We start from the raw sequence: 54,450 nt of genomic DNA, 5'->3' as shown, positions 1-54,450 counted from the left end.
CCGCTCACCTGAAACACGCGAAAGCCCGTCATCGGCGGTCATGGAGCCCTCCACCGTCGGCCCGGCTCTTGAAAAGCTCGCTCGCCCCGATCATACCCGAATGTCAGGCCCTTTCGGTTGAAATGACGCCAAAGCCTGCGGCCGGACCGGGGAATCGTTCTCGGCGAACCCGGGCCAAGGATGCGGGGCTTCTCCCGCCTCCGCATTGATCCACATCAAGGCGGTCGGGCGGGACCGAAGCCATCATGGGCCGACAAGGTCCGTCCAATATCCAATATGAGGACAGCGCCATGGACGCGAGACTTCGCGACGAGATCCTGTCCATCCTCGATCGTGCGAGCGACATGACGCTCGCGACGGTCCGCCAGGACGGATATCCGCAAGCCACGACGGTCAGCTTCGCCAACGACGGGTTGGACATCTACTTCGGATGTTCGGAGGCCTCCCAGAAGGCGCGGAACATCCGCCGCAACGGCAAGGTGTCCCTGACGATCAACCTGCCCTATGCGGATTGGGGCGAGATCCGCGGCATCTCGGCGGGCGGTCATGCGGACCGCCTCACGGACCCGCAGGAGATCGCGCGGGCGGGGCAGCTCCTGCTCCAGAAATTCCCGCAGGGGATCGCGGAGTACGCCTCGGGTGCGCTTGAGGGAGTGGCATTCTTCAAGGTCGTCCCGAACGTGATCTCGGTTCTCGACTACCGCAAGGGCTTCGGTCATACGGATCTGGTCGGCAACGAACCCGCGCCTTCGGCGGTTGGCCGGGCATGATGCCGACCGCCTAGCCACCGCGCTTGAGGCGGCCGAAGTTACACCAACCGGAGGCTGCCGTGGAAAACTTCACTCCTGTTTCCGCTCTCGCCGGCGGTGTTTTGATCGGCACGTCCTCGGCCCTGTTGCTGGTGCTCAACGGACGCATCGCGGGCATCAGCGGCATCCTGGGCGGCCTGCTGCACCCGAGCCACGGCGAGGTCGGCTGGCGCGGGGCCTTTCTCGTCGGCCTGCTGATCGCACCCCTGGTGTACCGAACCTTCGGAGGCGCCCTGCCGCCCGTCAGCCTCGACGCGCCGCTCGGTATCCTCGTCGCCGCAGGCCTGCTCGTGGGCTTCGGCAGCCGCCTTGGCGCAGGCTGTACCAGCGGCCACGGCGTCTGCGGCATCGGCCGCGGATCGCCGCGCTCGATCGCGGCCACCCTCGTCTTCATGGCCGTCGCCGTCGTCACGGTCCTTCTCACCCGTCACGTCATCGGGACATAGGCCATGCCGGCGATCCTGGCCGCCTTCGGCTCCGGCCTGCTCTTCGGCCTCGGTCTGATCGTCGCGCAGATGGTCAACCCGGCCAAGGTGCTGGGCTTCCTCGACATCTTCGGCCATTGGGATCCGAGCCTTGCCATCGTCATGGGCGGCGCGGTCGCGGTGTCGGCCTTCGGCACCGTCATGGCCAGACGGCGCGGCATTCCCATCCTGGTGCCGTGGCTCGAGATCCCATCCCGCCGCGACCTCGATCGGCGCCTGATCGGCGGCGCGGTCCTGTTCGGCATTGGCTGGGGTCTCGTTGGACTGTGTCCCGGCCCGGCCCTGACCGCGATCACCTTCGGTCCCTGGCAGGTCGTCGTGTTCGTCGGTGCCATGGTCGTGGGCATGGCCCTGTTCCGGGCCGCACCATCCGACTGGCCGCGGGTGACCTTCCCGCGCCGATCCGCGGGAGTGGCCGACGACGCCTGATCCGGCGGCAGGCGTGTTGCCCTTGCGGGACCCGTGGCAGTCATTTGCTCCGGCTCTCCGGTTGAATAGGGCGGAAGGCTTCCGATCCCGGTAGCGTGAGCCTCCCCCTAGACCGGGCTCATGCGCCGCAAGGTGCCATCCCGCAGGACGAACTGGTGCCAGCAGGCGATCAGGGCGTGCAGGCCGGCGAGCCACAGGATCACGGTCCCGCCGGTCTCATGCACCTCCGCGAGGAAGCCGGGCGCACCCTGCACCGGGCTGACGAGCGCGGGAAGGCTGAGGCCGAAGAACGAGATCGGAAGGCTCTGTCGCAAACCTTTTGTTTTAGAGTTTCAGTTACTGGGGTGGAGGTCTCAGTGGCGGAGGAATAGGTGTTCAAGGGCAGGCATTTTGATCGATCAGTGATCCTGCTCTGCATCCGGTGGTATCTGGCTTACAATCTGAGCCTAAGGAACCTCGAGGAGATGATGGCTGAGCGCGGCATCTCGGTCGACCACGCGACCATTCACAGATGGGTTGTCCGGTACTCGCCCGAACTTCTGAAGCGCTTCAACGCACGCAAGCGAGCGGTTACCGGAAAGTGGCACGTCGACGAGACCTACATCAAGGTGAGAGGTCGCTGGATGTACCTTTACCGGGCGATCGACAGCAACGGCGACACGGTTGAGTTCTGGTTCAGCGAACGACGGGACCTCAGCGCTGCCAGACAGTTCCTGCGCAAGGCGCTCAAGCGGCATGGCCGGCCCGAGCGGATCGTCATCGACGGCAGCCAGACCAACCGGGAGGCGATCCTGTCGTGTGATGCCGAGAGCCGGCTGCAGGAGCGTTCAAGACGCAGGCTCAAGCCGATCAGGATCCGGCAGAGTCAATACCTCAATAATCGCATTGAGCAGGATCACCGCGCCGTAAAACGACGCGTGCGGTCGATGCTCGGCTTCAAGTCCGCTGACAGTGCTCGGGTGGTCTTGGGTGGCATCGAGTTGGTTCATATGCTGCGCAAACAGCAGGCGAAATATGTCGGCAGCCAGCAGCTGTCGCTCGCGGAGCAGTTTCACCTGCTCGCCGCATAAGGGCAGTACGGTGCATCTGCTACTTTCTCGCCCCTGTTCCGGATTTGCGACACAACCGATTTATGTTGACGGAGGAGTAACCGCGAGCTTGTGAATGCCTTTGCAAGAAGCGCGGCCCTCGCAGGTTCAGCTAACCGTTAATTCGTCGAGCCATCTCGCGCGATTTCAAACTTTGGAAGATTACTGTCACATCAGGACACACACGAAATCAAGCTGTTCAAAAGAGACGGGTTGCCAACAATAATTAGGCGCACCCGTGACACAAATGCGGCCAAGCGTACTGAAGTCGCATCTGAAAGAGCGAGGCCTTGCCGCGCGTGAGCACAGACCCAAATCGGTCTCATCAGTCCGCTGTGTAGCTTTCCTGATGAATACATTAGACAGATGTCAGGCTGACAGTCCAGGTTGGGTGTGACGGTTCACGGTGCATCCCACATTATCACACGGGTGCTAGAGAATCCAAGGCTGGAGCATAGTTCCAATAAGCTGATTTCCGTTCTAGAATCCAAGCTATTCATCGCAGGCCAAAAGACGAAGGTGACAGAAATGACTATCATGAGGAGCTTCGCGTTCGCTGCGATCGCTGCCACTCTGGCATGTGGTGTGACCGCTGCACAGGACAGAGTCATCAAGATCGCGACGGAAGGCGCTTATGCCCCGTGGAATTTCACCGGCGCGGGCGGCAAGCTCGAAGGCTTCGACATTGATCTCGCCAACGAACTTTGCCGCCGCATCAAGGTAAAGTGCGAGATTGTGGCCCAGGACTGGGACGGGATCATTCCCGCTCTTCAAGCGAAGAAATATGATGCCATCATGGCCGGCATGAGCATCACCGACGAACGCAAGCAGGTCATTGACTTCGCAGGCCCCTATGCCGACTCGCCGAATGGTTATCTTGTAGCGAAGGATTCGCCACTCGCCAAGATGCCGGGAACGGGGCAAACCTATAATCTGGTAAGCCAGCGAGCGGAGGCCGAGAAGGCAATTGAGGCGACGAAGCCGCTGCTCAAGGGCAAGACGATCGGCGTCCAGGTCTCCACCACTCATCCCGTCTTCGCCGAGAAGTACCTGAAGGGCACGGCCGACATTCGGGAGTACAAGACCACCGAAGCCCATGACCTGGATCTTCTGGCCGGGCGGATTGATGCGGTGCTGGCAGACGCCACTGCGATTATCGGCACCCTCGGCAAGCCGGAATTCAAGGACTACGCCCTCGTCGGGCCTGCTGTCACCGGTGGCATTCAGGGCGACGGGGTCGGCATTGGTCTGCGCAAACAGGACGCCGAGTTAAAGCAGAAGCTCAATGAGGCAATCACCGCGGCCACTCAGGACGGCACCATCCAGAAACTCTCGATGAAGTGGTTCAAGATCGACATTGCTCCGAAAACCTGAGGATAGCAGCGCGATACACACTCATCGGCTCAATTAGAAACGCCAATGACGCGGCCTGAGCTTACACTGTGTTCAGCCATGGGGCTCAGGACATGAAACGATCAATGGAATAGGGCCTTCGGTCAGTGAACGTTTCCCGGCCAGTCATCATCTCGGCCAGTAAACGCCCTGTAACCGGTCCGAGGGTCAGGCCATGATGATTGTGGCCAAAGGCGCACCAGAGACCTTTGTGCTTTGGAGCAGCACCAATGACGGGACGCATATCAGGCAGACAGGGGCGGGCTCCCATCCACGGCTGCGGATCAATCCGATCCTTAAGAGGAAAAATTTCGCGTGCCAGGGGCTCAGTTCGTTCCAACTGCAGGGGAGTTTGTACGGAATCTCGGTGGGCAAACTCGACACCCGTGGTCAGGCGGATACCGCGCGTCATCGGCGCCAAAAGAAACCCGCCGTCCACGTCGACCACAGGATGGTGGAGGACAGCATCGGCCTGTGGCCGGAGATGCACGTGGTATCCGCGTTTGACGACCATCGGAACGCGATAGCCTAGTGGACGCAGGACTGTGTCGGACCACGGTCCGAGAGCAATTACGACGTCGTGGGCGCGGACTACGCGATTCCGGCTGCGGACTGTCCATTCGATGCCATCCTGCCGGAGCGTGCGGGCCTCCCCTTGAACGAAACGGCCGCCACGCTGCTGAAACAGGTCAGCGTATCCTTTTACGAGACCGCCGGGGTCAGGAACCGTCGCCGGATCCCGCCAATGAATTCCACCAATGAGGGTCTCGGATGTGTGAGGCTCGCGCTGACGAAGGGTTTTGCCGTCTAAGATATCGAAATGCAATCCAAAAGGCTCGAGAGCGGCTGCATGCTTCGCTGCTTGGTCGAGAGACTTCCGACTGCGGAATGCCTCGATCCAGCCCGTCCGGCGCAATTGCCCCAGAAGCCCGGCTTCTGCCATGAGGAGTTCATGCTCTGAAACTGACCGCTCGATGAGAGGCAGCATGTCGGCCGCTGCCTTTTTCAAGGATCCGGGGGCGGATTCGCGCCAGAATTGCCAGAGCCAAGGGAGGATCCGAGGCAGGAAGCGCCAGTCGGAACGTACATCTGTGGAGCGGTTTAGGGCATAGCGGAGGACGGTCCTGAGATCGCGGGGGAACCCGTAGGGGATGACGCTCGATCGTTCGATCAGCCCGGCGTTGCCATGGCTCGTTTCCTCACCCGCGCCGCGTCGGTCAATCAGGACGACATCGCGCCCCCGCATCTGAAGATGCAGGGCGGCGGAGACGCCTACGATGCCGGCTCCCAGCACGATGACATCGGCGCGGATTTCAGGATGGGGGTGTGTCATCGGCTCAGGATCCCTGCGAGCTCACGCGGTGGATCTCAAGCGCCATCTTCACGTCTTCGATGCCAAGGCCCATAGATCGGAAGAAGCTGGATCGATTAGGGGAGGGGGCCCGCACCCTGCCGCTAGCAAGTTCACCCAGATCACCGCGGATGTCGTCGCAGGACCACCCGTTCTCGGAGGCCAGCACCATCTCACCCGCGATGAGTGGAGTCGTCGACCGATCGTCGCAATAGACATTCATTCGGCTCAGGGCTTCTGGCGGAATTTCATGTGCCCGTGCGACGTTCGTGCTGATCGAGGTCACAAGCATTCCGGGCCTGATATGTTCCATCGATAGAACCGGGGTTCCCGAGGACGTACAAAGCAGCACCACATCGGCATCTGCCACCGCGAGAGAGCAGTCATCAACGATTTCAGGGGCCGGTCGGAGTTCACTAAGGCGCGCCTCAAGGGTCTCCTTCTTGGCTAAGATGTTGCGTGAATGGATGCGGATCCGCTTCCACGACCGAAGCGGCAGGACGTGACGCAGGTGAGCCAGGGCAATGGGGCCGCTGCCGATGATCGCCAGATTGGCGGCATCAGCTCGGGCGAGGAGGTCGACCGCCAAAGCGGTTGTTGCGGCGGTTCGCTCCGTCGTCAGCGCCAGCGAGTCGCAGAACAGCAAGGGTCGTCCCGTCTCAAGGCTCATCAGCATCGTCGTGGCCGTGACCTTGCCGCCGGACGGGGTGACCACATAAGGCGAAACCTTGACCCCGAACACCCCATCCTCCGGCAGAACACCCGAGTAGGTGATAAAGTCGCCCCGGTTGTCGGGCAGCAGGGTGATAACTTGCGGCGGCTGAGTCACGCGGCCTTGCCCGTGCGCCTCGAAGAGACTCCGCATCGCCGCGACGGCGTCAACACGCTTCATCCGGTCCTCGACGGCAGCGGCATTGAGCCAGGTAGGGGAGGGCTGTGTCATGCTCGGCTCTCCACCTTGACAGGCTCTTCAGAGGACCGGGAACAAATAAAGACTTCGGGGTTGTAGGGTGTGTTGGGTTCGAGCGGATACATCGGTCTCGGCACACGCGTGAAGGTGAACTTCGTCAGGTCCGGAGAGGCCAGCGCCCCGCTGTCGCACACCAGAACCCGGCTCGCGATCGGCTCGAATGCGGCCCGGAAATGCTGCATGGATTTGACGCCAATGATCCTTTTGGCGCGAGGGTCAATACCAAATGCGAGGAATTGCTGCAGGTCATGACACTGGTGGGGCTCGGTGACAATCACGACCTGAACGCGCCTAACCTCGATGACCGCCGTGGGGCCAAAGGACATGCGGACACCCGCATACATCGGTCCATCACAGGTGTAGCTGCCATCGGATACGCTCAGCAGCGTGCCAACGAGGTCAAGGGGCTCGCCGCCGAAGGCAGCGTTCACCTTGCCGCCGAGGCGGATCGATACCGTTTCTCCGGGCTTCCTGGTCTGCAGCTGCGAGGCAGTCTCAGGGTCCACGATCGGGCAGAAGCAGGCGTCTGCGTCTGCCGCTATCAAGGCCCGAAGCAGGTTCGTGCCGTCGCCGTACCCTCCAGCTCCGGGATTGTCGGCATAGTCCGCGATGACCACCGGCCGATCATCGCCCGCAAGCGCGGAAGCCACCGCATCCTCGGGTGACAGGAAGCGGTTGACGAGATCATAGCGCATGTCCCACATGGCCTTCGCCATCTCTTCGGCGAAGAGCCGGTGGGGCTCCGGATCTCCGGAATAGGTCACCGTGATGGTCGTGCCGATCTCATTGATATCGGCATAGGGAAAAGCGCCGTTGACGCTCACCGCGAGAACGTTGGGCTCGCTTTCATATGCACGTGCCCGTTCCATCACAGCGACAAGCGGCCCGGCATCCGTACGGCCGCCATTGGCGTCCTCCAGCATAGGCGGGCGCACGAAGAGAGTGTGGGGCTTGATTTCGCCAGCCATAGCCCGGTGCAGCAACTCGCTCGCATGCCGGCCGGCCACGCGCATGTCGATATGCGGATAGGTCTTATAGGACACGAGAATATCGGCCAGTTCGCACATGCGCCTGGTGACGTTGGCATGCAGATCCAAGGTCGCGGCGATCGGGATATCAGGACCGACAATCGCGCGGAGGCGTTCGAGAATCTCCCCTTCGCCATCGCATGAATGGGTTGTGACCATGGCGCCATGGAATGCGAGCAGAATCCCATCGAGCCGCTCCCGCTCCCGGCGGGCAGCGTCCTCGACGACTTTCACGATCTCCTCGAAAGCTTCCTCGGTGACGCAGCCTGCCGGATTAGCGTGGGCACTAAGGACATGAACCAACTCCCAACTCTTCTCGCGTGCAACATCCAGGAAGCCCGCGACCTCGGTATTCGTCCCATCGAGCGCCCGCAAGGCCTCGTCGCCGTGAAGCAGGATCACGTCGGCGAAGCGGTCCAGAGACGTCAGGCGCACGCTGAAGGAATTCGACTCGTGCATGATCTGTGCCGAGAGAACGCGAAAGGACATCGTCCGACTCCAGGTTTGAAGGAGGGTAGAGGACGAGTTCCGGTGGAGCGTCTGCTCCCTCATGTCTCGTCCTCATGCAAAGGGGCAGCGTGCCCCGTCGGCTCAGCCGAGCGGGGCGAGTTCAGCAATGGTGATACTTCATTACTTTGCGGTGAGGTCCCGCTTGAACCACTTCTGGGACAGCCGTGAGATCGTGCCGTCTGCCAAGGCCGATGCGATCGCCTCGTCGAACATGACTTTCAGGTCTTGGTCAGCCTTGCGTAAGCCTGCCGCAACACCCCGGCCCATGAAGCCACCGGTGAAGCCAGGACCGGCAATGACGAAGTTCTCGAAGCCCGGCTTGCTCAGGGTGGTGTCGAGGGTCGTCGTGGCCGCGGCCACGGCGTCGACACGTCCAGCGGCAAGATCGAGATCATGCTGCTCTGTGGTCTTATACTCGCGGATTTCCACGCCCTGGAACAGGCGCTCCATCAGGGTTGCGAGGGTGGTCGAGCCTTGGACGCCCACGACCTTGCCCTTGAGGAGCGGCTTGATCTCGTCAGCAGCCTTCTGGCCCGCCGCAGCATCCGCGCCGATATCGAAGACCTTGTCGCTTGGCACCTTTGCCAGGGGAGAATCCTTGGGAACGAGGAAGGCACCGGGGGTACGGGCATACGGCCGCGAGAAATTGATAGTTTCCAGCCGCTTATCGGTGATCTGCATCCCGGCCATGATGGCATCGTACTTGCCGGCGTTGAGCGCCGGGATAATACCATCCCAGTCCTGGGCCACGATCTCGCACTTCACCTTCATCCGCGGGCAGAGCTCGCCGATGAGATCGATCTCGAAGCCTTCGAGCTTGCCGCCAGGGCCGGTGAAGTTCCACGGGGCATATGCACCCTCCGTGGCGATCTTCACTGTTTCCCATTTCTTTGCCTGTGCGAAGGCGCCGCCTGTGGCCGCAAGAAGCCCGAGAGCCGCCATGCCGAGTAGTTGAAGACGCTTCACTGAGCCGCTCCCCTTTTGAGTATTTCTGAGATCCGTCCAGCGGCCGACCAAGGCCTCCGCCAGGAGCCCCAGACCTTGCTCTAGACAGATGGGCTCACGCAATCGAGAATGTCTCCGGCTCAACTGTGAGAAAATCTAACAATGGCAGCACGCCGGCTTCCTCCTCTCAATGCTCTGCGGGCCTTCGAGGCCGCGGCCCGCCGTCGCTCGATCTCCAGGGCCGCGGAGGAACTCGGGGTGACGCACGGGGCGGTCAGCCACCAGATCCGGACGCTGGAAGCTTTCGTTGGCACCGATCTCCTGGAGCGGGCGGGCAACCGCTTCAAGCTGACGGTGGCGGGAGAGCAGCTTCTGGCTCCCCTGAGCTCCGGGTTCGACCTTCTGGCGACAGCCGTCATCAGCTTGGATCGACCGAGCGTCCGGGGCGACGTCACGGTGAGCGCGCCTCCTGCCCTGACATGCCTGTGGCTGGTGAAGACAGTCGGCGATCTTTTGAAGCAGTACCCGGATCTGCGGTTGCACCTGCGTCCCTCAAACAGCCCGAAGGAGGTCATCGCCTCCGACGTTGATCTGTGCATTCGCTATGGCGATGGAATCTGGCCTGGCCGACGCAGCGAGCGGTTGACCGACACTGATCTATTTCCGGTCTGCTGCCCGGATCTTCTCGCAAGCGGTGACAACCGCGAGCTGGCCGACGCGCCCCTGCTATGTGCCGCGAACGGTCACGAATGGGACCTCTGGCTGGCGACAGTCCCGCAGGGAAGCATCCTCACAGGAGGACGCCATTACCTCGGAAATCACCTAGCGATGATAGAGGCAGCCGTCGGCGGCCTCGGGCTTGCTATGGGAGACAACGTAACCTGTCAACGCTACTTGGAATCTGGGGTGCTTGTTCGACCGTTCGCTGAGAGTGTCCGGGCGCCAGCCTCATTTTTCCTGATCGATGCCGGCGATCACGAGCGGCGTCCGGCTGTAACAGCGGTTCGGCAATGGATCCTCGAAAGCTTCAATCGGGAAACCGCTCTAGCCGCCTGAGTCCAGCACGAGAGACAATGGCGACGCAACAGACTTCTTGTCAAAATGTTTGTTACCAGTCTTTTTCGTGTAGGCGCAAAGCTAAAATGTCAGCACTGAGCAAAGTCAAAATGTCAGTCTCCTGCCCTCTGGGATTGAGACATGGAGGCGGCGGATCAGATGCGCAAATGAGAACTCAATTCCATTGATATTCTGATGCGCCTAGAGAGCGGCCTGACTCTAAGTCACGCCGCTTCCGGGATAACGCCCCTGCCAGGTTAGCTGCTCGCCAGCAAGGCAGGACCTCTAACAACTGGCCAGAGCATCGGACGTGAAACGCGCAGCCACTCGGTTTCTCTCTCCACAGCGGAGAGGGAGTCATCAATCCACCTTCTAGGCCTATGCTATACTATCCTATCGCAAATTGTTGAACGCAGACTTGCAGTGCAGGGTAAGGAGTCAGCATGCCTATTACCGAGGCAAATCATACGAAAGTTCGGCACGTCTGATAAACAAACAGGCTTGTTTGTTTGTAATTCTGGTGCCAGTCTCCAACGCCACGGGAGAACCGGAATGAAGCCCCGCAGCCGGAGGAAAACACAGCAGGAGCGTACTGCCGACACAACGCTCAAGCTGCTCAATGCGACGATCGATCTGCTGCATGACCGTGGGCTTTACCGCATGTCGACATCCGACATCGCCGAGGCTGCCGGAGTGTCGCGAGGTGCACTGACGCATCACTTCAGCTCGAAAGAGGAAATCATTGCGGCGGCAATCTCCCATCAACTGCGCGATGCGACGGCCGGCCTTCACAAAATGGCCGAGGGAATACGTCAATCTGGAGGGACGTCCGACAAGATCGTCGACTACCTGTGGCAGATGATGAACGACCGCCTGTTCTACGTCACAATGGAGTATTTGCCTGAGGCGCGGCACAACAAGACGTTCCGTTCGGCTATCATTCCGGTCGTCCAGGAATTTCACGCGGGCCTCAACTCCGTGTGGGCTGAACTCGCAGGGCAGGTTGGCGTCGAGGTCGAGCATGCGCTCGTGCTGATGAACGCGACGATGTGCCTGATCCGCGGGATGATCGCTCAATCCGCCACGAGAGACGATCCAGTCTACTTCGAAGCGCTGCTCAATTTCTGGAAAGAGAAGATGCGTCGTGAGTTCATGCTGAAGAATGATGAACACCCTGTAGGTTCAGCCGATTCGAAGCAGAGCCTAGCTGACGGTGAAATTTCCTCGGCCGCGCCACGGCATCAGGGAGCGATGAGAGGGCGATGAACGTGCATGCACACGCAAAGACATCCATGGTAGCAACCCATAATACATCGACATATCCCTTGGCCGTTGACGGGATCCGTATCGCCTTTGGAGGACTGAAGGCCTTGGACGGGGCGTCGTTTCACGTCGAACCTGGAGTCGTGACCGGACTGATCGGGCCGAACGGGGCCGGAAAGACGACGATGTTCAACGTCATCTCCGGCCTTTACAGGGCAAATTCCGGATCCATCAGATTCCTGGACCACTCCATCGAGCGCTTAAGCCCTCACAAAATCACCCGACTCGGGCTTGTTCGGACGTTTCAGATCGCACGCGGTTTTCCCAAGCTCTCGGTCTTCGAGCACCTGATGGTCTATGGCGCGCAACAGCCTGGTGAACGGATCGGTGCCGCCCTGGCTGGGTCGGTGAGTGCGCGACAGCGTGAGGCGGAACTAGCGGAGAAAGCCTTGTCCATCGCTGCGCGTCTGCGGCTGTCTCACGTTATCGACAACAAGGTGACGGCTCTCTCCGGGGGGCAGAAGAAGCTCCTGGAGATTGGGCGAGCCCTGATGGCCGAGCCTCGCATGATTCTGTTCGACGAGCCGGCAGCCGGCGTGAATCCCACGCTCGCGGAGGAAATCGGCGACCATCTGCTTGCGCTCGTGTCCGAGGGCATGACGGTGCTGCTCATCGAGCACGACATGGCGCTGATTGAGCGCATCTGCAAGCGCGTGATCGTCATGGCGCAGGGCCGGACACTTGCTGAAGGAACCTTCGACGACGTGCGAGAAAACCGCGACGTTCAGGATGCGTACCTTGGAGGACGCCGATGAGATTGTTGGATGTCGAAGGCATCGTCGGCGGCTATGCCTCGGCCGAGCATATCGTGAAGGGTGTAGCCCTGAGCGCGGACACAGGCGAGGTTGTCACCATTATCGGACCAAACGGCGCCGGTAAGTCGACTGCGCTGAAGCTGATCTCCGGATTGCTGTCCCCGTCGCAGGGTAAGGTTTTGATCGGGGGCGACGACATCACCGGTCAGTCGCCGCAGGCCATCGCGAAGGCAGGTCTCGGCTTCGTGCCGCAGGAGCGCAATATTTTTGGATTGCTCACGATCGCAGAGAATCTTGAGGTCAGCTGCCTGTTTGAGCGCAGCTCGGCAAAAAGGCGGATGGAAGAGGCTTACGCACGATTTCCGATGCTGTTCGACAAGCGCCGAATTTCGGCCAAGAGCCTGTCAGGCGGACAACGCCAGATCCTCGCCATGGCGATGGCTCTCATGGGCAAGCCCCGCGCACTTCTGCTCGACGAGCCTACGGCGGGTCTCAGTCCGAAGGCAGCGCACGAGCTCTTCGAGTACATCCGCAGCATCGCCAATGAGGGCATAGCGATTCTCATGGTCGAGCAGAACGCGCTTGAGTCTCTCGAGGTCTCCGACCGCGCCTATGTACTCGTTGATGGACGAAATCACCTTGATGGACCGGCCGAAACCGTCGCCAACGATCCCGATATCCGCCGGCTTTTCCTGGGCGGACGAGCCACCAAACCAACCGGGGTGAGCCAGCAGGCCAATCTCCCGCGTCACTGAAGAGGACAGTATCATGACAGAAATCTTGCGCAGACATATCCTCGGCGCTGGCGTCGCCTTCGCCGGAACGGTGGCAATGCCGGCGATCTTGCGGGCACAGACCGGTCCTATCAAGCTCGGAACGCTGACCCCGCTCACCGGCTCGGGAGGCTCCTACGGCCCGTCCATGGCGACTACTGTGAAGAAGGCTGCCGACGAGATCAACAAAGCAGGCGGCGTTCTCGGACGTCAACTGCTCATCATCTCGGAAGACGACCAGACCAGCCCCGAAGCGGGTCTGCGCGCCGCGCGCAAGCTCATCGACATCGACAAGGTCTCCGCCATCATCGGCACCTGGGCCTCTGCGGTCACTACGGCAGTTGTGCCGGTATGCTCACAGTCCGGCGTGTTCCTCTCGACTGTTTCCGGCGCGGAACCTATCACCCTACTCCCCCACCAGGGTTTTCTGATCCGAACGCAGCCAACCACGACCCTGCAAGGCACCAAGTTCGGAGAGTTTGCACTTGGCGCCAACGCCAAGACCGTGGCGTTTGTCTCGCCGCAGACGCCCTTCACCGACTCGCAGTTTGCGGCGCTGACCAAGACCGTCACGGCGGCTGGCGGAAAAACAACCTCGCTGATCTACGATGACAAGAAGACAACCCTGCGCACCGAGGTTGATCAGGTGCTGCGCGGCAAGCCCGATGCGATCGTGATGGGCGGCTATACCAACGATACCGCCGTGCTCGTCCGCGATCTCTACCGCGCCAACTATCGCGGCAGCCTGTTCGGCTTCGGTTATTCCGTGAACAAGCAGCTTGTGGACGCGCTTCCGCCGGATGTGAGCGAGGGCATCTACACCCTGTCTCCGTCTCCTGCCGAAGGCAGCAACGCCTACAAGAACGTGTCACGTCTCCTCGGCGTCGACTCACCCGACACGTATAGCTGCCAAGTCTACGACCATCTTAATCTGATCGCTATGGCCATGGCGGTCGGCAAGGGCGACACCGGCACCATTATCAAGGACAACGTGCGCAAGGTATCGCAGGGCGGCGGAGAGCGCGTCGAAACCGCTGTCGACGGACTGAAGCTGATCGCCGATGGCAAGAAGGTCGATTATGATGGCGCTTCCGGCCCCTGCGACTTCACCGACATCGGCGACATCACCGATGCCAAATTCCGCTATGAGCAGGTCAAGGGCGGTAAGATCACCTTGCTGAAGATTGCGTGATGGTCGACGCGGTCCTCCAAGCCCTTGTCAACGGCGTGATCGCTGGAGCGCTCCTGGCAATTCCGGCGCTCGGCTTCAGCGCCATCTTCGCGGTGTTGCGGTTCCCGAATTTTGCGATCGGTGCGCTGGCTACGGCCGGCGCATACATCGCCTGGGTCGCGAACGTCACTTTTGGACTTCCGATCGTCGCGGCGATCGTCGTAGCCTTCGTGAGCGCGGCGATCCTCGGGGCGGCGCTCGAGTACGGCGCGCTGGAACGACTTGGACGGGGCGGGGCGCTGATGAAAGCCATCGGATCGCTTGCCATGGCGATGGTGATCGAGAACGTTGTTCGCTTTTTCTTCGGCAACGATTTAAGGGCGTTCGACCTTCCATTGGCTCGCGACCTCGTCTTCGGCCCGATCCGGATCGGGCCGCAGCAGATCACCAACTTCATCTTCGCTCTTGCGATCATGGTTGCGGTCTGGACCTTTCTGTCATTCTCGTCACTCGGCCGCTCGATGCGAGCGGTGGCCGACAATGCCGACCTGGCGCGTTTGAAAGGGATCAACCCTCGCTTGATCGCGCTGGTCACGGTCGCGGTCGGCAGCGGCTTGTGTGGCGTCGGAGGCACGCTCATTGGCCTGGACACGTCCATCGACCCTCTTCTGGGCGGGCGCGTGCTCCTCTCGGTGTTCGCCGCCGCAGTTCTGGGTGGGCTCGGGAGCATTCCCGGGGCCGTCGCGGGAGCCTTCGTCATTGGCATCGTGGAAGAGTTCACGGTGCTTGCGCTGGCTCCCGCGTACCGCCTCGCTGTCGGCTTCATCGTGATCCTTGTGGTGCTCGTGATCCGGCCTTCAGGTCTCCTCGGTAGCAAGGCGGGCTGACACCATGCTGACCTATATCCTGTTTATGCTCGTCGTCGGCTCGATCTACGCGCTGTTGGCGCAGAGCCTCATGCTGTCTTGGGGATTGGCGGGGCTCGTCAATCTTGGCCTTGCTGGGTTCTTTGCGGTCGGTGCCTATGCCTCGGCGATGCTCACCACATGGGAGCACACGCCGATCGTGGTCGGGGTTTCCGCGGCCGTGCTGGCTGGAGGCTTCGCCGGCCTGCTGGTGTGCTTCTCGACGCTTCGCCTGCGTGATGACTACCTCGCGATCGTGACGCTCGGCTTTGCAGAGATCGTGCGCATCGTGGCTTCGAACGAGGTCTGGCTCACCGGCGGCACCGATGGCATTTCCGGCGTTCCGGTCATGATCGCCCGTGACACGGGGGTCTGGTTCCATCTCGGAACCCTATTGATCACCGTCGCGGCCGTTATCCTGGTCTATGGGCTTCAACGCAGGCTTCTCGCATCTCCTTGGGGGCGAGCGTTGCGCGCTGTCCGGGAGGACCAGACGGTTGCCTCGGTGGCAGGCAAAAGCATCGTGCGCTTCAAGGCTCAAGCCTTTTCCCTCGCAGCTGCCATTGCAGGTCTAGCGGGTGCGCTTTACGGCCACTACACGAGCTACGTCGCCCCGGATCAATTCCAGCCACTGATCACGATCTATATTTTTCTTGCGGTCACGGCCGGTGGAAACGCTCGCCCCGCGGGTGCGGTGCTCGGCGCATATCTTCTCGTCGCCTTCCTCGAGGCGACACGGTTCCTTGCCGAAATCGCTCCTGGGGTAACGGCCCTGCAAGCTGCCGCCCTTCGCGAGATAGCCGTCGGGATCGGGTTGGTCATCGTGTTAACGTTACGTCCTGACGGATTCCTCCCTGAACGCTCACAGAAAGCTCCAGTCGTATGAACAACCAACTGCTTCAAGCTTATCTCTCTGTTACTGACGCGATTGCGCAGAATGCCTCGCCTGAGGCAGCGTATCGTGCCGTCGAGAAGGCCATCAGCGACCTGATCGGGCATCGGCTCTTTACCATCCTCGTGCGCTGCGAGGGCGGCGAGGAGGTGGAGCGGGTCTACTCGTCCCAGCCGGAAGCCTACCCGGTGCAAGGCCGCAAGCGCATGGGACCGACCCCCTGGGGCGATCTCGTGCTGACGCGCAAGCAGACTTTCCTCGGTCGCGACAAAGAAGCGATCCGCTGGGCTTTTCCCGACCATGAGCTGATCGAAAGCCTCGGGCTCGGCTGCGTCATCAACGTTTCCGTGCAGGAGGGTGGGGAGATCCTTGGAACCCTGAATGTCCTGGACCAGGAAGGGGCCTATACCAGTGAGGATCAGGTCGCCGTCGTGCGCTCCTTCACGCCCCTGCTCATTTCCGCCCTAACGAAATCCCGCAAGTAAAAGCCATTGCTCATAGGAGATCTGCGTTGTCCGCTATCCTGTTCAAGAACGCCAGCATCCTCGACGGACGGAGAAACGAAGCTCTTGCCGACCACAACGTTCTCGTGGAGAACGGCGAGATCCGTGAGGTATCCGACGGACCTATCACGTCTTCTTCCGCCCGTGTGATCGACCTCGCCGGCAAGACCTTGATGCCCGGCCTGATCGATTGCCACGTTCACGTCATTGCCACCGTCGCCAATCTCGGTGCCAACGCCGAGTTGCCGAACACACTCGTGGCGCTCCGCTCCGCCAAGATCATGCGCGAGATGCTGATGCGTGGCTTCACCACCGTCCGCGATTTGGGTGGCGCCGATCATGGTCTCGTCATGGCGATCGAGGAGGGATTGATCGAGGCTCCGCGTCTCGTCATCTGCGGCAAGGCCCTCTCGCAAACCGGCGGTCACACCGATTACCGCGGTAGGTATCACGCCCGCAACGTCGACTACTACGCGGACAAGGCCGGCACCCTTGGCCGGGTCGTCGACGGAGTGGACGAGGTTCGCCGGGCTGCCCGCGAGGAGATCAAGGCCGGCGCTCAGTTCATCAAGATCATGGCCAATGGCGGTGTGTCATCGCCGACGGATCCGATCGCATTCCTCGGCTTGTCCGCAGACGAGATCCGCGCCGCGGTCGAGGAGGCACGCAACGCGCAAACCTATGTCGCCGCCCATCTTTACACAGATGAGGCTATCCGCAGAGCCGTAGAGCTCGGGGTCGAGTCCATCGAGCATGGCAACCTGATCTCAGCCGAAACGGCGCGGCTCGCGAAGGAAAAAGGCGCTTATGTGGTGCCAACCAATGTGACGTTTGATTATCTGGCCAAGGAAGGTGCCTCCTTCGGCCTGCCGCCCGAATCGGTTGCCAAGATCGAGGACGTGCGCAGCCAGGGCCTTGCTGCCCTTCAAACCCTGCACGACGCAGGCGTCATGATGGCATACGGCTCGGATCTTCTCGGCGAGATGCACCAGCATCAATCCGATGAGTTCATCCTGCGCGGTGAGGTTCTGCCTGCGATCGAGGTCATCCGCTCCGCCACGATCAACGCTGCTAAGGTTGTCAAGCAAGAGGGAAAGCTCGGTGTTGTCGAGGCCGGCGCCCATGCGGATCTCATCGTCGTCGACGGCGATCCCTTGAAGGACTTGTCGCTCCTCACTGGCCAAGGGCGGCGCATGCCGGCGATCATGAGGGCAGGACGCTTTGTGAAGGATGAACTGGCAGCCTGATCGATGGAGCCTGCCGATCGGGTTGGACGACTCGTCCGTCCGGGCGTGGACCGCCTCTGGCGCCCGCGCCCGGCCACGCCGGCAGTGCGCTTCCCAGGGCAATATCGCTCCGCAGTAGCGTAACATAGGAGAAAGCCAAGATGCGTCTCACCGATTTCAAGGTTCTGACCTTCGACTGCTACGGAACTCTGATTGACTGGGAAAGCGGGATGGTCGAGGCCCTGAAGCCCCTCACCAGCATGATGGATCGGCCTCTCACGCGGAACGAAATCCTGGAGGCTCATGCGCGCCATGAGTCGTCGCAACAGCGACAGACGCCGTCGATGCTCTACCGGAATCTCTTGAGCATTGTCTACAAACGCCTCGCCGAGCAATGGGGCGTCTCTGTCTCCCACGAGGATTGCGTGGTCTATGGTCGCTCCGTTCGCAACTGGCCGGCTTTTCCGGATTCGGCCGATGCGCTCCAGTATCTCAAAAAGCATTACAAGCTTGCAATCCTGTCGAATGTCGACAATGAGACATTCAGCTACAGCAACCGGCGGCTTCAGGTTGAATTCGATGCCATCTTCACCGCGGAGGACATCGGATCGTACAAGCCGAGCCTGCGGAATTTCGAGTACATGCTCGAAAAGCTCCAGGGTATGGGGCTTGCCAGGACCGATATCCTTCACACGGCGGAAAGTCTGTTCCACGATCACAAGCCGGCCAACGATATGGGGCTTGCATCATGTTGGATCTACCGGCGCAAGCAGGAGACGGGCTTCGGAGCCACTATGGATCCCGGCGAAACGCCGAGGTACGACTTTCAGTTCACGAGCCTGGCCGAACTGGCAAAGGCGCACCAGGAGCAGGTCCGCTGATGCCAAAGCTTGTAACGCAATGGGCTCCTGACAACCGAGACGGGAACGTTCGCTCCTGACACGTCCCGGGACTTCGCTGCCGGTATCGGCTGCACCTCTGGCTCAGTCCCGACCTTCAGACCAACGCTTGCGGATGCCGGCCACATCGGAACGCAGACACTCCAACAAGAACGAGCTCCACGCCTAGAGCACCAGAAAGGGAATCCACATGACCTACACCCGCCGGCAATTTATAGGTACACTTGGCGCCACTACGGCGCTGATCGGTGCCCCGTCCATCCTTCGTGCGCAGAGCCAGGGCACATTCCGCATCGGAGCCCTCTGCCCGGTCACAGGATCCGGCAGCCCGTTTGGTTCCGGCATGCAGAAGATGATCATTGCGGCAGCCGAGGCGGTGAACGCCGCCGGCGGCGCAGCCGGGCGCAAGATCGAGATTGTTTCCGAAGATACCCAGACGAACCCTCAGGCGGCAGTCCTAGCGGCCAAAAAGCTCATCGATGTCAACAAGGTTCAGGCAATTCTCGGAACCTGGTCGTCTGGGGTATCGCTCGCGGTGGTCCCATTGACCAATGACGCCAACATCATCCTCATGAACACGTCGGGCGCGCCGGCGCTGTCCGTGCCTCCTGCGAACGCCAAGGGACTGTCCTATCGGTTTCAAGCGACCAACGACCGCTTCGGTCGCGCATTCGCGGAGATCTGCGAAAAGGAAGGATTCAAGCGCCCCGCCACAATGGCCTTCAACAATGCTTCCGGGATCGGCAACACGGAAGGCTTCCGTAAAGCCTGGGAGGCCAAGGGCCACAAGGTCGTTGAAAATGTCGTGTACGAGCCAAACCAGCCGACCTATCGCTCAGAGCTGCAAAAAGTCCTGGCAGCGAACCCTGATGTGATCGTCACCGGCTCGTACCTGGCCGACACCACGATCATCATGCGCGAGTGGTATCAGAGCGGCCAGCCGGTCAAGTGGGTCATGCCGGGTTGGGCCGCTAGCCCCGACTTGGTGAAGGCGGTCGGTCCGGATGTCGTCGAGGGAGTTATCTCGGTCGACTCGGTCTCGAACGAGAATGCTCCGTCCTACAAGGCTTATGACGAGGCCTACCGGAAGGTGACGGGACAGCCGGGGCAGTCGAACGTGTATGCGGCCATGACTTGGGATATGGTTCATGCCCTGGCGTTGGCGATCGAGGCGGCCAATGGCACGGACACGGCTGCCATCAACGCCAAGATCCGTGAGGTGTCCAACCCCGCGGGGCAGCAGGTTTATACCTATGCGGAGGCCAAGGAGGCGCTGAAGAAGGGTAAGATCAACTTCGAAGGTGCTTCTTCGGTGCTCGATTTCGACCAGTACGGCGATGTGACGCCCGACTTCGGTGTCTTCTTCATCGAGGGCGGTCAGCTCAACCGCCGCTATGTCGTTAAGATCTAGCGGCCGCTCCCCCGCCCGGCTCGGGCCACCGAGCCGGGTGCTGCTATGGGTCCCTCGGCAGAGTGGCCCCCGTTTGTAGGTTATCCATGTTCTATGCCCAGCTCCTTGTAAACGGTCTTGTCCAGGGCCTCGTCATCGGCTTGGCGGCCCTGTCCATCACGCTTGTGTTCGGCATCGCCCGGTTTCCGAACGCCGCCACCGGCGACTTCATGACCTTCGGTGCCTACGCGGCGCTATCAGCCCATAAAGCGACCGGATCAATCGCGATGGGGGGCTTGGCCGCCATCATCGCGACCGGCGTGATCTCCCTCCTGGCCTACCTAGCCGTGTTCCGTCGCTTGGCCGAGCGATCCGTGGTCGCGTTGCTGGTGGCGTCGATCGGCATCGCGTTTTTCATTCGCGCTGTCCTGGGCGTTGCCTTCGGGCACAGCCAACAGGTCTTCCAGGTTCCGCTGTCACGTCCCTACGTATTCGGCAGCGTCAGGATTACGCCCCTTGACCTGCAATTGGCAGCCGTGGCTCTCGCAGCTCTCGCGCTCGTCTTTGCAATCCTGTACCTGACGCCCATCGGACGTCAGATGCGGGCCGTTGCGGATAACCGGGACCTTGCGCGAGTCTCGGGCATTCGGCCGGATCGTGTGATGATCGCACTCTGGCTGCTCGCGGGGAGCGTGGCGGGTGTCGCCGGCATGATGCTGGGGATCAAGACGATCGTCACTCCGGAATTCGGCTGGGAGATGCTGCTCCCGGCCTTCACGGCGGCCATCCTAGGCGGCATCGGGTCCCCGGTCGGGGCCGTAGTTGCCGGCCTGATCTTGGGCGTGGTGCAGGAGGTTTCGACCCCGCTCGTCGGCTTTACCTACAAGATCGCCTTGGCCTTCATCATCATGCTGGCCGTTCTTCTCGTACGGCCGCGGGGCCTGTTCGGCCGACTGGAAGGAGCACGCTGATGGAAGCCTACTTCATCGCGATTGGCATCATTGCCCTCATATATGTGATCCTGAGCCTGGGCCTGACACTTCAATATGGCCTAACAGGCCTGATCAACTTCGGGCACGTCGGCTTCTTTGCGATCGGGGCCTATACCAGTGCTCTGCTGGCCTTAAAGGGCGTGCCACTGGTTTTCAGTTTCGCGGCCGCTGCCGCCCTGGCCGGCCTCGCCGCCTGGCCCCTCGGCCTCGTGTCACTTCGGCTGCGGGACGATTATTTCGCGATCGTCACGCTCGGGTTCTCCGAAGTGGTCAGGATCGTCATCACGAGCGAGAGGTGGCTGACAAACGGCGTCCAGGGCATCCCCGGCATTCCGCGGCTCTACGAAGGCTTGGGGGGATCTGCGGCTCAGTTGGCCGTCTTGGTTACGGTCTTGGCCGTCACCCTCGTGGGGGCATGGATCATCCGTCGCATCGCGGGCTCGCCGTTCGGACGCCTCATCGAAGCCATCCGCGACAACGAGGAGGCCGTGCAGGCACTCGGAAAGGATCCGGCCCGGTTCAAGATCCAAGTGCTTGTGGTCGGTGCTGCCCTCGCCGGGATCGCGGGCGCATTCTACGCCCATTACATCACCTACATCGTCCCGGATCAGTTCATCCCTCTTGTGACGTTCTACGTCTGGATGGCGATCATCATGGGCGGCGTCGGGCGGGTTTCCGGTGCGATTGTGGGCACCGCCATCCTGATGCTTTTCTTGGAGGGATCGCGCTTCCTGCGCGACATCGTTCCCGGCGTGTCCGAAGTCGATATGGCCTCGGTGCGGATCGGGGCGGTCGGTCTCCTTTTGGTGTTGTTCATCATGTATCGCCCGCAGGGTCTCATGGGGGATTATACGAAGCGATGAGTCTTGAGATCCATGACATCAGCAAAGCCTTCGGCGGCTTCCGCGCCCTCGACGGCGTCCGCCTGAGCATCGAGTCCGGTAGCCTGTTCGGCATTATTGGTCCCAATGGGGCCGGGAAATCGACTCTGTTCTCGGTCGTGTCGGGTTTCGCTCCCGCCGATGAGGGACAGATCCGGTTGGATGGACAATCCCTCGACAACCTGTCACCTCCGGCGCGAGCCCGTGCCGGGATGATCCGAACATTCCAGGTGCCACGCGAGTTCCGACATCTGACGGTCCGCGAGAACTTGATGGCGGCGGCTCCGAAGCAGACAGGGGAAAGCCTGTTGGGCCTCTTCTTTCGTCCGGGTCGGGTGCGTGAGGAGGAGGGGGCGATCGCTGAGCGTGTCGATCAGACGATCCGCTTCCTTAAACTGAGTGCGGTGGCGGATCAGCCCTCCGGAAAGCTGTCGGGAGGCCAGAAGAAGCTGCTGGAACTTGGCCGGGCACTGATGGTCGAGCCGCGCCTGATTCTGCTTGACGAGCCCTTTGCCGGCGTGAACCCGGTGCTGATCGGCGAAATCATGGAGCGGATTACCGAACTCAACACGCGCGGCATCGGCTTTGTCATCATCGAGCACGACCTCGAGGCGCTGACCAGGCTCGTGCCACAGCTCGCGGTCATGGATCGGGGCAAAGTCCTTGCGCAGGGTGCGCCGCAGACAGTGCTCGACAATCCGCTCGTCCGGGAAGCGTATCTGGGAGGTGTCTCGTGACGCTACTGGAAATCGATGAGGTTCGTGGCGGGTACGCCGATGTGGATATCCTCAACGGTATTTCGCTCTCGCTGCAGAAGGGAGAGATCCTGACGGTTGCCGGGACGAACGGCGCCGGGAAATCGACGCTCGCAAAGGCTATTGTCGGCCTTTTGCCTCGCGTACAGGGCCGTATCGTTTTTGAGGGCGCGGACTTGGCGCCGCATCCAACCGAGACTCGCATCGCTCGCGGCATTGGATACGTGCCCCAGGTGGCTAACGTGTTCGGATCCCTGAGCATCCTTGAGAACCTGCAGGTGGTCGTCGGGGTAAAGGATCAAGGCAAGCGGATTGCTGAATTGTTCGAGGTGTTCCCACTCCTAGGCGAGCGCAAGCGGACACGGGCGGGCAGTCTCTCAGGCGGCGAACGTCAGCAGCTGGCGTTTGCACGCGCGCTGATGACGCGCCCGCGTCTGATGATCCTTGATGAACCCACGGCGGCTCTTGCGCCGGCGAAGGTCGCGGACGCCTTCGAGCTGATCCGCCGGCTTCCGAACCTCGGTGTTTCGGTGCTCGTGGTCGAGCAGCGGGCCCGCCAGTCGCTTGCGATCTCAGACCGAGGCTGCATCTTGGATGGAGGACAGGTTGCTCTTGCCGGTGAGGCGGCGAGTTTGCTGGCTGATGACAGAGCAGCCGAACTCTATCTCGGGCGAGCTGCACATGGGTGAAGAAGAGGACTGGCTAGACCGTTGCATCTCCTGATCGCAGGAACGCAACGGCCCATACGCCGTATCTGTCGTATCCTAGCGGTCAGGCCAGGAAGTTCATTACCGTCGAGGCGAAGAGTTCTGGCTGCTCAATATTCGAGATATGAGCCGCGTCGACAGTTACTGACTTGGCATTCCTGATCGATGATACGATCAACTCACCATCAGCCGGTTTTGTTGCTGGATCACGCGAGCCAATGATCACCAGAACGGAGTTGGTGACGCCGCGGATTGCCGTCCGTTGATCCATGTCGCGGATGGCTGCGCAACATCCTGTATAGCCCTCAACCGAAGTCCGCAGGATCATAGCGCGCATACGATCCATGGTGCCAGGCGCAGCCTGTCGGAAGTGCTCAGGAAACCAGCGTTCGATCGTCGGCTCGACGAGCGCCTTCATTCCACCTCGCCGTGCTGTTTCAATACGCCCGTTCCATAGTTCGACCGGCCCCATGTGGGCGGCCGTGTTGGCGAGCACCGCTTTGTCGATGCGTTCTGGAGCATGCGTGAGCATCCACATTCCAACCATACCGCCGAGCGATAGCCCACACCAGTGCGCCCGCTTGATCCCGAGCGCATCCATGACGCCGATGGCATCGCGGCCGAGTTGATCCATGGAATATGGTTCTGCCGAGACGACAGTGCCGCCGTGCCCGCGCTGATCATAGCGAACCACCCGAAACCGTTGGGCCCATGCCGACACCTGATCGTCCCACATGGAGAGGTCGGAGCTAAGCGAATTTGATAGAAGAAGAACCGGAGCGGTAGCGGGTCCGTCAAGGTTGACGAAGAAATCCTCCCCATTTACGCGGATAACTGGCATGATTGCATCCTCCTTGGTCTGTGCTTGGTGGGTTAGGAGTGAGACAAAGGTATTCGGCCGCTAGACGACCAGAACGGCGCCTCATCCCTTCCCGGATCGATCCTTAAACCCTAGCTTGGAAAGGATTGCTGACCAACAGTACCGCTGCGGAGGATTGACCCGATGAGCGCCACCCGTGTCTTCCTGCGGTACTGTCGCAATTTCGGGTGATCGACAAGGAAATGCCAGATTGAACGGCAGACTCCTATGCAGCGAGCCGCTTGAACTGCTCGGAGAGGGATAGCTGCGAGCTGTGGGCGTACTTCGCCTGCCCCTGCCGCATCATGTGAACCATCTCAATCCCACCCAGGATCGCACGAGCGCTGTTCGTGGACTTGAAGCCAAGCATCGGGCGAATCCGTCTTTTGACGGCACGATGATCCTGCTCGATGCGATTGTTGAGGAATTGGCTCTGCCGGATCCTAATCGGAGCGAGCGGACGTCTTGAGCCATCCTGTAGACGGCTTTCTGCATCGCACGACAAGATCGCTTCATGGTTGGTTTGGCTGCCATCAATGACGATCCTCTCGGGCCGACCATGCCGCTTGAATGACTTGCGCAGAAACCGTTTGGCAGCAGCCAAATTGCGTCGCTCGCTGAACCAGAATTCAACCGTGTCACCCTTGCTGTCGATTGCTCGGTAAAGGTACATCCAGCGGCCCCTGACCGTGATATAGGTCTGGCGAGTCGCGCGGGGGAATCTCACCTCCGCGCGCTCCCAGAACCGTACGTGACACTCTCGCGTCATACGGCTCCCGATGTTCGGCCATTTTCATGCAGAAAGCGCCAACGTGCAAACAGGCGTGGATTGGCTCGGATCACCCGCACCAACCACTCCCTTGCGCCCTTGGGCCGCCGGCGCAACCGTTTGAACTTGTTGCAGGCCCAGCGGATCAGGAAGGCATCGATGCGATGCAACGTCCAAGTCAGTGCCGACTTGTAGAAGTGGCCGTAGTAGTTGATCCAGCCTTGGTTGTACGGTCGGAACATCCGCGCCAGATCTGCCAGGGATTTGTCGGTCCGGTGGTGGAACGCCCACCCTCGGACCGTCTGCCGGATCGCCTTCAGCGCCGTCGGACTCGCCGCAGGCAGGAAGGACGTGCCGTAACGACCACCGCGCCAGGCTGCCTTTCTCGGCCGAAAGCGATAGCCGAGGAAGTCATACGCCTGGACCGGATAGTCGCCATGCCGGTTCGTATCCTTGCAGTAGACGATCTTCGTCTTTGCCGGATGAAGAACCAGCCCGCAGGCCCGAAAGCGGACCTCCAGGGCACTCCACAGCGTGCGAGCCTCCTCTTCGCTGCGGCAATGGCAGATGATGTCGTCCGCATAGCGTTCGAACGGAATGGCGGGAAACTTCCGCACCATCCAGACGTCGAACACATAGTGCAGGAACAGGTTCGCCAGAATGGGGCTGATCACCCCGCCCTGAGGCGTACCTGCCGTGCGCGGGACGATGCTCCCGTCCTGCATCTGGACCGGAGCCTTCAGCCAGCGCTCGATGTAGAGCAGCACCCACGGGCAATTCGTATGATGACGAACCGCCTTGAGCAGCAGCTCCCAGTCGATGCTGTCGAAATAGCTCTGGACGTCGATATCGAGCACCCAGTCGAACCGCCAGCAGCGCTGGCGGGTCTGCCGGAGTGCATCGATCGCCGATCGGCCGGGGCGATATCCGTAAGAGTCGTCGTGGAAGACAGGCTCCAGGATCGGCTCCAGATACCGTTTGACCACCTCCTGGGCGATCCTGTCGCCGACCGTGGGAATGCCCAATGGTCGGGTCTGTCCATTGCCCTTGGGAAGGTCAACCCGTCTGACCGGAAGAGGAAATTAGCTCCCTGAGGACATGCGGTTCCAGAGCCGGTAGAGGTTGTTCGCAAGATCAGCCTCAAACTCCGCAATCGATTGTCCGTCTACGCCAGCCGCTCCCTGGTTGGCCTTCACCTTCTGGAAGGCCTCCCAGACTTCCCGCTTCGGAATGGAAAACGGCTTTGCCGTGACCACAGAGCTCCTCCCGTTACCGGTTGGCTCTGCGCCGCGGCGGAACACTGCAGCCCCTTCGGTCCAGTCCCATTACAGAACCTTCCACCCTACTACGAGCTGCTCCGCCCCTGTGCCCCGCATCGGTACTCTGGTCCTTGCGGTTTGAGCCACTTGGACGTCTCCCCTGGCAGCGGGGCGACAGGTTCTCACGTTCCATACAAGAGCCTGATCCGGCTTCGCGCCGCCTACATGCCGGATGTCGCTCGGGCGGTCTTCAGGACAGCCCCCGAACTGATCCCGGAAGCTGGACGACCCCCCGGTTTTGACATCATCTTTGGCATTTCGACACGTCATCAGCGGTTCGCTTTCGCTCGCCTCTCCGGATCGTACCTGACGGGATTGGGATCCCGCCTTTGGCTGCAACGCTCACCACGGCCGCTCTTGACGACCGCAGCTTGCAGGGGTTTGAGGCCGGCACCTGACTGCAGACCTCGAGGGGCCAAACCTCATCTCTTGTACAGCTCCACATCTCCTCCTTCAGAAATGTGTTCGTGACACACCATCCAGAAACCATTTGTCGCCGGGTTGCGGCCGGCACCGCTTAAGTGTCCTGGCATAGGCGCGCCGGAAGCGCAGGCTCCATTCACGGATGGTCTCGTAGCTGACCACGATCCCTCGCGCCGCGAGGATCAGTTCGACTTCCCGCAAGCTCAGGCTGAAGCTGTGATACAACCAGACGGCCTGGTTGATGATTTCGGCTGGAAAGCGGAAGCCCCGGTAGGGATTGGACGTGGTGCTCATACCCGCGACCCTGCCATAGACGCTGGACCGTTGCCAACCTGACAGTACCTCGGAGCGGCACCAGCACGACCACGACCGTTGGGGTGTTCTCGTAACGGATCATCGAAGATCCCCGCTGCTGTACCTCTAACCAACAATGGCTTCGGCCTCAATCTCGACGGCGTACTCTCCGACGAGGCGTGAGACCTCAAGCAGCGTGTTAGCGGGTCTGACAGCGCCGAAGTAGCGGCCATGAACCCGGGAGACAGGCTCCCAGTGATCCGCATTGCTGAGATACACGCGGGTCCGAACCGTGTCCGCCAGCGTTCCGCCTAAGGAGGCGATGCTCGCCGCGATCTTGTCCAAGATGTAGACCGTCTGCCCTTCGGCGTCGCCTGGACAGATCACTTCGCCCGTCCCATGCGTGGCGGTGGTGCCGCTGACGAGGATGCGGTCGCTGATCCTCACCGCGCGGCTGTAGCCGCAGATGGGCTCCCACATGCTGCCCGAGTCGATGCGCAGGCGATCGGGATGGCTGTCGACCGGAACGGCCCGGAGGACAGGGGGAAAGCTCTCGAGATGATGGCTCAGATCGCCAGACGCGGTGAGAAACGGAGGGCGGCGGTACTCGTCGCCGCAATCGCCCGGTATACGCCGGTTGGAAACCAACGCTTCGTCAATCCGAAGCTTATCGTCCTCGTCCAAGGCGAATGAGAACAGGGCCGCATTGTCTGCGCGGTGCTCGCGCTCGCCTAGCCGCGCCCCGACGATGACGGCCGCGACGGCCGGCTGCTCGAGCACCCAGCGCGTGGCCACATTCGCGACCGAGACGCTGTGCTTGCGGGCAATCTCCTGAAGGGCTGTAAGGATCGTTTGGAGTGCGGACCATCCGCCGATCGTATCGATGAAGCGCTTGTATTTCGACTTGCTCCAATCCGCGACCGAGCTCGGCTCCGGTGCTCCTACCCAGCGGTCGGTGAGAAAGCCGCCTCCGAGAGTGCCGTAGGCAAGCAGGCGTACGCCGTTTGCAAGACAAAACGCGCTCATGTTCTCCGCCGCGCGGCGGTCCAACAGGGAGAAGGAGACCTGGTTCGACACGATGGGGAAGCCGTGCTTCACCAGGAGGCGCAGGTGGTCGGTGTCGAAGTTCGTTAGGCCGAGATAGCGAATGCGTCCTTCACGTTGCAGCTCCACGAGCTCCTTCATGGCGTCGATGTATCCCGGGTGCTCGAACATCCACCAATGGAATTGCAGAAGGTCGACGCACGAAACGCCGAGCCGCTCCAGACGCTCTTCGATGCCCGCGCGAACGACGTCCGGGGTCATCGGCTCTGGAGTAGGGCACCATTTCGTAAACGCCGCTGCACGCTGATCGTGCGTTGCGGCCCGGAGGCTCAGGAAGCGACCGGTGATCAGCTCCGCGCTGCCGTAATGGTCGGCCATGTCGAAGGTGTCGAACCCGCCGCGTGCGTAGTCCGCCATGGCGGCAGCTGCGGTGTCGCGGTCCAAGAGGTGGCCGTCACGCTCCATATCGGCAACCTGCCAGAGGCCCGTTATCACGCGGCTGATTTCAAGTCCGGGCGCGAGCATCGTCCGGTCGGGGCGCAGGGACATGGCCTTCTCCAAAATAGATATGACAGGCTCTACGTCCGGTGCGAAGCCTGCCTTGACGGATAGTGGATCTGTGCGTTGCTCGGGACACGGCGCGTCGGGCAGGTTCGGATGCCGGGCCGTTCGATCCCTAGCGCGACGGAGCCTTGTTTCTGATGGCGTTGACCTCGTCGACGCCCATCTGTCCGATAGTGGTGACCTCGCCGTTCTGAATGCGCCACAGCCGGAACGGGCCAGTGATGTCGCCGTACTGATCGAAGCTGACCGGGCCGACGACGCCCTCGTAACGGACCGGCTTGCCTTCCTTGATCAACTGGAGCGCCTTCTTGAAGCCGTCCGGACCGGCATGGATGACCTCGCCTTCGCCTCCCGTGACCTTGCGGATCGAATCTCGGATGGCTGCCGCCTCGAACTTGCCTGCCTGGGCCACCGCGAGGCCGAGGATGGCTGCGGCATCGTAGGCTCTATCGGCGGCCGGAGCATTGGCGTCGAAGCCGCCGGACATCGCCGGATAGGCCTTGGCGAAATGCTCGGTCGAAGGCGTTGTCGTGGTGCCCGAGGATGTCCCGAAAGCGTCATTCAGGTAGCGCGGGCCAACGTCGCGGATAAAGTCGGCGCTGTTCATCCCGTCGTTCAGGAGAAATTTCGGCTCACCGCCCTGCGAGATCCAGGTGCGCGCGATCGACGTGCCGTCACCCGGATAGGAGACGAGGTAGAGAGCCGGCGGGTCGCCCGCAAGCGCTCGGGTGACTTCCGGGGCGTAGGAGGCCTGGCTCTGGTTGTAGGGCGTGACCGACGTGACCTCGCCCCCGAGAGCCTCGTAGGCGCGCTTGAACTCCGCCACCATGTTCACGCCGAAGTCGTTGTTGACGTGAATGATCGCGATCTTCTTCAGACCCTGATCCAACGCGTATTTCGCAGCCGCTGTCCCCTGGAGAGCGTCCGACGTGATCGTGCGGAAGAAGATGCCATTGCTCTTCCCCTCCTGAGCGATCCGCGTTAGCGTCGGAGACGAAGAGGCGGGCGATATCTGAACCACGCCGGCTGGTGCTGTCACCGAGGTGAGAACGGGTAGCGACACCGAGGAGATGATTCCGCCGATGATCGCCGGCACGCGCTTCAGGTCGACGAGCTGCCGGGCTTGATCGACTGCGACAGAGCCCTGGCTCTGTGAATCCCGAAGGTCCATGGCGAGCTGGCAGCCAGCGGCGCCGCCAGCCTCGTTGATTTCCTTGAAGGCAAGCTCGACGGACTTGGCCGCGGCCTGGCCGAAGCGCCCGGCCGGACCGGTCAGCTCCACGACGACGCCGACCGTATGGGTGCAGGGCTGCTGCGCGGAGACGGGCAGCGGTGCGAGAGTAGCCGCGAGGGCGGCGGCTGAAACGATGGATGCAATGCGCACGGTGAACCTCTCCCCTGGTCTCATCGCCGGTCGTGGGCTCATGCCCTTGCTCCTCCCGGCCAGAAGGCAGTGTTCCGCCTCAGCGGGGGTTTTGCAAGGGCGGCGAGCGGGATAGTCCTCAAAAGCTTGAAGGAATCCAGGTTTCCTGCAGGGCAAGCCATCGTACGCCTCCGGCCTTCGCGCTGACTTCAAACACGGCGGTCGCCCAGCGGCGCGTCACGACGCCGTCCGCTTCCTGCTCTTCCACATATCGGAGAACGACCAAGGGCGGACGCAGGAGCAGGAGCTCGGGCTCGACGGCGACGATGCGGAACCCTGCCGTGTTCTCCCTCGTGCCGTGCGCGTCCCAAATCCACGAGGTCACGTCGGACCGCCGGAGCTTTGCTCCGCCGGGAGACACCATGCTGAACTCGTCGCCAAGGACGTTCTCCAGCCGGGAGAACTCTGCGCGGGTTCGGTCGAGCCTTCCGCCAAGCCATGCCTCGAAGAAGGCATGCAGGTCGGCTACCTCCTCCAAAGCAGCCCGGGCGAGGGGTTGGTCGAGCACCATGGCCGTCAGGCCTTGCTCAGGTTGTAGTGCATGATGCGACCGTGCCGGCCGTCCCGATCCCGCTCAAGTGTGTAGGTGTCACCTTCGGGCCCGGTCTTACGCGCGAGAATCCGTTCGATGGCGACCATGTCCTCGTCGTCGAGGGCGAAGCGAAACACGTCGAGATTGTCGGCCAAGTGCTCGGCATAGCGGGCGCCGATGATCGCGCCGGCCACTACGGGCCGGTCCAGGACCCACCGGGTTGCCACCGCCGTCAAGCTGACCTGGTGCTTGCGCCCGATCTCCTTCAGGGTCGCGAGAAGCTCCTGGAACAGGGGCCAGCCGCCGAAATCGTCGATGATGAGCTTGTACTTGACGAGCGAACGGTTAGCGTAGGGCTCCTGCGGCTCCGGCACGCCGAGCCACCGTTCGGACAGGAAGCCGCCTGCGACAGTGCCATAGCACAATAGCTTCATGCCGCGCTCTTGGCACAGCGCGACCAAGCCGTTCTCAGGCCTCTGGTCGAGGACCGAGTATTGGGCTTGCATCGACACGAGCGGCACGCCTGCGTCGAGCATCGCTCGCGTGTGGGAGGTATCGAAGTTCGTGCCCCCAATTTGATGGATCTTTCCCTCGTCCTGGAGGTCCTTGAGGATAAGCGCGGTCTCGACGGAACTTGGCACGTCGTAGTTCCACCAGTGAAACTGGACCAAGTCGAGACGCTCCATCCTGAGGCGACGCAGCGAGCGGTCGATGACGTCGCGCACGTAGGCGCGATCGACGTGGGGGAGGGCGTCCCAGTCCGGCACGAACTTCGTATGCACCTTGAAGGACTTAAGCGCCTCGGAGCCTCGCTCGGCGAGCATGCGCTCCCGGAAGAGGCCTATCATCTCCTCGACGCCCGTGTAGATGTCGGCGCAGTCGAAGGTTGTGACGCCCTGGTCGACGAACGCCGACATGTCGGCGATCGCCCGCTCGGTCTCAATGGCACCATGCCCACCGGCGAGTTGCCACCCCCCGCGCAACACGCGGGAGATGCGGTAGCCGGGGACGAGTTCGATGGTTTCGACGGTCATGTCAGGCTTTCGGGTCGGGCAGGGGGACGGCCGTGACCTCCGCGTGACGGAACACGCGCTTCGCCATCCGGCTGATCCGGAACCGGCTCGGGCAGTTCGGGTCCGGGCAGGCGACCTCGGCATCCGTGGACATCCAGTCGTGCGGATGGGTGGCGCGCTGCTTGGCCGGGAGGAGCGGCAGGAGCGCGGCAAGCGAGTAGATCGAGAAGCCCTGGCTTGGCGGGAGGTGAAGCATCTCCCCCCTGAGCTCGAAGTAGTCGCCGGGCTTTGCGCCACAATACAATGTGGCGCCTTCCGGGGCGACGACCTCGACCTTCAGGTCGTAGAGCTCGAAGGAATCATCCGACACGGGACAACGTCCTTTGCCTGTTGCGCATAGGCATTGTCATGACGCAAAATCTCCGACCCCGCAACCTCGCCCGCCCGGAACGCTCTTCCAGTCATGCTGATAGCGCAATCGATCACCAAGACCTTCGGCGGCAATCACGCCGTCAACGAGGTCTCCTTCGTGATCGAGAGGGGAACGATCACCGGCCTGATCGGGCCGAATGGGGCCGGCAAGACGACCCTCTTCAACTGCGTGGCGGGCCTTTTTCCCCCGACATCGGGATCGCTCAGCCTCGGAGAAGAGCGCATCGATGGGCTCTCCCCGGACCGCATCTTCGCCAAGGGACTTGCCCGCACCTTCCAGATTCCGAGGCCTTTTCCGGAGATGACGGTGCTGGAGAACGTCATGGTGGCACCGCTGCGCCAGCGGGGCGAGCAGTTCTGGGCCAACTGGCTCACCCCGGGCCGCGTCGCCGCAGAGGAGCGGCGACTGGCGGCGGCCGCGCGGCACTGGATCGATTTTGTGGGCCTGTCCCATCTCACCCATCAACCCGCCCGCGTCCTGTCCGGTGGACAGCGCAAGCTCCTCGAACTCGCCCGTGTCCTCGTGGCCGAACCGCGCCTGATCCTGCTCGACGAGCCCGGCGCCGGGGTCAACCCCATTTTGCTGGATGCTATCGTCGACCGGATCGTGACCCTCAACCGCCAGGGCGTCACGTTCCTGATCATCGAGCACAACATGGATCTTGTGATGAGCCTGTGCAGCCCCATCATGGTGATGGCGCAAGGGCGCATCCTGATGACGGGCACGGCGCAGGAGGTCCGCCACGACCCGAGGGTGATCGACGCCTATCTCGGCGGAGCCGTCGCGTGACGGCTCTTCGGGTCGTGGAACTGGAAGCCGGTTATGAGCCGGGCCTTCCCATCGTGCGGGGCGCGTCGCTTGCGGTCGAGCCAAACGAGATCGTCGCCCTTCTCGGACCCAATGGGGCCGGCAAGTCAACCCTGATCAAGGCCATCGTCGGGCTCGTGCCAGTCTCCGCCGGAAGGGTCTTTCTGCACGATCGCGACATCACGGGACGCGCGGCCCACCATATGGCGCACGAGGGCCTCGGCTTCGTGCCTCAGACCGAGAACGTGTTCGTGAATCTCTCGATTGAGGACAACCTCGATCTCGCCGCCTCGATACTGAGAGTGCCAAAGAAGCAGCGGCTGCGCGACCTCTATGACCTGTTCCCAGATCTTGCACGCCAGCGGCGTCTCCTGGCGGGGCGGCTCTCGGGCGGCCAGCGCCAGATGCTCGCAGTAGCCCGGGCGCTCGTTGGAGAGCCGAAGGTCCTGCTGCTGGACGAGCCATCGGCTGGCCTTTCGCCGAAGCTTGTGGGTATCGTGTTCGAGAAGCTCCTCGACGTGCGCGCCACAGGCGTTACGATCGTGCTGGTCGAACAGAACGTCAAAGCGGCTCTTGCCATCGCGGACCGTGGCGCGGTCCTGGTCGAAGGAAGCACCAGGATCGTAGGAGCGGCGCGCGATCTCGCAGGCGACCCCCAGGTAGCCGCACTCTATCTTGGACAACATCAAGGAGGCTCATAGTGTTGCAGCTCGTGGCCGATGGCTTCATCATCGGCTCGGTCATCGCGCTCGGAGCGATCGGCGTGACGCTGGTCTATTCGATCCTGCGGTTTGCGAACTTCGCCCACGGCGAGCTCCTGACCTGGGGCGCCTATTTGGCTTGGACAGCCCTTATCGGAATCGTGGCGGTCTGGGGCCCGGCGGAACCTCTCGGTCCGTTCTCCTTTGGCTGGCCGCTTCTCGTCGCGCTCGCAATTTCGGCGGTTGCCACCGCGGCACTGGCGCTTCTGGTCGATCGGCTGCTCTTTCGCCAGCTTCGGCAGCATGGGAATGCCATCACGCTGATCATGGCAAGCTTCGGAGCCGCTCTCGTGCTGCGCAACCTGCTCCAGTTCATCTATGGGTCGATTCCGGAATACTATAGCCGAGAGATCCAGGTCGCGATCCGGCTGATCCCGCGAGACGTCCTAGGCGGGCTGCGCATCACCCCGGATCAGCTCTTCGTCCTCGGCCTGACGGCCGTCTCGGTCGTCAGCCTGCACGGCTTCCTCACGCGCACGACCCTCGGTAAGGCGATGCGTGCGACGTCCAACAATCCGCAGCTCGCCCGGGTGACGGGTATTGATGTCGATCAAATCATTCGCGCTACGTGGATTATCGGCGCCGTGCTCGCGACGGTGGCGGGCGTCTTTTCGGGCCTCACCGTCCAGCTGCGGCCGCAGCTCGGCCTCGACCTGCTGCTTCCCCTTTTCGCCGCGGCGATCCTCGGCGGGATCGGCAGCGTCTACGGGGCTGTCGTGGGAGGCCTGATCGTAGGGCTTGCAGAAAGTCTGTCGGTGCCCCTCGTCGGGGCAGAATACCGCGCAGCGACCGCATTCGCGGTGCTCATAGCCATTCTGCTCATCCGTCCCACCGGCCTTTTCGGCGAGAGGACGTGATGCCCGATCTTCTCGGACTGCTCTCGTATGGCACGTTCTTCCTCGTCTTCGCTACGATCTTCGCTCTGGTGGTGCTCGGCCTCAATCTGCAATGGGGCTTCACGGGCCTGTTCAATGTTGGCGTCGCAGGGTTCGTGGCGGTCGGAGCCTACACGTCCGCACTTATCACGGCGCCGAATTATCCCGATCAGATCGGCGGCCTAGGGTTGCCAATTCTGCTCGGCTGGCTCGGCGCCATGGCAACGTCTGGGATTGCGGCCTTCATCATAGGCATAGCGGCCTTGCGGCTTCGGCACGACTACCTCGCCATTGCAACCTTCGGCGTCGCTGTGACCCTGCAGCTCGTCGCCCTGAACGCCAAAGGACTGACGGGCGGCCCGTTTGGGCTGCAGTTCATCCCGAAGCCCTTTGCCGACGTGATCACCGACAGCCTCGCCTGGAACGTGACGTACCTTCTGATCACCTCGGCGCTGCTTGGTCTCAGCTATGTGGCGTTGGAGCGTCTCGTGCGCAGCCCATGGGGGCGCGTCCTCCGGGCCATCCGGGAAGACGAGACGGCGGCCGAGTCCCTTGGCAAGCGGGCGTTCCGGTTTCGGCTACAGGCCTTTGTAGTCGGCTGCATGCTCATGGGGCTCGGCGGCGCGCTCTATGCGCATTTCGTCGGCTACATCGCTCCGGAGGATTTCTTGCCGATCCTCACCTTCCAACTCTGGACGATGCTGATCGTGGGTGGCTCCGGTAACAACCGGGGCGCGATACTGGGAGCCTTAGTGGTCTGGGCGCTGTGGACCCTCTCCGGAAATGTGCTGCGCGAACTCGTCCCGAGCGAGTATCAGGCGCGGGCGGCTACCTTGCAGGTCGTGCTCATCGGCTTGCTTCTCATGCTCATCCTGTTGCTGCGGCCGCGTGGCCTCCTCGGTGAGGAAACTGTTGTTTCACGGCACATGAGGGACGAGACCGCCGACACGAAGAAGGAATGAGGCGATAAGTGCGATGCAAAGGGTTCCGTTGCAACTCCTGACATAGGTCGCGCGAAGGCCCGCCCGGGACGCACGTCACGCGGCTGCGCCGAATACGGTAGCAATGAAGTCGCGCTGCGTGAGCATGTCGTTCGCTGGGGCACTGACAACCTGTCCCTTGCAGATCATCGCCATGGCCTCGTAGCCGGCAATCGTCTGCGTGGCCGTCGCGAAGCTCTTGAAGCCAGGCCCCGGGCGAACCCGCCGCTCGATGCGCCGGTGATCCTGCTCGACGATATTATTCAATAACCTAACCTGCCGGAGTTTGGCAAAGCGCCATAGCGCCCCCTTCCTCTTCATCGCCTTCGTCGCGATTGGATAGGCAGCATTCTTGTCGACCGTGATGGTCCGCGGATTGACCATGTGGGGCTGTCCCAATACCTTGCGAATGAACCGCCGGGCGGCTGCCGCATCCCGCTTGGGCGAAAGCAGAAAGTTGATTGTCTGCCCAGTCGTATCGACGGCGGTACAGGTACACCCACTCGCCTTTTACCCGAACATGTGTCTCATCCACGCGCCATGAGCCGTTCGTCGGACGTAGATGCCGTCGGATGCGCTTCTCGAGCTCTGGAGCGTAGGCCTGGATCCAGCGCAATAAGGTCGTGTGATCAACGCGGACCCCATGATCCTCAAGCATGCATTCAAGATGGCGATACCTGATCGGGAATTGTAAGTACCAACTCACCGCCCACAGGATGACCTCCGCTGTAAATTGGCGACCCTCGAACGGGTTCTTGATATTTCGCTTCGCTGCCAGTCCCTGTCGTAGCTCGGGCCGAGCAGGGTTCAAAGCTGCAACAGAATCGCAAAATCACTGACGAGAATGGATACCAGGAGATCTCTCAAACTGGTCTCAAATTGTTTGAAACGGGTAGGAGCCTGAGCGCTCGCCGGACAGGCTGACAAGTGGCTTGAGAGGCCATCATCGGGGCTCCGTACCGTACTGCGGCTGAATCGGGAACGTAGAAAGGCCGCTCGCCATGAGCGGCCTCTCAAACTTATCGCAGCTGTATCTTTAGGCAGCCTTGTTCCGCCCGCGTTTGGCCGGTGCCTTTGCGGGGGCGGTCGTTACTGCGTCGTTAGCGGCGGTTTTAGTCTGGGTTGCTTTTGAGCGGATTTGACCAAGGCCGATGCTCTTGGCCAACTCGGAACGTCTAGCCGCGTAGTTTGCGGCTACCATTGGGTAGTCGCGGGGAAGGTCCCATTTCTCGCGGTAAGCTTCGGGCGTGAGCCCAAGCTTTGTGAGATGCCGCTTGAGGGACTTGTATTGTTTGCCATCTTCGAGGCTGATCAAATATTCCGGAGTGATCGACTTCCTTACTGAAACGGCAGGTGTGGGCTTTGCCTCTTCCGACTTTGCAGCAGGCTGACCGACATTCTGAAGCGCAGCGTGGACACTACTGATCAGGTGAGGAAGTTCAGCAACGGGTACAGAATTGTTGCTGACGAAGGCCGACACGACGTCAGCCGCAAGCTCAATGTAGTTCGGTGTAGGTGTTTCGTTGGACATTAGAAAAGCCTTTGCTTGAGGCACCTGCTAAGGTTGTGCCCTCGTGGGCTACCTTTGTGGGTTGCAAGTAGCTCGTGAGCGGCAGCTAAAGGTGCAGCCCAGAAATTGCAAGTATTGTACCCGATTCCCGCGCCCTGGCATTATCATGGGCTATTTCGCCTACAATCAGTTCTGCATCCGAAGCTCGTCGCTCCGGGATGATAGGCGAAATGGATCTTCGGGCGGTGCAGGATCGGTCGCTGGAACCAAAACTGTTTGAACCGGTAGGAACGGTCAAGGTATCTAACGAAGGCTGCCCGTATGGCCTACCGCAGGCAGTTCCATCCCGATGTCCACCCGAAGCGAGACCGGGCAGAGGCAGAAAATCGTTTCAAGGAAGTGGAGGCGGTGTTCGCGGAGATTATGCTTCTACGAGATGGTTGACGGCAGTCGCACCGGCTGTCGCTCTCTTTGGCTTTTTGGCCGATGCGGGATTGAGGCGTTGGCGCATCTCCTTGCCCGTCTTGAACACAGGAACAACTTTCTCCGACACTGCAACGACTTCCCCCGTCTTAGGGTTGCGGCCCGTCCGAGCACCGCGCTTCTTTACTGTGAAGATCCCGAAGCCACGAAGCTCAACCCGGTCTCCCCGTGCGAGCGCATCGCCGATGGTGCCGAGGATCGCGCTCACGAGCTTTTCGACGTCGCGCGGATAAAGATGCGGGTTCTGCTCAGCGAGTTTCTGGACCAGTTCGGATTTGATCATGGATGGCGTAAGCAACTGATAAAACGGATTTTTCAGGAAGATGGCAGAGCACCATCAGGCCGTCAAGCAACTGGATGGGGAGAATGAATAGGTGCTTGCGGGCACCCGCTACTCATGATCCGTGCAGGCAATGTGGATTGCGGTGCCAAAGCCCGCCTCTGCCTCGAAAGCTCGCTGGTCGTCCGTATCATAGAATCGCATGGCGAGAAGGTCGGTTCGGGTGACGCTACTTTCCAGATTGTTCTCCGAAATGTACGCCTCGAAGGCTCTTGGTTCGGCAGGAGAGACCAGCGCAGTTTCGTCCAAAAATACGGTCGTTTCATAAAACTGGAAATTGAATGCCAAAAGGGCTGCGTCGTCGTGGAAGCGGATTGAAGCACCCGGATTAGGTGCGACTTCGCACTCGCTGAGCTTGCGACTCCAAATAACAGCGAGGGCTTGCTCGTAGGTACATCCATCGTAAAGAGTGATCTTAGGGGTAAAGTTCTCACGAAATACTTCCATATTATAACAGACACTGGCTCGATATAAGCTGTAGGCGCTCGTTCTTAGACGAGTGATCTTGTTTTTTATTGCTCTGCGACGTGGCCAGATAGCCAGCTTCAACGACTGATATCGTGCCTTCGAAGTCGGTGTAGCTGCGATCATTCCCGGTTTGACGAAGCCATGGATCGCTTCCCGCAGGATGGTGGGACTAATAGGCCGCAGTGCCATCGGCCAACGTGAGAAGGCTGCCAAGAAATCGACGGGAGCCACGCCCCCAGGGAACACGACGCCACGCGGCTTATGATCAGCACCCAACCATACGATCAGCCCGCAGCAGAAGCGAATTTAATCGGTGTCACTCTGGAAGACCAGCCGTGCGCAGGTCGTCAAACAGCGCATGCTGAAAGGACGGGCTCGGGGGCATTGATGCTTGCTTGATTGCCGCAATCGTGATCCCCGGATGGGCCTGAACAAGGTGGGAGGGGACAGTTGTCGAAGAGTTAGGTATGAGAGCGTCAAATGGGGAGGCCGGCTATCCGCAACCCTTCGAACAGGAGTTCACGTTTTTCGGGATTGCGATAGCATGTCCGGTGCAAGTGTGTGCGCATTGCTTCCCAGGGGGCGGACTGCAACAAGCGCCCAACTTCCGTGGCCTCGGCCCGCCGACCCATCTGCGCCAGCGCCGCCGTCAAATAGCGAAGCGAGATGGGATGTCCAGGGTTCATCTCCAGGGCTCGCCGAGTGAACTGCTCCGTCTCCTTGAACCGGCTTTCCATGAAATGGGCAGCCCCCATCGCATTCAAGGTGATGTAGCCGCGCGGGTCCAGTGGGTTCAGCCGCCGCGTTTTCTCCAAGCAGGTCAGGGCACGCCCGCACTCATCGTTGTACACCAGCACCCACCCGCAGTTCGTCAGAACATTCGACGAGTTAGGTTGGCGATCCAAAGCCCTCTCGCAAAAGGTGACGGCTTGCTCCAGCATTCCCGAGAGCGATGCCAGAGACCACGCGGCGATGGAGAGAACCAGACCGTTACTTGAATCGCACTGAACTGCCTGCAGAGCAGCCTCTCGGCTTCGGGCTGCGTCCGCGTCCCAGTCTTTAGTCCACCCGCCAACCACCAGCCGACCTGTGCAATCAGCGAGCGCACCCCAGGCTTCGGCATAACCGGGATCACGTTCAACAGCCTGCCTCAGGAGTGCCTCGGCCCGGCGGAAGCCCGGTTCGGTAAAGGCATAGAACTCGGGCAGAGCGCGAAGGTAGAGGTCATATGCGTCCAGGTCGTCCGTCGTCTTCGCTCGGGCTCGCTCGATCTCAGCCGTTCGCAAGCTGGGTTCGATCGCTGATACCACGCTCTCGGTAATCTCATCCTGTAACGCAAAGATGTCTGTTAGGTCACGGTCGAAGCGCCCGGCCCAGATATCGGTGCCTGTCACCGCCTCGACCAACTGGGTCGTGATGCGCACCCGATTGCCCGCTTTGCGAACAGAGCCCTCCAGCACGTAACGGACGCCGAGTCGGCGGCTAACTTCCCTGATATCCATGGCCCGGCCCTTCAGCGTGAAGACAGAATTACGGGCGATGACGAAAAGCCACCGGTACCGGGACAGCGCAGCAATCAAATCCTCTGTGATCCCGTCCGCGAAATACTCCTGCTTGGGATCGCCGCTCAAGTTAGTGAATGGCAGGACCGCAATGAATGGCTTTTCGGGTACACAGAACTCTGGAGGTGTCTTCAATGCTGGGGCGGTTCCACGGTATGCGTAAACTCGGACGGGGCGAGCGATATTCTTCAGGCACTGTTCGCCCCGGTCCTCAAACGAGACCCCGAGCTTGCCCTGGATTTCGTCGTGGACCTTGCCCGAGACGCAAATGCCGCCAGGATCGGCGATGCCTTCGAGGCGAACAGCCACGTTCACGCTGTCTCCGAGAATGTCCCCGACTTCGCTGACGACAAGATCTCCCAGGTTGATTCCTATTCGTAGCTGGATACCAGCCTGACCCTGGGCGCTGTCGCGGATTGCTGCCTGGGCTTCGACGGCGCATAGGACGGCTTCCACTGGGCTGGCGAACTCTAAAAGAGCCCCATCGCCCATAGTCTTGACGATGCGCCCATGATGCCGTGTGGCGACTGGCTCTATAAGCTCCGACAGAATTGCTTGAATAGCCAGGAGCGTGCCTTCCTCGTCTTCCTCCATGAGACGTGACGAGCCCACCACATCAGCCGCTAAGATAGCGGCCAGCCGTCGCTCGACCCTGTGCTCCTGCGGACCCATGAGCCCCTCGGTGCAGTTCCAGATCGATTCTGCTTGGGCTTGGGCAGGGTGTCCAGCTTTTAGGGCCTCTCGTCACCCCTTTCCAACCCGAATGAGTAACAATGTCCGTACTATCAGTCGATCATCCTGGAATGAACCGCCTGCCCGTTCATCATCTGTTCGATCTTTTCTGGCATCGGTGGGAAAACAGAGAATGGATGTAGGAAGAGGCGGCAATGTTCGGCCAATCTCAATCCCACCGCGTGTGGCGCATGATGAGCGCTCTGATCGATGCTCGGCCTGAATGGGCTGACCAGGACACGTTCGAGGCTGATCGTGAGAAGATGCTTCATTATGGCCTCTCGACTAGCATGACCATGGAGCAGCTTTTCCGGATCACAGATCCCGACGTGATCGTGGGGCTCTGGACAGCCGCTGAGGCCAAAGAGGCGGAAGATTAGGAGGAAGGTACCCGCTTTGCATTTGCTCTGGGTTGCTGATTGCCTTGCAACGCCTGGGTCTGCCCGACACACTTGTGTGAAGCACAAATCAGGGGAGGATTACCATGACGCAACAAGCAATGAGGGTGTCGGTTCCCGGTCTGGTGGATGCTTCAGACAAGATAAAGACTTCGGCCCAGAATGCCTCGATGGCTCACTCTCACGAGATTCGTGCATCTGACAGGCCAGCCAGTGCGCTCTATATTTTGGGGGCCATTACGCTTGGCATTCCGGCTCTGCTGCTGATCCCGCTGATCGGGATGAACCCCGGTATCCAGGAGGGGACGCTCGCCGTTTTGACCAAGCTCCTCATATGTTCCGCTGTCCTCGTCGCTATAGTTTTCGAGATCAAGCGGCTTGTTGACGAACCGTCCGACGCTGATCCCCACAGATGAAGCAGCTTCGATGACGACAGGCATCCTCTGTGCGACTCCTGAGGAATTCGACGCTCTTCATTATCGGTTCGAGTTCGAACAGGAGCCGACCACCCTTGCCGGTTTCGAGTTTTGGAGAGGGCAGGTCCCAAACCGCTCTCGACCGATCATCCTGTCCCAGTCCGGGTTCGGCAAGGTCAACGCCGCCACGCTGGCAACGATCCTGTTCACGACGTTCGGCTGCGACGACCTGATTTTCTCTGGTGTCGCGGGAGCCCTAACCGATCTTGAGGTCGGCTCAGTCGTACTGGTCACGAGAGGAGCCACCCATGATTATGGTCTGGTGAGCAATGGCGTCTTCACCTGTGTCCCTGTTGGCGACCTTCCTATTTGGGATGAGGTGGACGGAGAGCGGGAACCCCGGCTTGGTCGCTCAAACTTTTTGCGAGAGTATCTGCTCGACCCAAGCCGCGACGGCCTCACTTGCTGGTCCATACCGACCCTTGTCGAACTGTCTGGCATTGTCCGAGGGTTCCAAGTTGATCTCACAGGTGCGGATGCCGTGACCGCGTGCTTCGGACACGAACCCGGCAGCCGGGTAGACCGACCCGGATGTTCCGATGGCGACGAACAGGTCGGCTTCGAGTAGAGCATCGTAGATTGCATCCATCTCCAGCGGCATCTCGCCGAACCAGACCACGTGCGGTCTCAAGCCTCCAGAACGGCGGCAGGACGGGCAGGGGACCTCGACGCTCAAGTCCTCACGCCATGACATCGTCTCGCCGCAGGCGATGCAACGGGCCTTGAGCAGTTCGCCGTGCATATGGATCACCCGCTGCGATCCAGCACGCTTATGGAGGTCGTCGATATTCTGCGTACACAGGAATAGGCTGTCACCGCGCTCCGCTAAACCGATTTCCAAACGGGCAAGCGCCCGGTGAGCAGCGTTAGGCTCTGCTGATAGAAGGTTCTGGCGGCGCATGTTGTAGAAGGCATGGACCTGATCGGGATTGTGCGCGAAAGCCTCTGGCGTGGCGAGCTTCATCGGGTCAAAGCGGGACCAAAGGCCGTCTTTATCCCGAAAGGTGCCCAGGCCGCTCTCGGCTGACACACCAGCCCCCGTCAGTATGAAGATGTTCATTTGGTTGTAGACCCCCAAGTCTCGTCCCAGCATCAAGTTATGTGAATGAACGTCGTGAGAGTCGATATACGTCAGCCGATAAGACGCGCTAGGATGACAACAATCACTGCACCTATCGTTGCGGTGGCAATCCGGCTGGCGGTCTGATTGCGAATACCGAGGTCAATTCCAAAGCGCTCCAGGAGAAAGCCGCCGACGAGCGATCCCGCCAGCCCGGTAACCACGTACTGAAGAAGACCGGAGCCGCCCACAAGCCAGCTTGCCAGCCAGCCTGCCACGATCCCGATTCCGGCCTGGGCAGCAATGGCTCGCTTGTCCAAGGCGTTTAGGGCCTCCCGATCCACGCTGATGCGGATCGGCAGCCGAATACCGGGTGGCTCAGGTGCCTTGCGCCTGCCTCGCGTTCCGCCTGGGTTGGGCTTCAATGCTTTCGCCATGCCTTCCATATGGACGCTCGTGGGGTAGCGGTCCAGGAGCGATGTCGGGAGAACCGTAGATGAGCCTGCCTCTCCAATCCTCAGGACAACAAGGGCTGCGGTGATCCTCGGAGGTCTGTCTGAGCGCCCACTCTGCTCGGCGGCGGGACCTTTGCTCCAGCCTTCAGCTTCACGTTCTCGGCCCGGAACGTCTCGATTTTTTCCACATGCTCCCTGTTGGCGCGGGTCAGTTCCTTGATCTCACCCTTCAGGTCAGCGATCTCAGCTTTGAGTTCCTCACGCTCAGCAGCAAGGCCAGCCTCATGTTTGGCTTGAGCCTGTAGTTCACGAATCTGCTGCTTCTGATCCGCGACCTTCTCTTGCAGCTTCCTGATCTGCTGTTCAGCTTTTGCGAGCAGCCGTTTCAGGTCCTTTGCCTGTTGATCGGCCTCACCGGGTTCGGTGAGCTTTTGGTCTGATCCGGTGCGAATCATGATCTGGTGGACCTCTCTTGATCTATGCCTCGAAAAGAACAAACATAGAACATATATCGGGGTCAAGTCACGCTTTGGCTTCCTGCATCTTCCTTCAAGCTTGCTGCGAGCCGTCCGAGAGGTCGGTTCTGATAGCCTTGGTGGGGATGGGAGCGGAGAAGCACCACCTCGTCAGCAGCGCCATCCAGCGATAAACTCGAAGAAGCTGGGAATTCCTCCCGGCAGGCACCATGAATCAGATGTTTCGCCCCGCACAGGCCGATCAGCGACCTGCCTTGGAGACCCTCGCGGGTTCGGTCGAGCGCGTCACCTTCCACAGTGCGGACAATGGCTTTGCCGTCCTGAAGGTGCATACGCGCGGTAAGCGTGACCTCGTAACAATCGTCGGTCATACACCCACTGTGTCTGCAGGCGAATGGATCACCGCCAGCGGCCTGTGGATCAGCGACCGAGATCATGGGCTTCAGTTTAAGGCTGAGGTGCTCAAGACCACGCCTCCGACCGGAGCAGAGGGGATCGAGAAGTACCTTGCCTCGGGCCAGATGCGCGGCATCGGACCCGCCATGGCCAAGCGCATCGTCGCCGCCTTTGGCGTGGATACTTTCGAGATCATCGAGGCCCAACCAGAGCGCCTGACTGAGGTGCAGGGCATTGGCCCCTGGCGCGCCTCGAAGATTGTGGCGGGCTGGGCCGAGCAGAAGGCGGTGCGGGAAATCATGATCTTTCTGCACGCGCACGGGGTCGGCACGGCACGCGCGGTCCGCATCTTCAAAACCTACGGCTATGAGTCCGTTCAGGTCATGACCGAGGACCCATATCGACTGGCGAAGGACGTACGTGGCATCGGCTTCAGGACGGCGGATGCCATTGCGGCCAAGCTCGGCATGGAAAAGACCGCCCCGCAGCGCATCCGGGCAGGCATTTCGTTTGCGCTCCAGACAGCCACCGACGAGGGCCATTGCGCCCTGCCGGTCGAGGCGCTTACCCGGCTGGCGGAACAACTGCTTGAGGTCGATGCGGGCCTGATCCGCACGGCAATCTCCGAGGAACTTGCGAAAGGGGAGGTCGTCTCGGACACAATCGGCGACGAGACCTGCCTGTTCCTCAAAGGGCTGCATCTCGCCGAGCAGGCCATCGCCTCCCGTCTCATCGAGCGGTCGTCTGGTCCAGCACCCTGGCCTGAGATTGACCTCGACAAGGCTATTCCTTGGGTGGAGAGCCGCACGGGCAAGACCCTGGCGGCCTCGCAGCGCGAGGCACTCAAGCTGGTGCTCGGCTCCAAAGTGGCGGTGGTGACCGGCGGCCCCGGTGTCGGCAAGACGACCCTGCTCGACACGATCCTGCGCCTGCTGGTTGCCAAAGGGGTCCGGGTCGCTCTGGCTGCTCCCACAGGTCGCGCGGCCAAGCGCATGACTGAGCAGACTGGGCTGGAGGCCAAGACCATTCACCGCCTGCTGGAGATTGATCCCAAGCACGGTGGCTTCTCACGCAACGAGGAGAACCCGCTTGATTGCGACCTCCTCGTGATAGACGAGACCTCGATGGTTGATGTGCCGCTGATGAATGCCCTGACCAAGTCCATTCCCCCTCATGCAGGCTTGCTGCTGGTGGGTGACGTGGACCAGTTGCCCTCGGTTGGTTCCGGGCAGGTGCTGGCTGACATCATCGCCTCGGATCGTATCCCGGTGGCGCGGCTAACTGAGGTGTTCCGGCAGGCAGCGGAAAGCCGGATTGTGGTCAATGCCCACCGCATCAACAAGGGCCAGATGCCCGAGCCGCAGAAGATTGGCAAGGACAGTGATTTCTACTTCGTGGAGATCACCGATCCCGAAGAGGGGGTGCCGAAGATCGTCCAGATGATCAAGGAGCGCAGGCCGCGCCGCTTCGGCCTTGATCCGATGAAGGACATCCAGGTGCTCTGCCCGATGAACCGGGGTGTGCTCGGAGCCCGCAACCTCAATATCCAGCTTCAGGAGGTGCTCAACCCCAACCCTCCCGCGAAGGTGGAACGGTTTGGCTGGCGCTTCTCGCCCGGTGATCGAGTAATGGAGACACAGAACGATTACGACCGGGAGGTGTTCAACGGCGACCTTGGCACGGTGGTTAGAATCGACGACGAGGAGGGGGCTCTGATCGCCTCATTCGACGGGCGGGAAGTGTCTTATCCGTTCGGCGAACTCGACACCCTAGTACCCGCGTACGCTACCACGATCCACAAGTCACAGGGCTCCGAGTATCCCGCCGTGATCATTCCGGTCGTGACGCAGCACTTCACGATGCTGGCCCGCAACCTACTCTATACCGGTGTGACCCGAGGCAAGCGTCTGGTCGTGTTGGTGGGACAGAAGAAGGCTGTCGCCATCGCGGTCAGAGGCGGGCAGATGAAGAAGCGCTGGACGAAGCTGCGGGAGTGGTGTCCTCTGGATCGCGGATGGCGTAATTGCATGTGACCGAAAGTAGATGCCCGCCTGCGGGAGCAAGGCTGCATTGATCAAAGTATGTCGAATATTCGCGGGACGTGCAGTCGGTAGGGTGATTATCCCAACTTCATTCGGGCAGACCCGCCTTTCGAAGCCCATCCGCATAAGCCGGAAGCTTACCAAGAGCAGGAACCACCTGGACGATCTGCGAAATCGTGATGGACGGGTAAGCAGCACGGAGCTTGGAAGCCGCCCACCTTGCATCCTCAATCCGTCCTGCATTGGCGTAGGCTGCTGTCAGGAAGCGATACACCCAAACCGCGCTGGGCTTCTCGGCCAGACCTTTTTCGATCCATCTAACCGCTTCCTCGTAGTCGGCCCGAACGAAATGCGCTCCCGCGATCCCAAACAACGTATTGTAGTGCATCGGGTCCAGCGGACTCAGCCGGATCGCGCGCTCGAAATGCTCGATGGCTCGCTCCGGTCGGGATTTGTAGACATGGAGATATCCGCTCCGCGACCAAGCCCAAGCGGAGTTCGGGTCCAGAGCCAGCGCCTTCTCAACAGCGGCAAGACCCAGATCAAACTGGCCGAGAAGCGAGTATGCGGTCGCAAGCGCAGTCAGGATAAGAGGATCGTTGTTGTCGAGGGACGCAGCCTCCTGGGCCAGCCGGAACACCTTTTCCCGGTCCTCATCCGGCGTTGCCGTCCGGGTGTAGACTACGTCTTGAGCATGCCCCCATGCGGCCAATGCCTTTGGTAAGGCATAGGCGGGGTCAAGCCGCATTGCTTCTCGTGCGAACCTGAGACCCTCTGCGATCTCGTCTGGCTCCTGTGACCAGAGCGCCGGAAAGGCTCGCATCACACAGTCGTAGGCATCAAGATTGTCTGGGCGCTTGCGCTTGGCCCGTTCAATCTCAGATAAGGTGATCCTCGGCTCAATCGCTCCGACAACAGACTCTGTGACCCGATCCTGGAGGTCGAAAATATCCGAGACCTCGCCATCATACCGGTCACTCCACACGTGGCTTCCGGCTGTGGTGTCGATAAGCTGAGCCATGATCCGCAGGCGTTGACCTGACCGCCTGATACTTCCCTCCAGGATGTATCGGACGCCAAGTTCTCGTCCCACTTCGCGCGGATCGACAGCCTTGCCCTTGTAGGTAAAGCTGGAACTACGGGAGATGACAAAAAAGGAGCGCACACGGGACAGAGCGGCAAGAACCTCCTCCACAATGCCATCGGCCAAATAGTCATGGTCCGGGTCTCGACTCATATTCGCGAAGGGAAGGACAGCAATCGACGGCTTATCAGGCAGGGGGAGCGCCTTCGCTGGCGCTGCCTGCGCCAAGCCCGAGAAGGGTGAAGGTGAAGTCGTGACACGGTAGACGCGAACCGGCTCGTCGATGTTCTTAATTTCCCGCGGCCCGAGATCATCGAAGCCGAGGGTGGATGACCGGCGAACATACGTGTGGGCGGCGTCAGAGATGTAGACGTTCCCTGGTTCAGCAAGACTCTCCAATCGCGCTGCAACATTCACCCCGTCTCCAAGCAGATCGCCACCTCGGACCATGACATCGCCGACATGCACCCCGATCCGAAACTGAAGACGCCTATTTTCCGGAGTGTCGTGGGCTACCTGGGCAATGGCTTCCTGCACAGCTACGGCGCACTGGACGGCATCGACGGCACTCGGGAACTCGGCCAGAACACTGTCGCCAGCGGTGTTGGCGATCCGACCTCTATACTCGGTAATCAGGCCATCCATGATCTCGCGATGAGAGGTCAGGGTCCGAAGCGTCCCGATCTCGTCCTGGCTCATCAGGCGCGAGTAGCCTGCTACGTCAGCAGCAAATATCGCCGCCAGTCGGCGCTCGATCCTGTGCTCCTGCCGATCCATGGGACCCTCGGCGCGAACTCGTAGGGAATTGTGCTGCGGGCTTGGTGAGGTGTCCAGTCTCTATAGGGAACACGAGGTCTTCCGAGGGCCAGAATGGCTCGCCATCCTGTGCGATGGGTATGTGCTCACGGTGGGGTGAGAAGGCGCATTAACATAGCCGCCGAAATCAGCTATAATGTTCTCGAAGTTCGTGCTGCGTCGATCTGGGCGGTCTCTCCACTCCTGCGAGGGGGCCTGCGATGACAAAGCCTCTCCTGGCCGTTACCCTTTGGTGTGTTGCTTTCTTCCTTGCCATCGTAGGTCTCATCACAAGCGGCCCCGGTAATCCCCGCTTCACCGGCACAGTTGTTTTTGATTTCAAGCCGTTCTGCCAAAGCTTCGTTGTCCAGACCGACAAAGGCTTTGTGCTGCTGGAGTGGGAGGACGGCACCCTGTTCTTCGGTGAAGGTGACAGCATCCTGGGGCCGCTGCACACCAATGGGCTCCAATCCTTGAAGGTGGAGGGACGCGGTGTGATGACGGCGCGGTTCGAGACCTGGGTTCCTGATCTTGCTGCCGCGCAACAGGTGTTTCGGGAGCGCTGTCGCCTTGCTCCCAGCACACCCTTGGCTGGGCCAGCACGAGAACCGAACTGAGGCCGTACACATGCGGCAGGCTGACCTATACAAAATAGCGAGCCTCTTTGTCGGGTTTCCAACAGACAGATGCCTTCTTCTCCAGTATTGCGTACCTCGCCTTCAGCAAAAACATCTAAGCAGTATGGCTCGGCACTAATCAGTATTCTCATGCTGAGGTGATCAGAGCCGTCTCATAACTGATGTATGCTGGAGCATGATAGTTTAGGGATGAACGTTTCTTGAAGATAAGCCTGTGTCGAGCTTGGCGACCTGACCACGGGGACGGCTCGGCACAGGCCAATCGGGGGCTCCAATGCAGAACCAGCAGCATGTTTCCTTTGCGCTGAACCGCCTGATCGTCGGCGGCAACCACAGCTTCGACTTGCAGGACCTGTTGCAGAGCACCTCGCGCACTCTGTCCAACCTCGACTTCGAGCATCGGCACGAGGTGCAGCGGGTTGAGCGCAGCCGAACTGATCGTGTGCTGAAGAAGCAGATCGTTGAGAACCTTCAGCGAAGGCACCGCGAGCGGCGTCAGCCTTATGTGATGCTGATCACCGAACTCCAGAAGCACCTCTCGTCAGCCATGTTGGATGAACTTCAAGCGGCAGGCTGATTAGCTTTCAGTTTCACCGGCCTTTCTGCCCCTACGGGCCGGGACCTCCAGCGCCCTCACGGGCGCTTTTTTCTTGTTCGCAGCGCTCCTGCATTACTGGATGAAGCTTAGAAGGGCCGCAGATGGTAACGCGAATGTTTCATTGTATCTTTTACTGCGAAGTTGCTCAGGCAATGCTCGCTCTTCGTGAGACATCGCGGCTTCATCACGCACAATCACAGAGATGTGACTGCATGTCACGGTTAGGAGTCTTCTTCTAATTGGAGGACTGTCTGAAAGCCGACAGACGTAGCTCTCCTGACCTATTAATTTTCTCTTAAGGGAAGAAATTAGGCAGGGGGCATAGATGACTACGCTGACGCTTGTAGATGATCGCTCGTCGGACACGAACACTTCGTCCACCAGCCATACCGCAGCAATCCCAACGGCCTTGATCTGCGATAACTTCCTTTTGCGCTCGGGGCTTCGACACATCCTACAGGACACGCCGTTTGATCTCGCCACAACCCATTCTGAAACACGATTGCTTCAAAATGGGAATTTCGAGCCTGCCCTGATTCTTGTCGATACCCATCAGACCACTGAGCGTCTGCTTGAGATCATACGGCAGATGCGAGAGCAGTTCCCGCAGGCGCGGATCGTGGCTCTGGCGGAACGGTTCGACCTCAGCTTTGTGCGCTCAGGTCATGAGGCTGGGGTGAATGGCTTTTGTTCAGCAGCCAGTGCCGCCGACGTTCTGATCAAGTCGCTTGAACTCGTAATGCTCGGCGAGACCGTATTGCCCTTTGAGGTCCTGCGCCCTTTCATGGGCGGGCCTCGCCAGAACCAGGAGCAGCCGCTCCACGGCAGCATGGCAGAGCCTGATTCGCCTGACCTGAAAGCCTGCAAGCTCTCGCTGCGAGAACGGGAAATCCTGGGATGCCTGACGCAAGGCGAGCCGAACAAGGTTATTGCGCGCAAGCTCGACATCACGGAAGCCACCATCAAGGTTCATGTCAAAGCAATCCTGCGCAAGATTGGTGCCGCCAACCGCACCCAAGCTGCTATCTGGGCCTCTCAGCGCCTGACGCAACGAGGTGGAGCACCGGTGAATGGGTGAGGTGAAGATCGCGGTGGGGGATCAGGTCAGAGTCCACTTCCATCCAGCCCGTCCATGGAAGAGCTTCTCCGAGGGCGTGGTCAGGCGGGTGGACGTGAAGACTCCGGAAGGACGCTTTTTCGTGCTGGAAGTCAAAAGTGAGGTCCTTCTCGACCAGCCGCACCGGATCAGGCCCGATTTCCACGATTACGTCCCGTATGAATGCCGAAATGACTTCCCTGGAAGGATAGAGGTCCTGTCCGTAGCAGCCGACCTGGAGCAAGAGCCTACGGTCGATCTACCGTTTATGGACTCACGGGAAGAGGTGAAGCAAGAAGCCGACGAGCCGCATCCGCCTAACGCGCAGACCCATTCCGGGATTGCGGTCGAACAAATACCCGAAGCTGAGACTTTCGCCGAACCAACTCAGGTTGAAATTGAGCATCAGCCTGCTCCGGTACGTGCTGGCCTGATAGCCACTCTGTTTGGGCGGAAAGAATGATGATCGAGGCAGGGTTCGCGTGGAAGGAGCGCCGTGAACGTCAAACCCCTGGCACAGCCCAAACATCCAGTTCGCCTGCGCCCTCACGCAGTTTTCACTTCCGCATACTCCGGTGAGTGCCAGACGGATCGGATCGTCTCCATTGACGGAAACTCGAATACGACCAATCGCCGCCCGTCATAGGAACCCTCCAGAACCTCGACAGGTCCACCCCGGACGATATAGCGTCCGCCATGTTTAGCGAAGAGTTCGGCCACCTTCTGACGGTACTCGGGCCAGCCCTCTTCGCGTGTGATCTTGATCATGACGATCAGGTAGGCGGCAGGCATAGCCCTTTCTCCATTGTGGTGCGGCCATTCTCGATGCCAAAGCCATTTCCGTCGAGAGAAAGGCGAACCTCCTATACGCAAGAGTTCTTGGAATGGCACCGCCTTGTCAGTCAGAGTGCGGTGGCTGGAAAGGGCGCTTGCCATGTCCAAAGAGATCATCGAGGTGCCGGTCCTCTCACAGGGCGTCCGCAATGTCGGAGTTCCTCTCTCACTGGTGACAAAGGCCAATGGCTTCGTCTTCGTGTCGGGGACGCCGCCCTTCGACCTGGAAACGGGCAAGTTCATCCGAGGCGATATTGAGGCTCAGACCGAAGCCTCGCTCAAAGCAGTTCAGCACTGCCTGGAGAGTGCAGGCACATCCCTCGATAAGGTGGTGATGGTCCGCGTCTACGCCAGCAATGCGGGATTCTACTCGGTCATCAATCGGGTCTACGCTCGCTTCTTTCCGGAAAACCCACCCTCGCGCACCTTCGTGCCGGTCGCCTCTTGGCCGATGGAATTCGACATTGAGATCGAATGCGTCGCCGTGGCTTAGATCACTATGCCAATGATCCGCTCACGCAGTTGCCTTGTTTCCGCCGTATCCGTCATTAGCCTACAAGGACAAGCTTAGAGGCCGATACACCCCAATGAAGAAACTCGCCCTTGTTGTAGACGAACGAGAGTTGAGTACCATCCGTGCAGCCCTCCACCTCCTTCAAGAGCACGTTGATGCACTTCCTGAAGACCTCGCCGAGATGATAGCTGCGCACGGAGTGCCTATGGCGGTGCCCGAGATCGAGCGCCTCAGCCTTCGTCTTCGTGAGACAGCAAGACCCATACGAGACTATGCTGAGTGTGAGTTGCCACAAGCGACGAGGGTTCTTGAGGCAGAGCGGCTTCCCAGAATTCCAGTCGCCCAGCGCCGCATGTGAGCGGTGCCATAGTGCCGAGGGGTTCAGGTGTGACCGTGCAAAGGACCCCGATGATACAGGACATGTTCCTCAAACAGCTTCGCGACAGTGAAGTTGAGGTTATGATGTTCCTCGTGAACGGGATCAAGCTCGTGGGACGGATCAAACGGTTCGACCAATACACGGTCCAACTGGCCCGGGGGGCCGGTACACAGATCGTCTACAAGCATGCGATCTCGGCAATTAACCCAGCAGAGCCGGCCGAATTGACGGACCCAGCTTAACTTGGGTGAGCCAGAACACGCACATCTATTCTGAAGACGCCGTTTAATGTTAATAAGAACTGCCCAGTTAAGGTGATCGTAATTTCTGACTTGTATTGTCATAGGTAGAGTAAACGCGCCAAGCTTATCTTGCAGGAGGCTCTATGAAGAAGGCACGTAAGCTCTACGAAAGCCCAAGCGGTGACCTCTGGTATCTGGTTGCAGACCCTTCAGGGACTGTGTTTGTCCATCATGAAGCCAATCTGGCTTCGGGAGGACATGTGGAACATGAGGATATCGTGGCCTTCTTGAGTCGCGGCTCGGGTCCGGAACAGCAGGAATTGCTGCGTCTAATCGGAACTCTTACTGATGAACACACCGCAGCTACAGGGAAGTGATGGCTTCGGCCAAGGTCCTTGAGGAGCAGAAGCACTTCCCGAAGTAGCGCTGTCACCTTAACCGCCACGGTTAGCTGAACGACCGGAGATTAAGTGCCGGGAGAGTCAGTTATCGCTGGTTCCACGGCCATGCAGGATCGGATTTCTCGTGGACCAGTCGGAGCGCTTCTGAGGACAGGCTGAGCGGAGGCTTGGAACCACTCGGCTGGGCCAGCTTCGGACTACGCCGCTCCTCCCGTTTGTACACGCGCAATGCCTCTGCCGACAGTTTCGGCAACCCCTCACTGAGTATTCGCTGACGCAACTCCTGTAGAGGCTTCTGAGGGTCGTCGGGCATGGCTGATCCCGCAGCCGGAAGAGCACGGAATCGATATTAGCGCAGAACGAGAAGGAAGGTTCCGTGCTGCTCTAAAGTTGTCGCGCCGGTACCAGACTCAGACCAGCGGTGCACAAGTTCAGCATCCTATTCTCTCGTAACACAGAAACATACTTAGAGTTTGTGTGGAGAGTAGAAGACAAAATCCTGCTTCATTGATGCTCTACCTGGAACGACACTGTCCCGGAGTGATGACAATCAAGGGAGGCTGGTTCGATGCTAAAGCCCTTCTCGCGATACCTGGAGGCTGTCGAAGAGCACCTTCCCTCCGAGCATCACCCACTTCTGCGAAATAGCCTCTATTTGGCGATCTTGGATTGGTACACGGATGGTATCGACCCAATAGATGCGGCTGCTCGGATCAGGCATGCGGTGACGGGTTAGCTTTGGCAACCGAGCGCCCTAATCACCGTTCACCTGATGGATGTGATCTGGAGATGATCATGACAGGTGAAAAGCGCGCTAACCAAGACACGGGATTAGAGAACCTGAGCGTCAACAGCAGTCGCCGCAGCGGTGTGAAGGAAGACGGGACCGGCAACCCAGCCCACCAGAATAGGGAACCCGATCCAACCGAGAGTGCGAAGGTGCCGGATCCGCAAATCCCCGTGGAGCAGTCGCCCGAGATCGATGATACGGAAGGGCATCCGACCTGACAAAGCGCTTCCTGCCACTATAATTTGGCATGAGAACGAGACCGCTCAGGTCCGTTCTGCCTCTTCTGCTATACTCCCTTTGCGCCGGATACCTCGCTCGGGAAGTGGATTAAATTGTCAGGAAGTCATCGTATTCCTTATGCATAGGAAGCAAGGGATGGCAGTTCCTCAGGCCGTCAGCTTTCACAGCCGCCCACGAGGAGTCGCTTGGACCGGCGTAGCGGTCGTTGTCGGGTCCGTTGTCCTTGCCATCGCTCTTCTGGCAACCGTCTGACTCGGCGGGAACCTGAAGCTTCAGGTCCTGAACCGTTGCGCCTGACCCACAGCACGGCTCTGCTCCCGGTCGATGCGCGATAGGGCGACCGCAATATCGAGAGGCAATGGCTGCTTGATCACATCGGCATAGAGGGAGCGCATGTCCTGCGCGATCCGGCGCAATAGCTCCACGTCGGGGACACTTGGATGCCGCTTACTAAGGCCGATCTCGCTTCTCATTGCCACCTCCCAGCCTGCGGCTTCTGCTCATGAAAAGCAGCGATTCGGCTGAGAAAGAGGCGGGTAGGTAATCGTTAACTATAATCGCCATGGCCTGTGAATAACGGGTATAACCCACGGCCTGCACGTTGCTGGTGCTTGCTGGTGCGCAGCCTCAACCGGAGCCTGATTCAGTTAGACTTGAAGGAGATCAAGGGATTTTCGTCGGATGCGTCGCAAACGTTTTGTTTTAGAGTTTCAGCTAAACCCTTCCGGACTCCAAGGAAGAGGGTGGCATGTTCAAGGGAAGGCACTTTGATCGATCGGTAATCCTTCTCTGCGTGCGGTGGTACTTGGCTTACAACCTGAGCCTGCGGAACCTGGAAGAGATGATGGCCGAGCGGGGCATCTCCGTCGATCATGCGACGATCCACAGGTGGGTTGTCCGGTATGCGCCCGAACTGCTCCAGCGCTTCAATCTTCGCAAGCGATCCGTAACCAGGAGATGGCATGTCGACGAAACCTATATCAAAGTCCGCGGACGATGGACGGATCTCTACCGAGCGATCGACAGCAATGGCGATACGGTCGAGTTCTGGTTCAGCGAGCGGCGCAATCTCACCTCAGCCAAGTGCTTCCTCCGCAAGGCTCTCAAGCG

At 60.4% G+C, this 54,450-nt stretch carries 61 protein-coding genes and 4 pseudogenes (1 of these 65 only partly in view); 38 read left to right on the top strand and 27 right to left on the bottom strand.

Going from position 1 to position 54,450, the window contains the following annotated elements; genetic code table 11:
- On the bottom strand, positions 1–42 hold the beginning of the coding sequence (locus OCW50_RS16355; RefSeq protein WP_262298247.1) for a hypothetical protein. The gene continues 240 nt to the left of window position 1, outside the view; only the first 42 of its 282 coding nucleotides appear in the window; its start codon is at positions 40–42; the stop codon falls past the left edge of the window.
- Positions 43–290: 248 nt separating this feature from the next.
- Here OCW50_RS16355 and OCW50_RS16350 point away from each other — a divergent pair, with 248 nt between their 5' ends.
- Genes OCW50_RS16350 through OCW50_RS16340 form a run of 3 tightly spaced genes read left to right on the top strand, consistent with a single transcriptional unit; the run spans position 291 to position 1,723 of the window.
- Complete coding sequence (locus tag OCW50_RS16350) at positions 291–770, top strand: pyridoxamine 5'-phosphate oxidase family protein (RefSeq protein ID WP_262298246.1); 480 nt, start codon at positions 291–293, stop codon at positions 768–770.
- 59 nt (positions 771–829) lie between these two features.
- Entirely contained in the window at positions 830–1,255 is a 426-nt protein-coding gene (locus OCW50_RS16345; RefSeq protein ID WP_262298245.1) for a YeeE/YedE family protein, read from the top strand.
- A gap of 3 nt (positions 1,256–1,258) precedes the next feature.
- Entirely contained in the window at positions 1,259–1,723 is a 465-nt protein-coding gene (locus tag OCW50_RS16340; protein ID WP_262298244.1) for a DUF6691 family protein, read from the top strand.
- 107 nt (positions 1,724–1,830) lie between these two features.
- Here the strand turns inward: OCW50_RS16340 and OCW50_RS16335 are convergent, their stop codons facing one another.
- Positions 1,831–2,037 carry a cytochrome b gene (locus tag OCW50_RS16335; protein ID WP_262298243.1) on the bottom strand — a complete coding sequence of 69 codons (207 nt, stop codon included), beginning with the start codon at positions 2,035–2,037 and terminating at the stop codon, positions 1,831–1,833.
- Between the two features lie 57 nt (positions 2,038–2,094).
- On the opposite strand from OCW50_RS16335, the gene OCW50_RS16330 reads away from it, so the two are divergent.
- Together OCW50_RS16330 and OCW50_RS16325 are read left to right on the top strand one after the other, a co-directional pair.
- Positions 2,095–2,793, top strand: a complete 699-nt coding sequence (locus tag OCW50_RS16330; RefSeq protein WP_262298242.1) for an IS6 family transposase — start codon at positions 2,095–2,097, stop codon at positions 2,791–2,793.
- A gap of 546 nt (positions 2,794–3,339) precedes the next feature.
- Positions 3,340–4,185 carry a lysine/arginine/ornithine ABC transporter substrate-binding protein gene (locus OCW50_RS16325; protein ID WP_373371427.1) on the top strand — a complete coding sequence of 282 codons (846 nt, stop codon included), beginning with the start codon at positions 3,340–3,342 and terminating at the stop codon, positions 4,183–4,185.
- Positions 4,186–4,270: 85 nt separating this feature from the next.
- On the opposite strand, the gene OCW50_RS16320 is transcribed toward OCW50_RS16325, so the two are convergent.
- From OCW50_RS16320 to OCW50_RS16305, 4 genes are all read right to left on the bottom strand, one after another.
- A complete protein-coding gene (locus OCW50_RS16320) occupies positions 4,271–5,536 on the bottom strand; it encodes an NAD(P)/FAD-dependent oxidoreductase (RefSeq protein WP_262298241.1) in 1,266 nt (421 codons plus the stop codon).
- A gap of 4 nt (positions 5,537–5,540) precedes the next feature.
- Positions 5,541–6,497 (bottom strand): ornithine cyclodeaminase family protein, encoded by a 957-nt coding sequence (locus OCW50_RS16315; RefSeq protein ID WP_262298240.1) that lies wholly within the window; start codon positions 6,495–6,497, stop codon positions 5,541–5,543.
- The gene (locus tag OCW50_RS16310; protein ID WP_262298239.1) at positions 6,494–8,104 is read right to left on the bottom strand and encodes a M81 family metallopeptidase; all 1,611 of its coding nucleotides are present in this window, start codon (positions 8,102–8,104) and stop codon (positions 6,494–6,496) included. Before OCW50_RS16310 ends, OCW50_RS16315 begins: the two co-directional genes overlap by 4 nt.
- A gap of 78 nt (positions 8,105–8,182) precedes the next feature.
- Positions 8,183–9,028 carry a transporter substrate-binding domain-containing protein gene (locus tag OCW50_RS16305; protein WP_262298238.1) on the bottom strand — a complete coding sequence of 282 codons (846 nt, stop codon included), beginning with the start codon at positions 9,026–9,028 and terminating at the stop codon, positions 8,183–8,185.
- A 141-nt stretch (positions 9,029–9,169) separates the two neighbouring features.
- Between OCW50_RS16305 and OCW50_RS16300 the strand changes: the two genes are divergently transcribed.
- The 15 genes from OCW50_RS16300 (at position 9,170) to OCW50_RS16230 (ending at position 23,217) form a co-directional block, all read left to right on the top strand.
- Positions 9,170–10,063, top strand: coding sequence for a LysR substrate-binding domain-containing protein (locus OCW50_RS16300; RefSeq protein WP_262298237.1), 894 nt, complete (start codon positions 9,170–9,172; stop codon positions 10,061–10,063).
- A gap of 552 nt (positions 10,064–10,615) precedes the next feature.
- A complete protein-coding gene (locus OCW50_RS16295) occupies positions 10,616–11,329 on the top strand; it encodes a TetR/AcrR family transcriptional regulator (protein WP_262298236.1) in 714 nt (237 codons plus the stop codon).
- Positions 11,326–12,141 carry an ABC transporter ATP-binding protein gene (locus OCW50_RS16290; RefSeq protein WP_262298235.1) on the top strand — a complete coding sequence of 272 codons (816 nt, stop codon included), beginning with the start codon at positions 11,326–11,328 and terminating at the stop codon, positions 12,139–12,141. Before OCW50_RS16295 ends, OCW50_RS16290 begins: the two co-directional genes overlap by 4 nt.
- Positions 12,138–12,896 carry an ABC transporter ATP-binding protein gene (locus tag OCW50_RS16285; RefSeq protein ID WP_262298234.1) on the top strand — a complete coding sequence of 253 codons (759 nt, stop codon included), beginning with the start codon at positions 12,138–12,140 and terminating at the stop codon, positions 12,894–12,896. The genes OCW50_RS16290 and OCW50_RS16285 overlap by 4 nt, the downstream gene beginning before the upstream one ends.
- A 13-nt stretch (positions 12,897–12,909) precedes the next feature.
- Positions 12,910–14,106 (top strand): ABC transporter substrate-binding protein, encoded by a 1,197-nt coding sequence (locus OCW50_RS16280; protein ID WP_262298233.1) that lies wholly within the window; start codon positions 12,910–12,912, stop codon positions 14,104–14,106.
- Positions 14,106–14,972, top strand: a complete 867-nt coding sequence (locus OCW50_RS16275) for a branched-chain amino acid ABC transporter permease (protein ID WP_262298232.1) — start codon at positions 14,106–14,108, stop codon at positions 14,970–14,972. The genes OCW50_RS16280 and OCW50_RS16275 overlap by 1 nt, the downstream gene beginning before the upstream one ends.
- A 4-nt stretch (positions 14,973–14,976) precedes the next feature.
- On the top strand, positions 14,977–15,876 hold the full coding sequence (locus tag OCW50_RS16270; RefSeq protein WP_262298231.1) for a branched-chain amino acid ABC transporter permease: 900 nt from the start codon (positions 14,977–14,979) through the stop codon (positions 15,874–15,876).
- A complete protein-coding gene (locus OCW50_RS16265; RefSeq protein WP_262298230.1) occupies positions 15,873–16,367 on the top strand; it encodes a GAF domain-containing protein in 495 nt (164 codons plus the stop codon). The genes OCW50_RS16270 and OCW50_RS16265 overlap by 4 nt, the downstream gene beginning before the upstream one ends.
- Positions 16,368–16,393: 26 nt before the next feature.
- On the top strand, positions 16,394–17,632 hold the full coding sequence (locus OCW50_RS16260; protein WP_262298229.1) for a metal-dependent hydrolase family protein: 1,239 nt from the start codon (positions 16,394–16,396) through the stop codon (positions 17,630–17,632).
- Positions 17,633–17,772: 140 nt separating this feature from the next.
- Positions 17,773–18,492 carry a haloacid dehalogenase type II gene (locus OCW50_RS16255; protein ID WP_262298228.1) on the top strand — a complete coding sequence of 240 codons (720 nt, stop codon included), beginning with the start codon at positions 17,773–17,775 and terminating at the stop codon, positions 18,490–18,492.
- Positions 18,493–18,700: 208 nt separating this feature from the next.
- Positions 18,701–19,921: an ABC transporter substrate-binding protein gene (locus OCW50_RS16250; protein WP_262298227.1), complete on the top strand. Its 1,221-nt coding sequence runs from the start codon at positions 18,701–18,703 to the stop codon at positions 19,919–19,921.
- 86 nt (positions 19,922–20,007) lie between these two features.
- Complete coding sequence (locus tag OCW50_RS16245) at positions 20,008–20,871, top strand: branched-chain amino acid ABC transporter permease (RefSeq protein WP_262272265.1); 864 nt, start codon at positions 20,008–20,010, stop codon at positions 20,869–20,871.
- The gene (locus OCW50_RS16240) at positions 20,871–21,755 is read left to right on the top strand and encodes a branched-chain amino acid ABC transporter permease (protein ID WP_262272266.1); all 885 of its coding nucleotides are present in this window, start codon (positions 20,871–20,873) and stop codon (positions 21,753–21,755) included. The genes OCW50_RS16245 and OCW50_RS16240 overlap by 1 nt, the downstream gene beginning before the upstream one ends.
- Positions 21,752–22,510, top strand: a complete 759-nt coding sequence (locus tag OCW50_RS16235; protein WP_262298226.1) for an ABC transporter ATP-binding protein — start codon at positions 21,752–21,754, stop codon at positions 22,508–22,510. Before OCW50_RS16240 ends, OCW50_RS16235 begins: the two co-directional genes overlap by 4 nt.
- Entirely contained in the window at positions 22,507–23,217 is a 711-nt protein-coding gene (locus OCW50_RS16230) for an ABC transporter ATP-binding protein (protein WP_262272268.1), read from the top strand. Before OCW50_RS16235 ends, OCW50_RS16230 begins: the two co-directional genes overlap by 4 nt.
- A gap of 82 nt (positions 23,218–23,299) precedes the next feature.
- Here the strand turns inward: OCW50_RS16230 and pcaD are convergent, their stop codons facing one another.
- From pcaD to OCW50_RS16185, 10 genes and pseudogenes are all read right to left on the bottom strand, one after another.
- Positions 23,300–24,076 (bottom strand): 3-oxoadipate enol-lactonase, encoded by a 777-nt coding sequence (gene pcaD / locus OCW50_RS16225; RefSeq protein ID WP_262298225.1) that lies wholly within the window; start codon positions 24,074–24,076, stop codon positions 23,300–23,302.
- A 244-nt stretch (positions 24,077–24,320) separates the two neighbouring features.
- Positions 24,321–24,797: pseudogene (locus OCW50_RS16220) on the bottom strand (IS6 family transposase); the annotation flags it as partial.
- Between the two features lie 62 nt (positions 24,798–24,859).
- Positions 24,860–25,930: pseudogene (gene ltrA / locus OCW50_RS16215) on the bottom strand (group II intron reverse transcriptase/maturase); the annotation flags it as partial.
- A gap of 15 nt (positions 25,931–25,945) precedes the next feature.
- Positions 25,946–26,119: a hypothetical protein gene (locus OCW50_RS33690; protein ID WP_506323698.1), complete on the bottom strand. Its 174-nt coding sequence runs from the start codon at positions 26,117–26,119 to the stop codon at positions 25,946–25,948.
- A gap of 516 nt (positions 26,120–26,635) precedes the next feature.
- On the bottom strand, positions 26,636–26,899 hold the full coding sequence (locus tag OCW50_RS16210; RefSeq protein ID WP_373371425.1) for a hypothetical protein: 264 nt from the start codon (positions 26,897–26,899) through the stop codon (positions 26,636–26,638).
- Between the two features lie 126 nt (positions 26,900–27,025).
- Positions 27,026–28,492 (bottom strand): aldo/keto reductase, encoded by a 1,467-nt coding sequence (locus tag OCW50_RS16205; protein WP_262298224.1) that lies wholly within the window; start codon positions 28,490–28,492, stop codon positions 27,026–27,028.
- 127 nt (positions 28,493–28,619) lie between these two features.
- Entirely contained in the window at positions 28,620–29,933 is a 1,314-nt protein-coding gene (locus OCW50_RS16200; RefSeq protein WP_262298223.1) for an ABC transporter substrate-binding protein, read from the bottom strand.
- A gap of 76 nt (positions 29,934–30,009) precedes the next feature.
- On the bottom strand, positions 30,010–30,438 hold the full coding sequence (locus OCW50_RS16195) for a hypothetical protein (RefSeq protein ID WP_262298222.1): 429 nt from the start codon (positions 30,436–30,438) through the stop codon (positions 30,010–30,012).
- Positions 30,439–30,446: 8 nt separating this feature from the next.
- On the bottom strand, positions 30,447–31,496 hold the full coding sequence (locus OCW50_RS16190; protein WP_262298221.1) for an aldo/keto reductase: 1,050 nt from the start codon (positions 31,494–31,496) through the stop codon (positions 30,447–30,449).
- Between the two features lies 1 nt (position 31,497).
- The gene (locus OCW50_RS16185; protein WP_262298220.1) at positions 31,498–31,845 is read right to left on the bottom strand and encodes a TIGR04076 family protein; all 348 of its coding nucleotides are present in this window, start codon (positions 31,843–31,845) and stop codon (positions 31,498–31,500) included.
- A 93-nt stretch (positions 31,846–31,938) separates the two neighbouring features.
- On the opposite strand from OCW50_RS16185, the gene OCW50_RS16180 reads away from it, so the two are divergent.
- Genes OCW50_RS16180 through OCW50_RS16165 form a run of 4 tightly spaced genes read left to right on the top strand, consistent with a single transcriptional unit; the run spans position 31,939 to position 35,313 of the window.
- The gene (locus OCW50_RS16180) at positions 31,939–32,697 is read left to right on the top strand and encodes an ABC transporter ATP-binding protein (protein ID WP_262298219.1); all 759 of its coding nucleotides are present in this window, start codon (positions 31,939–31,941) and stop codon (positions 32,695–32,697) included.
- Positions 32,694–33,416 carry an ABC transporter ATP-binding protein gene (locus tag OCW50_RS16175; protein WP_262298218.1) on the top strand — a complete coding sequence of 241 codons (723 nt, stop codon included), beginning with the start codon at positions 32,694–32,696 and terminating at the stop codon, positions 33,414–33,416. Before OCW50_RS16180 ends, OCW50_RS16175 begins: the two co-directional genes overlap by 4 nt.
- Positions 33,413–34,333, top strand: coding sequence for a branched-chain amino acid ABC transporter permease (locus OCW50_RS16170; RefSeq protein WP_262298347.1), 921 nt, complete (start codon positions 33,413–33,415; stop codon positions 34,331–34,333). The genes OCW50_RS16175 and OCW50_RS16170 overlap by 4 nt, the downstream gene beginning before the upstream one ends.
- Positions 34,333–35,313 carry a branched-chain amino acid ABC transporter permease gene (locus OCW50_RS16165; RefSeq protein ID WP_262298217.1) on the top strand — a complete coding sequence of 327 codons (981 nt, stop codon included), beginning with the start codon at positions 34,333–34,335 and terminating at the stop codon, positions 35,311–35,313. The genes OCW50_RS16170 and OCW50_RS16165 overlap by 1 nt, the downstream gene beginning before the upstream one ends.
- Positions 35,314–35,388: 75 nt before the next feature.
- Here the strand turns inward: OCW50_RS16165 and OCW50_RS16160 are convergent.
- The 5 genes and pseudogenes from OCW50_RS16160 to OCW50_RS16140 all read right to left on the bottom strand — a co-directional run bounded on the left by OCW50_RS16160 (position 35,389) and on the right by OCW50_RS16140 (position 40,366).
- Positions 35,389–36,091: pseudogene (locus OCW50_RS16160) on the bottom strand (IS6 family transposase).
- A gap of 276 nt (positions 36,092–36,367) precedes the next feature.
- Positions 36,368–36,862 (bottom strand): Ros/MucR family transcriptional regulator, encoded by a 495-nt coding sequence (locus OCW50_RS16155; RefSeq protein WP_262298216.1) that lies wholly within the window; start codon positions 36,860–36,862, stop codon positions 36,368–36,370.
- Between the two features lie 400 nt (positions 36,863–37,262).
- On the bottom strand, positions 37,263–37,607 hold the full coding sequence (locus OCW50_RS16150) for an integration host factor subunit beta (protein WP_262298215.1): 345 nt from the start codon (positions 37,605–37,607) through the stop codon (positions 37,263–37,265).
- Between the two features lie 108 nt (positions 37,608–37,715).
- Positions 37,716–38,408: a hypothetical protein gene (locus OCW50_RS16145; protein WP_262298214.1), complete on the bottom strand. Its 693-nt coding sequence runs from the start codon at positions 38,406–38,408 to the stop codon at positions 37,716–37,718.
- A gap of 200 nt (positions 38,409–38,608) precedes the next feature.
- The gene (locus OCW50_RS16140; RefSeq protein WP_262298213.1) at positions 38,609–40,366 is read right to left on the bottom strand and encodes an adenylate/guanylate cyclase domain-containing protein; all 1,758 of its coding nucleotides are present in this window, start codon (positions 40,364–40,366) and stop codon (positions 38,609–38,611) included.
- A gap of 215 nt (positions 40,367–40,581) precedes the next feature.
- Here OCW50_RS16140 and OCW50_RS16135 point away from each other — a divergent pair, with 215 nt between their 5' ends.
- The 3 genes and pseudogenes from OCW50_RS16135 to OCW50_RS33410 form a co-directional block, all read left to right on the top strand.
- Positions 40,582–40,806, top strand: a complete 225-nt coding sequence (locus OCW50_RS16135; RefSeq protein ID WP_262298212.1) for a hypothetical protein — start codon at positions 40,582–40,584, stop codon at positions 40,804–40,806.
- Positions 40,807–40,910: 104 nt separating this feature from the next.
- On the top strand, positions 40,911–41,240 hold the full coding sequence (locus OCW50_RS16130) for a hypothetical protein (protein WP_262298211.1): 330 nt from the start codon (positions 40,911–40,913) through the stop codon (positions 41,238–41,240).
- A 10-nt stretch (positions 41,241–41,250) separates the two neighbouring features.
- Positions 41,251–41,544: pseudogene (locus tag OCW50_RS33410) on the top strand (5'-methylthioadenosine/S-adenosylhomocysteine nucleosidase family protein); the annotation flags it as partial.
- 108 nt (positions 41,545–41,652) lie between these two features.
- Here OCW50_RS33410 and OCW50_RS16125 read toward each other — a convergent pair.
- From OCW50_RS16125 to OCW50_RS16115, 3 genes are all read right to left on the bottom strand, one after another.
- Entirely contained in the window at positions 41,653–42,360 is a 708-nt protein-coding gene (locus OCW50_RS16125; RefSeq protein ID WP_262298346.1) for an NAD-dependent deacylase, read from the bottom strand.
- A 71-nt stretch (positions 42,361–42,431) separates the two neighbouring features.
- Positions 42,432–42,806, bottom strand: coding sequence for a GlsB/YeaQ/YmgE family stress response membrane protein (locus OCW50_RS16120; protein WP_315974435.1), 375 nt, complete (start codon positions 42,804–42,806; stop codon positions 42,432–42,434).
- Between the two features lie 71 nt (positions 42,807–42,877).
- Positions 42,878–43,270 carry a hypothetical protein gene (locus OCW50_RS16115; protein WP_262298210.1) on the bottom strand — a complete coding sequence of 131 codons (393 nt, stop codon included), beginning with the start codon at positions 43,268–43,270 and terminating at the stop codon, positions 42,878–42,880.
- A gap of 230 nt (positions 43,271–43,500) precedes the next feature.
- On the opposite strand from OCW50_RS16115, the gene recD2 reads away from it, so the two are divergent.
- The gene (gene recD2 / locus OCW50_RS16110) at positions 43,501–45,720 is read left to right on the top strand and encodes an SF1B family DNA helicase RecD2 (protein ID WP_262298209.1); all 2,220 of its coding nucleotides are present in this window, start codon (positions 43,501–43,503) and stop codon (positions 45,718–45,720) included.
- 97 nt (positions 45,721–45,817) lie between these two features.
- On the opposite strand, the gene OCW50_RS16105 is transcribed toward recD2, so the two are convergent.
- Positions 45,818–47,590, bottom strand: a complete 1,773-nt coding sequence (locus OCW50_RS16105) for an adenylate/guanylate cyclase domain-containing protein (RefSeq protein ID WP_262298208.1) — start codon at positions 47,588–47,590, stop codon at positions 45,818–45,820.
- Positions 47,591–47,829: 239 nt separating this feature from the next.
- On the opposite strand from OCW50_RS16105, the gene OCW50_RS16100 reads away from it, so the two are divergent.
- The 4 genes from OCW50_RS16100 to OCW50_RS16085 all read left to right on the top strand — a co-directional run bounded on the left by OCW50_RS16100 (position 47,830) and on the right by OCW50_RS16085 (position 50,403).
- Positions 47,830–48,225 carry a hypothetical protein gene (locus tag OCW50_RS16100; RefSeq protein WP_262298207.1) on the top strand — a complete coding sequence of 132 codons (396 nt, stop codon included), beginning with the start codon at positions 47,830–47,832 and terminating at the stop codon, positions 48,223–48,225.
- Between the two features lie 295 nt (positions 48,226–48,520).
- Positions 48,521–48,823: a hypothetical protein gene (locus OCW50_RS16095; RefSeq protein ID WP_262298206.1), complete on the top strand. Its 303-nt coding sequence runs from the start codon at positions 48,521–48,523 to the stop codon at positions 48,821–48,823.
- A 346-nt stretch (positions 48,824–49,169) separates the two neighbouring features.
- The gene (locus OCW50_RS16090) at positions 49,170–49,922 is read left to right on the top strand and encodes a LuxR C-terminal-related transcriptional regulator (protein ID WP_262298205.1); all 753 of its coding nucleotides are present in this window, start codon (positions 49,170–49,172) and stop codon (positions 49,920–49,922) included.
- A complete protein-coding gene (locus OCW50_RS16085) occupies positions 49,915–50,403 on the top strand; it encodes a hypothetical protein (protein WP_262298204.1) in 489 nt (162 codons plus the stop codon). Before OCW50_RS16090 ends, OCW50_RS16085 begins: the two co-directional genes overlap by 8 nt.
- A gap of 83 nt (positions 50,404–50,486) precedes the next feature.
- On the opposite strand, the gene OCW50_RS16080 is transcribed toward OCW50_RS16085, so the two are convergent.
- Positions 50,487–50,732: a DUF1330 domain-containing protein gene (locus OCW50_RS16080; RefSeq protein ID WP_262298203.1), complete on the bottom strand. Its 246-nt coding sequence runs from the start codon at positions 50,730–50,732 to the stop codon at positions 50,487–50,489.
- Positions 50,733–50,874: 142 nt separating this feature from the next.
- On the opposite strand from OCW50_RS16080, the gene OCW50_RS16075 reads away from it, so the two are divergent.
- The 5 genes from OCW50_RS16075 to OCW50_RS16055 all read left to right on the top strand — a co-directional run bounded on the left by OCW50_RS16075 (position 50,875) and on the right by OCW50_RS16055 (position 53,318).
- Positions 50,875–51,267 carry a RidA family protein gene (locus OCW50_RS16075; protein WP_262298202.1) on the top strand — a complete coding sequence of 131 codons (393 nt, stop codon included), beginning with the start codon at positions 50,875–50,877 and terminating at the stop codon, positions 51,265–51,267.
- Positions 51,268–51,361: 94 nt separating this feature from the next.
- Entirely contained in the window at positions 51,362–51,646 is a 285-nt protein-coding gene (locus OCW50_RS16070) for a hypothetical protein (protein ID WP_262298201.1), read from the top strand.
- Positions 51,647–51,708: 62 nt separating this feature from the next.
- Positions 51,709–51,909, top strand: coding sequence for an RNA chaperone Hfq (hfq, locus tag OCW50_RS16065; RefSeq protein WP_262298200.1), 201 nt, complete (start codon positions 51,709–51,711; stop codon positions 51,907–51,909).
- 143 nt (positions 51,910–52,052) lie between these two features.
- Entirely contained in the window at positions 52,053–52,286 is a 234-nt protein-coding gene (locus OCW50_RS16060; protein WP_262298199.1) for a hypothetical protein, read from the top strand.
- Positions 52,287–53,105: 819 nt separating this feature from the next.
- Positions 53,106–53,318: a hypothetical protein gene (locus OCW50_RS16055; RefSeq protein WP_262298198.1), complete on the top strand. Its 213-nt coding sequence runs from the start codon at positions 53,106–53,108 to the stop codon at positions 53,316–53,318.
- Positions 53,319–53,612: 294 nt separating this feature from the next.
- Here OCW50_RS16055 and OCW50_RS16050 read toward each other — a convergent pair whose 3' ends face one another.
- Positions 53,613–53,813: a hypothetical protein gene (locus OCW50_RS16050; RefSeq protein WP_262298197.1), complete on the bottom strand. Its 201-nt coding sequence runs from the start codon at positions 53,811–53,813 to the stop codon at positions 53,613–53,615.
- A 275-nt stretch (positions 53,814–54,088) separates the two neighbouring features.
- Here OCW50_RS16050 and OCW50_RS16045 point away from each other — a divergent pair.
- On the top strand, positions 54,089–54,450 hold a 362-nt coding region (locus tag OCW50_RS16045), incomplete at its 3' end, for an IS6 family transposase (RefSeq protein WP_262298196.1).

It is taken from the genome of Microvirga sesbaniae (assembly GCF_025460805.1).
Taxonomy (GTDB): Bacteria; Pseudomonadota; Alphaproteobacteria; order Rhizobiales; family Beijerinckiaceae; genus Microvirga; species Microvirga sesbaniae.
Note: the sequence above shows the minus strand (reverse complement) of the source record. Positions and strands in the feature narration are given on the sequence as shown.

Bases quoted from the DNA above. Each gene is read 5' to 3' on its own strand.
- OCW50_RS16350 (WP_262298246.1), top strand. From the start codon at position 291: ATGGACGCGAGACTTCGCGACGAGATCCTGTCCATCCTCGATCGTGCG.
- OCW50_RS16340 (WP_262298244.1), top strand. From the start codon at position 1,259: ATGCCGGCGATCCTGGCCGCCTTCGGCTCCGGCCTGCTCTTCGGCCTC.
- OCW50_RS16325 (WP_373371427.1), top strand. From the start codon at position 3,340: ATGACTATCATGAGGAGCTTCGCGTTCGCTGCGATCGCTGCCACTCTG.
- OCW50_RS16320 (WP_262298241.1), bottom strand. From the start codon at position 5,536: ATGACACACCCCCATCCTGAAATCCGCGCCGATGTCATCGTGCTGGGA.
- OCW50_RS16315 (WP_262298240.1), bottom strand. From the start codon at position 6,497: ATGACACAGCCCTCCCCTACCTGGCTCAATGCCGCTGCCGTCGAGGAC.
- OCW50_RS16310 (WP_262298239.1), bottom strand. From the start codon at position 8,104: ATGAGGGAGCAGACGCTCCACCGGAACTCGTCCTCTACCCTCCTTCAA.
- OCW50_RS16300 (WP_262298237.1), top strand. From the start codon at position 9,170: ATGGCAGCACGCCGGCTTCCTCCTCTCAATGCTCTGCGGGCCTTCGAG.
- OCW50_RS16295 (WP_262298236.1), top strand. From the start codon at position 10,616: ATGAAGCCCCGCAGCCGGAGGAAAACACAGCAGGAGCGTACTGCCGAC.
- OCW50_RS16290 (WP_262298235.1), top strand. From the start codon at position 11,326: ATGAACGTGCATGCACACGCAAAGACATCCATGGTAGCAACCCATAAT.
- OCW50_RS16285 (WP_262298234.1), top strand. From the start codon at position 12,138: ATGAGATTGTTGGATGTCGAAGGCATCGTCGGCGGCTATGCCTCGGCC.
- OCW50_RS16280 (WP_262298233.1), top strand. From the start codon at position 12,910: ATGACAGAAATCTTGCGCAGACATATCCTCGGCGCTGGCGTCGCCTTC.
- OCW50_RS16275 (WP_262298232.1), top strand. From the start codon at position 14,106: ATGGTCGACGCGGTCCTCCAAGCCCTTGTCAACGGCGTGATCGCTGGA.
- OCW50_RS16270 (WP_262298231.1), top strand. From the start codon at position 14,977: ATGCTGACCTATATCCTGTTTATGCTCGTCGTCGGCTCGATCTACGCG.
- OCW50_RS16265 (WP_262298230.1), top strand. From the start codon at position 15,873: ATGAACAACCAACTGCTTCAAGCTTATCTCTCTGTTACTGACGCGATT.
- OCW50_RS16255 (WP_262298228.1), top strand. From the start codon at position 17,773: ATGCGTCTCACCGATTTCAAGGTTCTGACCTTCGACTGCTACGGAACT.
- OCW50_RS16250 (WP_262298227.1), top strand. From the start codon at position 18,701: ATGACCTACACCCGCCGGCAATTTATAGGTACACTTGGCGCCACTACG.
- OCW50_RS16245 (WP_262272265.1), top strand. From the start codon at position 20,008: ATGTTCTATGCCCAGCTCCTTGTAAACGGTCTTGTCCAGGGCCTCGTC.
- OCW50_RS16240 (WP_262272266.1), top strand. From the start codon at position 20,871: ATGGAAGCCTACTTCATCGCGATTGGCATCATTGCCCTCATATATGTG.
- OCW50_RS16235 (WP_262298226.1), top strand. From the start codon at position 21,752: ATGAGTCTTGAGATCCATGACATCAGCAAAGCCTTCGGCGGCTTCCGC.
- pcaD (WP_262298225.1), bottom strand. From the start codon at position 24,076: ATGCCAGTTATCCGCGTAAATGGGGAGGATTTCTTCGTCAACCTTGAC.
- OCW50_RS16210 (WP_373371425.1), bottom strand. From the start codon at position 26,899: ATGAGCACCACGTCCAATCCCTACCGGGGCTTCCGCTTTCCAGCCGAA.
- OCW50_RS16205 (WP_262298224.1), bottom strand. From the start codon at position 28,492: ATGTCCCTGCGCCCCGACCGGACGATGCTCGCGCCCGGACTTGAAATC.
- OCW50_RS16200 (WP_262298223.1), bottom strand. From the start codon at position 29,933: ATGAGCCCACGACCGGCGATGAGACCAGGGGAGAGGTTCACCGTGCGC.
- OCW50_RS16190 (WP_262298221.1), bottom strand. From the start codon at position 31,496: ATGACCGTCGAAACCATCGAACTCGTCCCCGGCTACCGCATCTCCCGC.
- OCW50_RS16180 (WP_262298219.1), top strand. From the start codon at position 31,939: ATGCTGATAGCGCAATCGATCACCAAGACCTTCGGCGGCAATCACGCC.
- OCW50_RS16165 (WP_262298217.1), top strand. From the start codon at position 34,333: ATGCCCGATCTTCTCGGACTGCTCTCGTATGGCACGTTCTTCCTCGTC.
- OCW50_RS16155 (WP_262298216.1), bottom strand. From the start codon at position 36,862: ATGTCCAACGAAACACCTACACCGAACTACATTGAGCTTGCGGCTGAC.
- OCW50_RS16150 (WP_262298215.1), bottom strand. From the start codon at position 37,607: ATGATCAAATCCGAACTGGTCCAGAAACTCGCTGAGCAGAACCCGCAT.
- OCW50_RS16140 (WP_262298213.1), bottom strand. From the start codon at position 40,366: ATGGGTCCGCAGGAGCACAGGGTCGAGCGACGGCTGGCCGCTATCTTA.
- OCW50_RS16135 (WP_262298212.1), top strand. From the start codon at position 40,582: ATGTTCGGCCAATCTCAATCCCACCGCGTGTGGCGCATGATGAGCGCT.
- OCW50_RS16130 (WP_262298211.1), top strand. From the start codon at position 40,911: ATGACGCAACAAGCAATGAGGGTGTCGGTTCCCGGTCTGGTGGATGCT.
- OCW50_RS16125 (WP_262298346.1), bottom strand. From the start codon at position 42,360: ATGAACATCTTCATACTGACGGGGGCTGGTGTGTCAGCCGAGAGCGGC.
- OCW50_RS16120 (WP_315974435.1), bottom strand. From the start codon at position 42,806: ATGGAAGGCATGGCGAAAGCATTGAAGCCCAACCCAGGCGGAACGCGA.
- OCW50_RS16115 (WP_262298210.1), bottom strand. From the start codon at position 43,270: ATGATTCGCACCGGATCAGACCAAAAGCTCACCGAACCCGGTGAGGCC.
- recD2 (WP_262298209.1), top strand. From the start codon at position 43,501: ATGAATCAGATGTTTCGCCCCGCACAGGCCGATCAGCGACCTGCCTTG.
- OCW50_RS16105 (WP_262298208.1), bottom strand. From the start codon at position 47,590: ATGGATCGGCAGGAGCACAGGATCGAGCGCCGACTGGCGGCGATATTT.
- OCW50_RS16100 (WP_262298207.1), top strand. From the start codon at position 47,830: ATGACAAAGCCTCTCCTGGCCGTTACCCTTTGGTGTGTTGCTTTCTTC.
- OCW50_RS16095 (WP_262298206.1), top strand. From the start codon at position 48,521: ATGCAGAACCAGCAGCATGTTTCCTTTGCGCTGAACCGCCTGATCGTC.
- OCW50_RS16090 (WP_262298205.1), top strand. From the start codon at position 49,170: ATGACTACGCTGACGCTTGTAGATGATCGCTCGTCGGACACGAACACT.
- OCW50_RS16085 (WP_262298204.1), top strand. From the start codon at position 49,915: ATGGGTGAGGTGAAGATCGCGGTGGGGGATCAGGTCAGAGTCCACTTC.
- OCW50_RS16080 (WP_262298203.1), bottom strand. From the start codon at position 50,732: ATGCCTGCCGCCTACCTGATCGTCATGATCAAGATCACACGCGAAGAG.
- OCW50_RS16075 (WP_262298202.1), top strand. From the start codon at position 50,875: ATGTCCAAAGAGATCATCGAGGTGCCGGTCCTCTCACAGGGCGTCCGC.
- OCW50_RS16070 (WP_262298201.1), top strand. From the start codon at position 51,362: ATGAAGAAACTCGCCCTTGTTGTAGACGAACGAGAGTTGAGTACCATC.
- hfq (WP_262298200.1), top strand. From the start codon at position 51,709: ATGTTCCTCAAACAGCTTCGCGACAGTGAAGTTGAGGTTATGATGTTC.
- OCW50_RS16060 (WP_262298199.1), top strand. From the start codon at position 52,053: ATGAAGAAGGCACGTAAGCTCTACGAAAGCCCAAGCGGTGACCTCTGG.
- OCW50_RS16055 (WP_262298198.1), top strand. From the start codon at position 53,106: ATGACAGGTGAAAAGCGCGCTAACCAAGACACGGGATTAGAGAACCTG.
- OCW50_RS16050 (WP_262298197.1), bottom strand. From the start codon at position 53,813: ATGAGAAGCGAGATCGGCCTTAGTAAGCGGCATCCAAGTGTCCCCGAC.